Raw genomic sequence first — 56,043 nt, 5'->3', positions numbered from 1 at the left:
CAGTCATCGCTGCCGGCCCCCACCAGACTGATGCCACTGGCGCGGCCTGCGGCGATCAGCCGCGCCACTCCGGGCAGCAGTAGCCGGCCGGTTAGGTCTCCGGAAGCTCCCAGAATAAGCAGGGTGCGGATGGCGCCGTCGGTGTCGGCGAGCGGGCTTTCCGTGACGCGTGCGGACGTGCCGTGGCCCGACGAGCTGGGCGTCGGGCGGCCGGTCGGGGTGCCGGTCGGGGTGCCGGGTGCGGCTTCCGAAGTCCCGGCTCCCGAAGTCCCGGCCGTGGATGGATGTTTGGAGGAGCTCTTAGCGACAGTCATTTTGTCAGCATGCCACCGAACGCCGGATATTTCAGCCCCCCGTGCCCAAGGATTTCCCGAATGAAGCGGCAGCCGTCCTGCGCTTGATACCCTAGATAGTTGAGTCCCCAGATGTGCTTCTCCTATCTGTCTACAGGGGCATGTCCAGAGCTATACCTGAGGAAAGAAGTACACGGCGCGTGTTCAACTCACTATCTGACCGGTTGACAGCAACCTTCAAGAACCTGCGCGGCAAGGGCCGTCTGACCGAGGCCGATGTTGACGCCACGGTGCGGGAAATCCGCCGTGCCCTGCTGGACGCCGACGTTGCCGTCCCCGTGGTGCGCGAATTTACCGGCAAAATCCGCGAACGGGCGCTCGGCGCCGAGGTCAACGCGGCGCTGAACCCGGGTCAGCAGATCGTGAAGATCGTCAACGAGGAACTCGTGGCGATCCTGGGCGGGGAGACACGCCGGATCCGCCTGGCGAAGAACCCGCCGACGGTTATTATGCTGGCCGGTCTGCAGGGTGCCGGTAAGACGACGCTGGCCGGAAAACTCTCCAAGTGGCTCAAAGGGCAGGGCCATAGTCCCCTCCTGGTGGCCGCGGATCTGCAGCGTCCGAACGCCGTCAAGCAGCTGCAGGTCAACGGTGAACGCGCCGGCGTTCCGGTTTTCGCCCCGCATCCGGGCGTCAGCTCCGAGTTTGAGGCCGCTACTGGTGACCCCGTCGCCGTCGCCCGCGCCGGTGTCGCCGAGGCGCGCGCCAAGCTGCACGACGTCGTCATCGTGGACACCGCCGGCCGTCTTGGCGTGGACGCCGAGCTGATGCGCCAGGCCGCCGACATCCGCGCCGCCATCGTCCCGGACGAGGTGTTGTTCGTGATCGATGCGATGATTGGCCAAGACGCCGTCACCACGGCACATGCGTTCGATGCGGGCGTCAACTTTACCGGCGTTGTGCTGACAAAGCTCGACGGCGATGCCCGCGGAGGTGCGGCGCTGTCCGTTGCGTCGGTGACCGGCAAGCCCGTGATGTTCGCCTCCACCGGTGAGGGACTGGACGACTTCGAGCTCTTCCACCCCGACCGGATGGCGGGGCGCATCCTGGACATGGGTGACGTTCTCACTCTGATCGAACAGGCCGAGAAGAACTGGGACAAGGACGAAGCGGCCCGGATGGCGCAGAAGTTCGCCGACCAGGAAGACTTCACGCTTGATGATTTCCTGTCCCAGATGCAGCAGATCCGCAACATGGGTTCGATGAAGAAAATGCTGATGATGATGCCCGGTGCGGCCAGTATGCGCCAGCAGCTGGAGAACTTCGACGAACGCGAAATCGACCGGGTCGAGGCCATTGTCCGCTCCATGACCCCGCACGAGCGGGTGGCCCCGAAAATCATCAACGGGTCCCGCCGTGCCCGCATCGCCCGCGGCTCCGGCGTCCAGGTATCCGAGGTCAACGGGCTGTTGGAGCGCTTCGGCCAGGCCCAGAAGATGATGAAGAAAATGGCGCAAGGCGGCGGCATTCCGGGCATGCCGGGAATGACCGGTCCGGGCGGCGGAGCCCGCAAGGCAGGCAAGAATGCGCCGAAGAAGAAGGCCCGCTCCGGCAACCCGGCCAAGGCGGCCCAGCAGCTTCGTGAGGCGGAGGAAAAACGTGCCAACACCTCCAGATCGCTGCCCACCGGCTCCGCATTCGGGCAACAGGGCGCCGAAGGCTTTGACCCTTCGTCGCTGAATCTGCCCAAGGGCTTCGATAAGTTCCTGAAGTAGATAGGACTGATGAGCAAAGAACGGATCGTTTTCGTCCACGGCTCCGGCAGCTTCGGCGCCGCCGCGTGGCCCCGCCAGCACGGCCTTGCCCGCGATTACGATGCGCTCTTCGTCAAACGCCTCGGTTATGACGCGGCCGCCGAGCCGGTTGCGTCGGATTTCCTCGCGGACCGGGACATTGTGCTGGATTCCCTGGGCGAGGGTGGCCATGTGGTGGCGCATTCACAAGGCGCCATCGCGGCGATGCTGGCCGCCGTGCAGGCGCCCGACCTGGTCCGTTCGCTGGTGCTCGTGGAACCGGCCTGCCTGTCGATCACAGCTGAGCTGCCCGCAACCCAGGCCTACCGGACCCGGCTGGAACCGCTGTTTTCCCGCCGGCTGGAGATGACGGATGAGGAGTTCAGCGGGGAGGCTATCCGGATAGCCCATGCCATGCAGGCCCCGCCGGTGACGGATGAGTCCCGCCGCCAGGCACGTCGAATGCGGCTGCAGGCCCCGCCGTGGGAAGCTCCGCTGGAGATAGTGCCCGGCGTCCCGACATTGGTGCTGACCGGCGGATGGGAGCCGCTGTACGAGGAAATCGCGCAATACCTGGCCTCCACCGGCGCCGTGCACCGCATTACCGCCGGCGGCCACCAGCCGCAGGAGACAGACGCCGGCGATCGCCTGATCCGGGACTTCCTGCGCGCCCACCGCTGCGTCTGACTCCCCGCACCGCCTGGCTCACCGCTCCGCGCGGCCTGCTGCTCAGCCTGACCAACGGCTGTCCGGGCCCATCGCGGTCCGGGCCTGCTTCGCCGCCCGTCGTGAGCCGCCCGGGCCCTGGGAGAGGTCCGAGTAGGGGACCCCTGGGAATCGACCAGGTTCCGGGTGTGGCGTGACGACCAGCTCCGGGACGCCGAAATTTCGGCGTCCCGGGGCTAAAGGGGGCAGATTTCAGATCGCGGCGCGGGTCCGGCGGCAAAAGATGCGCGCAGCAGGCTGGGAACGGCGCCGACTCAGCCGGCCAACTCCGCGGCTGACTTCCGTAGTTCGATTTTCGGCAGGTAGACCTTGCCGCCCGCCTCGCGGAACTCTGCGGACTTTTGGTTCATGCCCGCAATAACTTCCTGCTCGCTCATCGAGCCGTATTTATCCCGGATGTCCTGGCTGATTCGCATGGAACAGAATTTGGGGCCGCACATCGAACAGAAATGCGCAGTCTTGGCCGGCTCGGCGGGAAGCGTCTCGTCGTGGAACGCCTCCGCCGTCGCCGGGTCCAAAGAAAGAGCAAACTGATCGCGCCAGCGGAACTCAAAGCGCGCCTTGGACAAGGCGTCATCGCGCAGATGGGCTCCCGGATGACCCTTGGCCAGGTCCGCGGCGTGGGCGGCAATCTTGTACGTGATCACGCCGGTCTTCACGTCGTCCTTGTTCGGAAGGCCCAGATGCTCTTTCGGCGTTACGTAGCACAGCATCGCCGTTCCATAGCGGGCAATTTCGGTCGCACCGATGGCTGAAGTGATGTGGTCATAGCCGGGTGCCACGTCCGTGACCAACGGACCAAGAGTGTAGAACGGAGCGCCGTCGCACAATCGCTGTTGCCGCTCCACGTTTTCGCGCACCAGATGGAAGGGGATGTGTCCCGGACCCTCCACCATGCCCTGCACGTCATACTTCCAGGCGCGCTTGGTCAGCTCAGCCAGGGTATCCAGCTCGGCGAACTGTGCCGCGTCGTTGGCATCCGCCGTCGAACCCGGACGCAGTCCGTCACCGAGCGAAAAGGCAACGTCGTAGCGCGCAAAGATTTCACACAGCTCGTCAAAGTGCGTGTACAGAAAATTTTCCCGGTGCTGCGACAAACACCAGCCGGCCATGATGGAGCCGCCGCGGGAGACGATCCCGGTGACCCGGTTCGCGGTCAGCGGTACGTACCGCAGCAGCACCCCGGCGTGGATTGTCATGTAGTCAACGCCCTGCTCACATTGCTCGATTACCGTGTCGCGGAAGATATCCCAGGTCAGCGCGTTGGCCTCGCCGTTGACTTTTTCCAGCGCTTGGTAGATCGGCACCGTCCCGATCGGCACGGGCGAGTTGCGGATCAGCCACTCGCGCGTGGTGTGGATATCATCCCCGGTGGACAGGTCCATCACCGTGTCGGCACCCCATTGTGTAGCCCACAGCAGCTTATCCACCTCCTCGGCGATGGAGCTGGTCACGGCGGAGTTCCCGATGTTGGCATTGATTTTCACCAGAAACGCCTTGCCAATGATCATCGGCTCGGACTCGGGATGGTTGACGTTGTTGGGGATGATGGCGCGACCGGCGGCTACCTCCGCACGCACCAGATCCACATCGCAATTCTCGCGCAGCGCCACAAAACGCATTTCATCCGTAATGAGGCCCTGGCGGGCATAATGCATCTGCGTGACGGTTCTGTTGGCGACGGCGCGCCGCGGCTTGAGCGCAACTCCGCGCCATTCCGCCGAGGCAGCACCCCGGCGCTGGGCGGATTTGCCGTCGTCGAGGAGGGTCCGTCCGCGCCCGGAATAGGTCTCGGTATCCTGACGGGCTTGAACCCAGGAGGCCCGGAACGGCTCAAGCCCAACCACCGGATCGCTGCCCGGCCCGGCGGTCCGGTAAATTCGAAACGGCGTATTCGGCACGCCGCCGGGCGAGTCCTCCAGCGCAATTTCGGTTACCGGAACCCGCAGTCCGGACGAAGCGTCCTCGACGAACCCCAATGAGTGGGACCTCAGGGACTGGGTCTCCACCAGTTGTTGTTCCGGGGAGGTGTCCCTATGTTTTTGTCAAGCCGCTTTTGGGGTTTTTTTCTTCGTAGATGCTCATGTCTCTGAGCATGGCGAAGAGCATGTCGCAGCGGCGCCGGGCCAGGGCGATCAGGGCCTGGTTGTGGCGTTTCCCTTGGGCGCGTTTTCGGTCGTAGTAGTCCCGTGAGGTGGGGTCCTTGAGGGCGGCGAACGCGGACAGGAAGAGAGCGCGCTTGAGGATCTTGTTGCCCTTCCTGGAGGGGTGGTCTCCCCGGATGGACGTCCCTGATCGCCAGGTCACCGGCGCCAGTCCGGAATAGGAGGCCAGATGCCCGGCGGTGGCGAAGTGTTTACCGACGACTTCGGTGAGGATCCTGGCTTCGGTCCTGATCCCGACCGCCGGTATCGAGCTCAGGACGAGGTGAAGAGGGTGGGCCTCCACGAGCGCCTCGACCCGGGTATGGCCTTCGACACGGGCTTTACGCAGACCGGCGAGCATGCCTGCCAGTTGGGGCAGCACGATGCCGGCTCCGGCGGTGCCGGCGACGACCACGGTTTGCTCGCCGAGGGCGGTAAAGATATCGGCTGCCCAGTGTTTGCCTGCCCGCGGGGCGAACTTGGCCAGGTACGTGGCCACCCGTGCCTGGCCGGCGGTCTTCAGTGCGGTGGGGGTCGGATATTTCACCAGCATCTCCGCCATTGCCGGGTGGTCCAGGTGTGCGCCGATCACCCGTTCGAGGGCCGGGTGGATCTGGGTCAGAAGCCCGCGGATACGGTTTGATGTAGCGGTGGTCTGCTGGGTCAGATCATCATCAAAACCGCACAGCATCGACAGCTCGGCGATCTGCTCATCGGCGACCTCGATCGAGCGCAGGGTGTGCGGCATCGTCCGGGCTGCCTCGGCGATGATGTACGCGTCCCGGGCATCGGTTTTAGCCTCGCCGGGGTGCAGATCCGCGATCCGGCGCATCGCCAACCCGGGCAGGTAACCGACCAGGATTCCGGCGGCCCGGGCCGTCGCCACCGGCAGCGCACCAATGGTGGCGGGCTGGTCCACGACCAGCAGTAGCGTGCCGTTTTTGGCCAGTGTGTCGATGATCGCCCGCAGCTTCGCTTCGTCCTGAGGCAAAGCCTTATCGAGCAGCTTCTTCCCGGATTTATCCAGCGCCACCGCGTGGTGATTGCTCTTGCCGACATCGACTCCGCTGAAGACATCGATACTCTCGTAATCCTTAATCAACCTCAAAACCTCCCGCATCCGAGACCTGTAAAACAGCGCTGGTCTGTCCTGCGGCGACAAGAGTCGGCATCCACGTTACGGCTGACCTGCCACGATAAAAACTGCCGCTGGTCCGGTCCCTATTAGCGATCCCCTGACACCTATCGGATCCCGGTGACATCACCCCCCGGATCATTGAAGACTGGGGGCATAAATCATGCCGGGAACCAACAGGCCAGCAACCCAATTCTTACTCAATTAGGGGCTACTAAAAAGGTACCGGGGGATTCCGGGGCGCGGCCTGTGACGGCCTGGACCATTCCGGCGCTGGCACCGGCACTGGCACTGGCACTGCTGGCTGTACCGGAAGGGGATGGGCATTCGGGTCTTCCGTGGACGGATTCTGGGCTGAGCCGAACGGCAAAATACTCATTGCTGGTACTCACTTCCTTCGCCGGCATTACCCGGACAGGTTCAACGGTCGCAGACTGCATCAGCCCGATCTCAGCCCCTGCAACAGGGCTCCCGTGTGGTCGTAACCGAACATACACGGGGAATACCGTCGGTGGCCAGTCGTAGGCTCAATACATGCTTGAATTACGTCCGGCCGCCTTGGCCGAATTTTCCCTGCTGCCGGCCATCGAGGCCGCTTCGGATACCATCCTGACCGAAATTGCCGGCCAGCGCCTGACGCGCCCTATGCCGTCCGGGGCCGGCGCCGCGGAGTTCGCCGCGGCGTTGCACATCATGGTCGCCGGCAGACCTGCGGTGGCCTTCGTCAGGCTGGAGGAAGTCGATGGCCAGGCCCATCTGGAACAGCTCTCCGTACAGCCGGACTTCGCCCGACACGGGATAGGCCGCGCGCTGATCCACGCCGCGGTCGCTTGGGCCAGGGAGTGTGGGTACCACGCGATGACGCTCACCACCTTCGCCGACGTGCCGTTTAATGCGCCGTTTTATGCCAGCTGCGGCTTCGCCGTGGACAGTTCGCCGGGCCCGGAACTTCTCCGGCGCCGCAATCACGAACGCGAGCTCGGCCTGGATGCGCTGGGGGATCGTGTGGTGATGCGGATCAGCCTCGATGGCAAATACCCCCAGGCGTAAAGCACCCGCTCATCGTCCGGGACGGTTCCGGCGTTTTACCGCAGCGTCGGGCTGCCCCGGCAGGTTCACCGGGCGTCGGGCCGGCCCTGGTGCTTCACCGGAAGCCTCGTCATGAACTGACGCTTCAACCTGAAGTTTCGTCGACATGGAATAAATTGAAGCTTCAAGTAATTGATCTGGATAAGGGCCACGAACAGCACGTCGGCCACCAGTCGAATCCAACGCATATCACCGCAGCGGCCGAGGCTGTCACATCACCCACCGACACCGTCAGGAGCATGACATGACCCCCACCACCTCGCCCCAGGACCTGCTCCCGGCCGACCTCGCCATGAGCACCGTGCTGCTTAAAGTGGGGGACATGAATGTCATGTCCGCCTACTATCAGCAGGCGCTGGGCCTGGATATCGTCACTGAGGCCGACGGCGGTCTTTACCTGGGACGGGAAAGTACTGCGCTGGTGCATCTCGCCCCGGCGCCGGGGCTGCAGGTGGGCCGCCGCGGGGAGGCCGGCCTGTTCCACACGGCGCTGCTGTTCGAGGACCAGGCCTCTCTGGCGGCCACGGTCGCCAGCGCCGCGCAGTTTGAGCCGCACGCCTTCGTCGGCAGCGCCGACCATCTGGTCAGCGAGGCGTTTTACTTCACCGATCCGGAGGGCAACGGCATCGAGTTGTACTACGACAGGCCGCGGACGCAATGGCAGTGGGAGGACGGGCAGGTGGCCATGGACTCGCTGGCCCTGTCCCCGCAGCAGTACCTCGACGAGCACCTCACCGAAGCGGTTCTGGCCGGTCAGCGGCAGCAGCATGCCGCCGTCGGCCACGTCCACCTGCAGGTCGGTGACGTGCAGAGCGCGCACGACTTCTACGTGGACACGCTGGGTTTCGAGAAGACGGCCAGCTGGCACGGTCAGGCCCTGTTTGTCTCCGCCGGCGGCTATCATCACCACATGGCCATGAATGTCTGGAACAGCCGGGGTGCCGGGCCGCGCAAGGACACGCTCGGACTCGGTGAGGTGCTGATTGCGCTGCGCAGGAAGGACGACGTCGGCGCTCTTGCCGAGCGGCTGGCCCACCATGGAGTCGCCGCGGCCAACACCGGCGCCGAACTGGTCTTCGCGGATCCGTGGAACAATCGGATCCGCGTTACTGTGGACACTGAGGCAGGCGCCTGAGTACGGCACGGCGGCTGCAAGACCATCGACGTTGGAGGCCGCAGCCTTGTCCACACTTTCGGAATTCTTCATAGCTGACCACCGCAGTGCCGTGGCCCACGCGCATGCCCTGGACGCGGGCAAGACCCCGCCAACGCAGCTGTCCCGGCTGGAAGTGCCGGATCTGACGGACCTGGATGTGGAGATCCTAGCCGAACTGGCCGTCAAAGCCGTCCATGCGACGGGGACCGACTGCGAGCTGGGACTGGTGGACATTGAACTGGACACGCTTTTCGTCGTGCCGGAAGCAGTGGCGGTGGTCTTTGCGGAACTGAAGGATCTGGAAGACCAGGACGATGTGACTGCGCTGGCCGCCGCCTGGGCGCAGACCGAGGAAATGTCGACGACGGCGGACGTCACCGAGCCGGTGGTGCGTGCGCTGTCCGAGCTGGCATCCGGGGCTGACGAGGACGCGATGATCAGCCTGTACTTCTGGTCCGAATAACCAGCGCCCGGCGGGCCGGCCGCGCTGTCGTCCCGGGTCGGATTGATCTGGCATAATGGGAAGGTACTCGATCCGCGCGGCCCCTCTCTCCGTGTGCCGATCCTGTCCTTAGAACCCTAACGATCGGCCCGCCCCACGGGAGCGTGACATAGGGTTTGCCCTCTTCAGAACCAGGAGTGACCACAAAAGTGGCCGTAAAGATTCGCCTTAAGCGCTTTGGTAAAATGCGCGCACCGTATTACCGCATCGTTGTTATGGACGCGCGCGCCAAGCGCGACGGCCGTGCGATCGAAGAAATCGGCAAGTACCACCCGACCGAGGACCCCTCGTACATCGAGGTAGTTTCCGAGCGCGCCCAGTACTGGCTTGGGGTTGGCGCCCAGCCGTCCGAGCAGGTCGCCGCGATCCTGAAGATCACCGGTGATTGGCAGAAGTTCAAGAACCTGCCCGGCCAGGAAGGCACCTTGCGTGTCAAGGCCGACAAGGTTCCCTTCGTAGCTCCCGAGAAGTCCTCGGTCATCGTCAAGGAGGCCATCACCACGAAGGCCAAGAAGGACGACGCTCCGGAAGCAGCTGCAGAGACGACTGAGGCGTAGTCAGGATGCTTTCCGAAGCGCTCGAGCACTTGGTCCGGGGGATCGTTGACAGTCCAGATGATGTCAAGGTCAGCGTCAAGAACAACCGCCGCGGGGAATCCCTCGAGGTGCGCGTTCACCAGGACGACCTGGGCCGGGTGATCGGACGTCAGGGCCGGACGGCGCGCGCACTGCGCACCGTTATTGCCGCACTGGCCAACGGCGAACCGGTGCGCGTCGACGTCGTCGACACCGACCGCCGCCGCTGACTCACTGCAGCGCAGCAGCACGGTTTTTTCTGAACGCAACAGTCAAGGATTTTGGCCCCGGCACCGTAATGGTGCCGGGGCCAGTCTTTTTTCACCGGCCGGGCTCGGCCGCCATCAGCGGATCGCGTGGATATTCGCGCCCCGGAAACAGCAAAGAGGAGTTCTTATGCAGGTTCAGGTTGCCCGGATCGGCAAGCCGCATGGCATCAAGGGTGAGGTCACCGTTCAGGTGCTCACGGATGCTCCGGAGAACCGATTCGTTCCCGGGGTTGAGCTGACGGTGGAGCCGGCCACGCTGGGTCCGCTGACAGTGGTCAGCGCCCGCTGGAACAAGGACATTCTACTGCTCGCCTTCGACGGAGTGATGACCCGTAATCGTGCGGAGGAACTGCGCGGGGGCAAACTATTCGTGGAGTCCGACGAGGTGGACGACGACGACGACGATGACGCATGGTATGAGCACGAGCTGGTCGGCCTGGAAGTTCGTGTCGGGTCCGAGGTGGTGGGGAAGGTCAGCGGACTGAACACCATGCCGGTGCAGGACCTGCTGATCGTTACCACCGCAGCGGGCGAGGAGATTCTGGTGCCGTTCGTGGCGGAGATCGTGCCCGAGGTCAACATTGCCGACGGCTATCTGCTGCTGACTCCTCTGGAAGGGCTGTTCACGGTGAATGCTGAGCCTGGGGAAGAAGCGGCCGTGACGGATACGCGCAATACTGCGGATGCGACCGGGGAAAATGGACCTGCCGGGGAAGATGGCGCTGCCGGGAAAGACGCCGGATAGATGCGCGTCGATGTCATCAGTATCTTCCCTGAGTATCTGGCCCCGCTGGAGCTGAGCCTCATCGGGAAGGCCCGCCAGGACGGCATCCTGGATCTGCGCGTGCACAACCTGCGGGATTTCACCACGGACCGGCACCGTACCGTCGATGACACCCCGTACGGCGGCGGCGCCGGCATGGTCATGAAACCGGAGCCGTGGGCCCTGGCCCTCGAATCGGTGGCCGGGTCCCTTCCGCCGGTGACCGACCATCTGAGCCCCGACGATCACGGGGCGGCCGGGTCCCTTCCGCCGGTGGCCGACCATCTGAGCCCCGATGAACTTGGGGAGAGTGCCGCGCCGCGGTCCCCGGCGAAGCCGACCCTGATTGTGCCGTCCCCTGCAGGCGAGGTTTTTGATCAGGCATTGGCGTACCGGCTGGCCGAGGAAGAGCACCTCGTTTTCGCCTGCGGGCGCTACGAAGGCATCGACGAGCGCGTGCTGGAATGGGCGGCCGGCCCGTACGCGGTCCGGCCCGTCAGTCTCGGAGACTACGTCCTCAACGGCGGGGAGGTTGCCGTGCTGGCCATGGTGGAGGCCATCGGGCGTCTGCTGCCGGGGGTAATCGGCAATCCCGAATCGCTCGTGGAAGAATCCCACGCAGACGGACTGCTGGAATACCCGGTGTACACCAAGCCTTCCTCTTGGCGTGGGCGCGACATCCCGGACGTTCTGCTCAGCGGCAACCACGGCAGGATCGCCTCGTTCCGCCGGGACGAGCAACTGCGCCGCACCGTGGCACGCCGGCCGGACCTGATCGCCGCCCTTGACCCGGCATGCCTGAGCAAAGCGGAACGCGCCACGCTGTCGGATCTGGGTTACGTCGTCGTCGGCGGCCGTCTCAGCCCAGCCGCGTGCACTCAGACCGTTGGCGGACCGTGACAGAACCTCCCGCCCGTGAGATTCTCTAGATAGGTCCGCGTTGACGGACACCCAGCCCAGGGAGGAAGCGGCCATGCCAGAAGAGTCAGGTATCCGCCAGGACTTGCTGGACCGCATCGAAGGGAAGCGGGACGGCGTTAACGCCTATCTGCACCGGGTTCGGCCCCGCCGCAACCGGCTGACCAACATCAGCATTATCGGCAGTGCTCTTGCCGCGGTCCTTACTGCCGGGCCCGCCCTGGGCGGCGCTCCCTTTTCCTCCGGCGTCCAGCACATCCTATCGCTCCAGGACGACTCGACGGTCTGGCGGGTGCTCTGTCTGGCGGCGCTGGTAACGTCGGTTTCGGCCACCATCGCCACCAACCTGTCCAAATCCCAGGATATCTCCGCCGAGGTTATTGCCGCGGAGGCCTGCGACGCGGAGCTTGAGGGGCTGCGGACCTCGCTGGAGTTCGGCATGCTGCCCATCAAGGAGGCCGTCAAGCTGTACCAGCAGTATGTGGCGAAGGTGCCGTTTGTCGAGGACACTCCCGCCCGTTAGCCCGCCGGTGCCGGACCGGTGATTAACCCCGCCGGGGGGCCATGTGGCAGAATAGAACATTGTGTCCACTGGGTCCGCACCTGCCACAGGGGGAGCGTGACCACCGCAGCGGCACACCGGCCTTCCCCCAGCGGAACCGCCGGTCAAAACCAAACTTTCGGCGGAAACCTCCGCGGGCCTTTCGGGCTCCGGGCGTGGCTGCCGTGACACAAAAGCGAATTACCCGTGGCGTTCGCCAGGAGTGACACTATGCACATCCTCGATTCAGTCGATGCAGCCAGCCTGCGTACGGACGTCCCCGACTTCCGCGCCGGTGACACCCTCAAGGTTCATGTCAACATCATTGAAGGCAACCGCTCCCGCGTCCAGGTTTTCCAGGGCTTCGTGCTCGGGCGCCATGGCGACGGTCTGCGTGAAACCTTCTCGGTCCGCAAGGTCTCGTTTGGAGTCGGCGTAGAGCGTAAGTTCCCGGTGCACTCCCCGATCATTGAAAAGATCGAGGTTGTTTCCAAGGGTGACGTACGCCGTGCCAAGCTGTACTACATGCGTAACCTGCGCGGCAAGGCTGCCAAGATCAAGGAAAAGCGCGATATCGTTCCCGCCAAGTAAGGGATCCGCACTTTGAACCAAACGGAACGCCGGTCCAGGAAACTGGGCTGGCGTTTTGTTGTGCTGGCCGTGGTGCTGGTGGTGATTGTCAGCGCCGTGATCCGCAGCTGCTGGCTGGACGTCTATTACATCCCCTCGGAGTCCATGGAGCCATATCTGCTGACCGGGGACCGGGTGCTGGTGTCCCGCACGGACTACGCCTCCGCTACGGTCCAGCGCGGCGACGTCGTCGTCTTCGACGGCCGTGGCTCGTTTGCCCCGCTGAACAGCGGCAAGGGTCCCGTAGCTGACGCCGTCCAGACCGTCGGGGTCTGGTTGGGGGTGGCCGGAAGCGACACGGTGTACGTCAAACGCGTCATCGGCGTTGCCGGCGACCGGGTCAGGTGCTGTTCGACGGACGGCCGGCTGGAAGTCAACGGCGCGCCGCAGACGGAACCATACCTGTTCCGGCGCGACCGGCCCAGCGATTTGTCCTTTGACGTGGTGGTCCCGCAGGATAAATTGTGGCTGATGGGGGACCACCGCTCCGTCTCGGCTGACTCGCGGTCGCTGCTCGGGGCGCCCGGCGGCGGTATGGTTTCGGTAGAAAAAGTCATTGGCAGGCCGGTCCGGATTCTCTGGCCACTAAACCGCTTTGGACCGCTTGAGCGCACCGCATCCGAGCACCTTGCGTCTGCTCACGTAAAGTCTGATCACATAACGGTGCCGGCAATCATGCCGGCACCGCCGGCTACACAGAAGGACGCACAGTAAATGCCGCAGAACATCCCCGGCATCCCCGGCGAGTCTGAGCCGCGCAGTCCGAAGACGGACGACGACGGCGACGCTGCCGGCAGCGCCGACCGCGCCGCGGGTGGTCGGCTCCAGGGCGCTGCTGGCGGCGGCGACAAGCGCACGGCGGGCACGGCGTCGGTCGGATCCGAACGGCACATCCACGGGGTGCATTCCGCTTCCTCGCACCCTGCCGGGCACGGGGCTCATTCGGCGGCCGCACCCGATCACGACAAAACAGCCGGTGAGCGGCTGCGGCGCGGTGCACTGGCCTGGCTGAAGGAAGTCGGCACGATCATTGTGATCGCCCTGGTGCTGTCCTTCCTGATCAAGACCTTCCTGTTCCGCGCCTACTGGATTCCGTCGGGTTCGATGGAGAACACGCTGGAAGAAAACGACCGGATCTTCGTCAACCTGTTGGTCCCGCGTCCGTTTGCCCTCGAGCGCGGCGACATCGTGGTGTTCAAGGACAGCCAGCAATGGTTGCCGCCTGCCGCGCCGCAGCCGGCCGGCCCGCTGAGCTGGGTCAAGGATTCCCTGATGTTTGTCGGCCTCGTTCCTGACGAATCCCAGCAGCACCTGGTCAAACGCGTGATCGGGCTGCCGGGGGACAGAGTCATCTGCTGCGACGCGGGCGGCAAAATCACCGTCAACGGGCAGCCGCTGAACGAGCCCTACCTGTATCCCGGTGCGGCACCCGCCGATCCGTCCAAGCCATTCGACGTAACGGTCCCACCCAACGAACTATGGGTGATGGGCGATCATCGCAACAATTCAGCGGACTCCCGCGCCCATGTGAACACGCCGGGGAAGGGCTTCGTGCCGATCTCCGACGTCGAGGGGAGAGCCACCGTCATCGCCTGGCCATTCAACCGGCTGGCCATTCTGGGGAACTATCCGGACGTGTTCGGGAATGTTCCGGCTCCGTCCCCCGCCGCGGCGACCGGTACTTCTAAACCCTCCCAAGGCAGGTAAAGACGGTCCGGCCATGAGCACCTTTCCAAAAGCCGCAGCCCCGCGGGCCGAAGCTCTTCGCTCCGCGCCCCGCGCCACGCCGCAGGCGGCTCAACAAGTGGCTCCGCAAGCGGCTCAGAAGGGACGCTCTAAACCGACGTCCAAGGCCGCGGGAAGGAAGTCGGCCGCCGGCCAGGGCACCGGCACAACGGCAGCACCGACTCTGGTCTACGAACGCTCCTTCCTGTCCGACGGACACCGCCTGATTGCCGGCTGCGACGAGGTGGGCCGGGGTGCCTTGGCCGGGCCTGTCAGCGTCGGCATGGTGGTCATCGATGCCTCATCGCAGCGGGAGCTGCCCAAGGTCCGGGACAGCAAACTGCTCACCCCGGCGGCGCGGGTCGAACTGGTGCCGCAGATCAAAGACTGGGCCGTAGGCTACGGAATCGGGCATGCCACCGCCGCTGAGGTTGACGCCGTCGGCCTGATCGCCGCCCTGCGGCTGGCCGGAACGAGGGCGTGGCTGCAGGTGCTCGAATCGGGTGTCACGCCGGAAGCAGTCATTCTGGACGGCAATCACAACTGGCTCTCGCCCCGGACGGAACCCGGGGCGGCAACGCAGGAGCAGCCACACACACAGCTGTCAGTACAGATGCCCGAACAGGCACAGCAGCCGTTCAGTCTTTTTGACGAGGACTCGGACCTGGCTTCGGTGGCGACAACCGGGATGGAGCTGACGCCCGGTCCGGTGGCTATGCCGGAGAGGGTGCGGACCGCGGAAACGGGATGGACCACAGGTCCAGCGCCGGACGGGACCACAGGATCAAAGCCGGACCTAGCCGAAGAGGCGAGCGCCGCCGTCGTCCTTTCCTGCGACGCTCCGGTGTTCACCAAAATCAAGGCCGATTTGCAGTGCCTGAGCGTCGCTGCCGCCAGCGTGCTGGCCAAGGTCGAGAGGGACGGCATGCTGACCGAGCTCGACGCCGTCCTCCCGGACTTCGGTTGGGCCGTCAACAAGGGCTACGCCACGGCCGCGCACCGCGCCGCGATCGCCCTGCACGGGCCTTCGCAGTACCACCGGAAGAGCTGGCGGCTGACCGCTGAGATCGATCCCGCGGCCAGGGCAGGCTCGGGTAAGGGATGATGGAACCATGAGTGCCGAAGATCTGGAAAACTACGAGACCGACATGGAGCTCCAGCTCTATCGTGAATACCGTGACGTTGTGGGGCTTTTCAGCTACGTTGTGGAAACGGAACGCCGGTTTTACCTGGCCAATCACGTTGACCTGCAGGCACGCTCGGCCGACGGCGAGGTTTACTTCGATCTGACGCTGCAGGACGCCTGGGTCTGGGACGTTTACCGTTCCGCCCGTTTCGTGAAGAATGTCCGCGTCATCACATTTAAGGACGTCAACGTCGAAGAGCTGGTTAAATCCGACGATCTGACGATTCCCAAGGACGGACCGCTGGGCAACTAGCCCTCTACAGCCGGTCCGGGGCCCTGCAGTGCCCACATCTGCGGCACCGCCACTTCCTAGTGCCCGGGAGCACCAGCCACGCTGGTGGTGGAGGTGCTCATGAAAGCGAAGGACGTTCTCGGACGACGCGGCGAAGTCCTGGCCGCGGACTACCTGGAAGACCGCGGCATCCGGGTGATCGACCAGAACTGGCGGTGCCGCAGCGGAGAAATTGACCTTGTCGCCTTCGACGGGACGTGCCTGGTGATTGCCGAGGTCAAGACCCGGCGTTCGTTGCGCTATGGGCACCCCTTCGAGGCCATTACGCCAGCCAAGCTGAACAGGCTGCGCACTTTGGCTGTGCTGTGGTCCCGGGACCATGGCGTCTTCCCGCCCTCGATCCGCATCGATGCGGTGGCCGTGCTCGACGACGGCGTGGCTGAACCCGTGCTGGAGTATCTGAAGGGCGTGGGATAGCCCGGTCGAAGATGTCCCCGCAATCCGGTGCTACCCCAGCCGGGTAAGAAGGTGGTTCGGCAACCGATTCCCCGGGGCGCGGCCGCGGATCTCCAATAGCTCGCGCGCGTGTGCCTGCAGGCGCCTGTCCTCGTCGGAGCGCGGCAGGAAGGTCGGAACCGGGACAGCGGTGCCGCTTTCGTCGCGGGCCACCATGACGGTTAGGCAATAGGTCGTCAGGTGCATCTCTCGGCTCTTGGGCTCACCTGACCTCACATGAACGGCAATATGCATTCCCTTGTTGCCCGTGTAGACCAGCCTCGCTTCAACCTCCACCACATCTCCGATCAACAACGGTCGGTAGAAACGCACTCCACCGGAAAAGACGGCCACCGTGTCCATGCCGCAGTACCGGGAGGCACAGACGTAAGCGGCTTCATCAATCCAAGCCATGACAGTACCGCCGTGGACTTTGCCTCCCCAATTCACGTCGGTCGGCGATGCAAGGAAACGCAACGTCACCCGTTCCGCTGTTCCGGCTGCGGTGTATTCCTGACGACTCATCGCCGCAACGATTTCTTCACGCACCGTGATCCGTGCGACGGCCTGGTCCCTTTTTTCGATTTCCGGGATTGTCCTTGGCACATACGGTGATACCGGGACCGGCTTGCCGTCAGGACCTACTGCCACAAAGATCACCAAGCACTGGCTCCGCATGGTCGCTTCGCCGCCGCGCACATCCCCGGAAGAAACCACTGTCTGAATGTGAAGGGAAGAGCGTCCCGTATAAATAATGGTCGCTTCAACCTCAACCATGTCTCCGCTGTTAACCGGATCGGCAAAGTGGATGTTCCCCACGTAGGCGGTGACGCAGTAGGACTTTGCCCACCCGACTGCGACGGCATAAGCGGCCTTGTCAACCCAGGCAAGGACAGTGCCCGCGTCTACGGAACCACTGTGCCCAATGTCCGTTGGTGCGGCGAGGAAACGCAAGGTTACGACGTTACTGGCTGTCTCATTCATTGGATCCGGTCTCCTCCGTGGCGTTCCTTGTGCAGGATCAATCCGGCGGATCACGCGCACCGGTGATACTGCCTCCACCATTCTGTCTTGAAATGCTGTCCTGAAGACCTTCGTTAGGTCGTGTGACGTTCGTTACTGGCTCCGATTGTGGCTATAGTCACTCGGCCGGTACGGAGCCGTCGCCGGTATGGATCAGGTCGTAGGGCAGCGTGTGGGCGAGCCCACCAGGCTTGGCCACCATAGCGTCATCTTGATTGCTTCGTTGAAATCCGCTCCGGTGTGGCGGATGAACAACTCCACTGCCTGGTCGGGGTGCCCGGAACCCAGGGCCTCCTGCCGGCGTTGGGCGAAGTCAGCCGCGGGCTCTCTTGGACGTTCCCGGTCAGGTAGGGCGGTTCGTAGACTGCGAGCTTCGTAATCGGCACTCCGCCTGCCGCGGCCTCGAGTGCGAGGATTCCACCCGAGGAGTGGCCGTAGACAGACGCGGTCCCGCCCACCGCGTTGACCAGCGTCCGAAGGTCTTCAACGACCGTCAATAACGCTGCGGCACAGGGCGTGCTGCGTCACCTGGGGCTCTAAGTCACCCAAGTCAGAGAAGACCTCGTCAGGGGTCTGCATCATCGCATCGCACCACGCTGACGCGCGTTGAAGGTTTCCCCATATCGGCATTCGTTTCCCTCGTCGGTGTTGGGTGGGACTATCAGAGTGCGCATGGCCATCAATACCGACGGAAGGACCTGACGTGAGCGACGATGGAGAACGGCAACGGGCGCGGGAGCCGGAGGACTTGAGCCGGTTCTTTGCCGAGAGAGCGAATACCGGTGATGTGGAGGGTCTCGTGGCGCTTTATGAACCTGACGCGGTCCTTGCCTTGCCTAATGGGGACGTGGCGGCCGGTGCGCAGGCCATCCGCGACGCTTACCAAGCGCTCCTGGCCGGTCGGCCCGCATTTAACAACGGTTACCAGGCACCCGCGTTGGTGAACGGGGAATTCGCACTTACCTCTACTGTCCTCCCGGGCGGAGCGACTGCCGAGCTGGCGCGACGTCAACCAGATGGCACGTGGCTATGGGTAATTGATCGGCCCAACATCCTTGCTCCAACATGACGATGGGTCGTTCAAGGTCCCGCTCAGTTCGTCCCGGTCCTCCTGGCCGACGATAGGCTCGAAGACGACAAGGGTGAATCGCGCTGTCCGTGTCTGAGCGGTCGCCTGTTTGTCGGGCTGATTCCAGGCATATGTGTGCGCAATTGTGCCGGTAAATGATGCGGAGTCGCCGGTGTTGAGTATTTCGGTTTCCTCGCCCAGGACCAGTCGGACCGCGCCTTGGCGGACCTGGATCAGTTCCCGGGTTCCGGCCGGGTGGGGGCCGCCCTCATAACTGTCGCCGGGTCCGAGGGTCCAGTCCCAGAGTTCCACGACTTTCGGCGGTGCGGTTCCGGCGACGAGTTTCGCGCTTCCGCCGGCTTTACCGCGCCAAAGGACGGGTGCCTCGTCGCGCCGTGTGACCTCGAGGCTCGGTTCTCTGGTGACGGCCAGCAGCTGGGGCAGTCCGATCCCCAACGCATCGGACAGAGCCAGCAAGGAAGCGAGGGTCGGATTGGTTTGCCCCTTTTCGACCTGAATCAGCAGGCGGCGGCTCACCCCGGCTGTGCCCGCCAGACGGTCCAGGCTCCATCCTCTTGCCAGACGCGAGGCCCGCACCGTGCCCCCGATCGCCGCCGTCACGTTTTCAAGGTCCATGCGGCCATGCTACCGTTCCAACAGTGCATTAGAGTGCACTATTCGAGCGTACTCTGGTCCTGCCCGGAAGGATCCTGTTGCGGGAAGGTCTTGCTGAATGAGTGTCTTGTTCTCGCTTGGGGCGTCCTTGCTGTGGGGCACCGCGGACTTTCTCGGCGGACGGGCGAGCCGGAGGCTGCCGCTCCTGACGGTCATGCTCTTCAGCCAAGTGGCGGGTCTCCTTGGGTTATTGCTGGTCCTGGCCTTCCGTCAACACGTCGACTTTGGCGCCGGAGGTTGGGGCATGGCTGCCGGGATCACAAGCCTGGGCAGCCTCGCCTGCTTTTACCGCGCTTTGGCGGTCGGGACGATGAGTATCGTGGCCCCGATAGTCGCCACGTCCGCAGCGGTTCCGGTGATCGCCGGATTCGCGATGGGCGAACGGCCTTACCCCGCCGCCGTCGGCGGAATCGTCCTCGCCCTGATCGGTGTGGTCCTGGCAAGCCGGCAACCAACACGTGCGCCGGTCACTGACCATCACCGGAGCATCGTTCTGGCCCTCGTCGCGGCATTTCTGTTAGGACTTCAGCTGGTTTTTCTTCAGCAGGCAGGGCATGTCGATGCCTTCACAGGCGTGGCCGCGAGCCGACTGACGAGCGTCGCCTGCTTTTCCCTTATCGCCCTTTTCGCCCGGCCGCCCGTAGCGGTCCGGCAGCTGCCCGGCGTCGCCCTCATCGGGGTGCTCGATACCGCAGCCAACCTCGCCTTCACTGTAGCCACGCTGAACGGTTCGCTCCCCGTCGTCGCCGTCTTGAGCAGCCTTTTCCCCATGGTTACCGTGGCTCTGGCCTATCTGCGCCTCCACGAGCGGCTGACCCGCGCCCAGCTCGTCGGCATTGCCGTGGCCGTCACCGGTGTTCTACTGATCGTAAGCGCGTAAAGGAGACGAATAATCATAACCCTGCCCGATACGTGCGGGTTCGACTGGATCTTCATAACGAGTGCCAGGCGGGACGGATCCCGCCTGGCACGGAGTTCCGGACCAGACTGGGATTGACAGGAACCGCCATCTCTTGACTACTTTGAAGCAGTTGATGGATGGCGCGAGCTGGGTAACTTGTCCTCTACAGCGGGCTCGGACATCCGAGCCGCCCACATCTTGGATCGTTCCGCTTCCGATGCTCAGGCCTGTGCGCCACCCTGATGGTGGAGGTGCTCATGAAAGCGAAAGATGCTGTTGGCTGGCTGACCCGGATGCAGGTTCTTGGCATGCCGTGTCCCGGGGAGCACAGGGTTCCCCTGCTCCCGATCTGCATCGACACCGCGTCGGTGCCCGGTGACGGCGTGTGCGAATCCGTGCTGAAGTCTCTAAAGGGCGTGGGATAGGTGTCCATGGGCCGGGCTTTTTCGGTGGCCTTGGTAGGGCTGGAGGGGCACATCGTTGAGGTCGAGGCGGATATCGGACAGACCCTGCCGAATTTTGTGCTGCTGGGTCTTCCCGACGCGTCCCTGAATGAGGCCAAAGAGAGGATCCGGGCCGCGGCCCACAATTCCGGCATTCCCCTGAGCAGACGCAAGATCACCGTCAATCTGGTGCCCGCGTCGTTGCCGAAGAAGGGGTCGGCATTTGATCTGGCCATCGTGATGGCTGCGCTGAGTGCTGCCGGGGACGTGCGCGGCACCGGCCGTACCGTTTTCATAGCGGAGTTGGGGTTGGATGGCAGGTTGCGTCCGGTGCGCGGGATTCTCCCGGCCGTGATGGCGGGCATGCGGGCGGGGTTCAGCGAATTCGCCGTGGCGGCGGCGAATCTCGGAGAAGCCCAGCTGGTGCCCGGGGCGAATGCCAGGGGGTATCAGTCGCTGGCTAGGGTGGCCCTGGATTTTGGGGCCAATGCGCAGGAGCTGATGTTGGAGGACATCGGTGACGCGGAACCTTCGTTCTCTGCGGCAGCAGCAGTCGGCGAGCCGTCAGTGGGGCCGGATCTGATCGATGTTGCCGGTCAGGCCGAGGCGCGGATGGCGCTGGAGGTCGCCGCCGCGGGCGGCCATCACCTGCTGCTGGTGGGTCCTCCGGGTGCCGGGAAGACGATGCTGGCCGAGCGGCTGCCGGGGCTATTGCCGGACCTCGATGATGCCGAGGCAATGGAGGTGACGGCCATTCATTCGCTGGGCGGCCGCGATCAGGTCCTTTCGCTGATCCGCCGGCCGCCTTATGAGCGGCCGCACCACACCGCCAGTACCGTCGCCATCATCGGAGGGGAAGCGGCCTTCCCCATCCCGGTTCCGCCTCCCGGGCCCATCGAGGTGTGCTGTTCCTCGACGAGGCAAGAAAATCGCGAGCACCCCACACTTCTCGTTCATTTTACCAGCCGGTCGGGTGCGACAAGGCTAGCGGGGAGTTCAGCCTTGGCCAGTTACGCTCCAGCCGTCGTCCGGGCTCGGCAGTGCTCATGGGCTGCAACTCTGCGGCAGCGTTGCTGGTGAAAGCTCTTTTTCGTCCCATCACTGACGGACGGGCTGGTCCCACGGTGGTGTGCAGCTGGTGCGGGTATTCAAGGGCTTCATCAGTCCCGGTGCCCGCAGGTTTGCGCCATGGAAATGTGCGTCCGCTTCGCGGCCGACCGTTAATTCCGGCCCGCAAAAAGAGCACGGTCCGGTCCCCACTATTTTTTGGTTGCTGTCCTTATGGTGTTGACGGGTGGTTCTGTGGCCGTTGTAGGGTCGTGGCTACCCAGGGGAGGCGGGTATGGCTTTGGTTGCTGTGGCCGGACGATCCAGGTCGTGACGGCTTCGAAGGATTGGCCGCCCGCACTCTCCGCGATGACCCGACCGCTGATTGAGAGACGCGACATGATCGCCGGATAAGGACACGACGGCGCGGTTATCTGCTGGGATTTCACCCATCCGACAGACTGGAGGCCTGTTTTGACGAAATTGTGGGCCGGTATCGATGCCGGCAAAGCCCATCATCACTGCGTCGTGATCGACGCCGAGGGAAACCGGCTGCTCTCGCAGAGAATCCCTAACGACGAACCGGCTCTGCTGGAGCTCATCGCCAACGTCCTGGAACTCGGCGACGGGGACGAGGTTATCTGGGCGACGGACCTGAACCACGGCGGGCCGGCGCTGCTGATCGCCATCCTCGCCGCCCACGGCCAGAACGTCCTGTACATCCCGGGCCGAATCGTCCACCACGCCTCCAAGCTTTACCGTGGGGAGGGCAAAACGGATGCGAAAGACGCCGCTGTAATAGCTGACCAGGCCCGGATGCGCCGCGATCTGCAGCCGCTGCGGGCCGGGGACGAGATCAGCACCGGGCTGCGGATCCTCACCGCCCGCCGGGCCGACAAATCCGCGGACCGGGTCCGGGCCATCAACCGTCTGCAGGCCCAGCTGCTCGAGTACTTCCTGGCCCTGGAGCGTGCCTTTGACTACAGCCGCTCCAAAGCCGCCCTGTTCCTGCTCACCAAACACCGCACACCGGACGGGATCCGCCGCACCGGTCAGGCCAGGCTTCAGGCCTGGTTGAAGAAACACGGCGCCCGCTCCTCCGCCGCGATCGCCACCGCTGCGGTCGATGCCGCGAAATCCCAGCACACCACCGTCCCCGCCCAGCACATCGGGGAACTGATGGTCGCCGCCCTCGCACAGGAAATCATCACCCTGAACAAGGAACTGGCCGAGCTGGACGCGCTGATCAGCGAGAAAGTCACCGAACACCGGCACACCCGGACCCTGCTGAGCATGCCCGGCTTCGGCCCCGTCCTCGCCGCCGAATTCCTCGGCGCCACCGGCGGAGACCTCACAGTCTTTGAAACCGCGGACCGGTTCGCCGGCGTTGCCGGCCTCGCCCCCGTGCCCAGGGACTCGGGCAGGATCACCGGAAACCACCACCGGCCCCGGCGCTATGACCGCAGGTTCCTCCGGGTGTTCTACCTCTCTTCACTCTCGGCGCTGAAAAGCTGCCCGGCCTCCAGGGCCTACTACGACCGCAAACGCGGTGAAGGGAAAACCCACATCCAGGCGATGCTCTCCCTGGCCCGGCGCCGCCTGAACGTCCTCTGGTGCCATGCTCCGCGACGGCACCACCTACACCCCGCCCCGGGCTCCGGAAGCCCGGCTGGCAGCCCGGCTGGCTGCCTGACACCGCGTACGTGCCCGCTCGACCGGTTCCTCCGTCCTGCGGACGGCGGCGCTGCCGGGCCCTCAAGGAGGAACCACCGGACGGCAATGAATCACCGACTCTGCCCCGGACCTTTGCTCCGCAAAGCCCCGGACCGAGGGAACTCTCCGATGAGCGCAGCGAAGAAGTGACGGTTGGCGGGCCATGCGACGCCGAAAGCGGGAGGAAGCCACGACCGAGCAGCGGCCAGCGTCCCACGACGCCGGCGCAACCATCAAGACGAAGAAGACCAAACAATAACGTCATCCGCGCGGCCCGGTCACCGGCATGAAATCCGGAAGCAAAGCCAGGCTGATCTGCGCCGTGGCGGCATACACGCGCTCTTTGGCTGACGGGACATCGGCGGAACTCCGTAAAGTAGTAGTAGTAGGAGTACTCCTACTACTCCTTGGCTCTCTTACGGCCTTATCCTGCGCCCCGCGGCCTGGAACACCTCCGGGAACGACCACGGAGGTTCTGCCGCGGGCCGCGTCAGGCACGGATAAGGGCCTCGCTGCGCTCGGGCAGCACAAGCATTTTTTCCTGTCCTTTTTTGCTGCTGTCCTGCGGATCGTACGTGCCCGCTCCACCGGCGCAACCGTCCTGCGGACGGCCGCGCAGCGGATGGATTGTGCTCGGCGCTGCCGCTTATTTCCTCACACAACCCCTCGGCTGCTTGCCCTTCGGGTTGCCCCGGCTCCGTCGGGCACAGCTACGCGATGCTCCGCCAGCAGGCAAAAAACATGGTGGGGGAGAGGGAAGCCCGTTCTTGAGGCACCCGCCCCGCCCGAGTGAAACGGAGCATCACCTCATGAGGCAAACAACAACCACCCGCCACCGAACTGTTGACACCGCGGAGACGGTGATCGCACCGGTCCTTCCCGCCGACGACCGGGCAGGGGACGGGTATGACTGGATGGATAGCCTCGAAAACACCGCCTGGTCCGTGCTGCCGAATTGGGGCAGTGAAGGATGGGATGCCGGATCCTGGCCCTACATCATCTTCGCTGTCGCCCGCACCCGCGACGGGAACGGTGAACTGTTCGGCTACGGCACTTACGTCGAAGGCGACACGGCCACGCACTGGTTCCGGTCCCAGCTGTTATCCGTCGCGTTGTTTGACGATAGGGCCGTCGTCTTTGGTGACGATGGTTCGGGTATGGAAACGCCCCGCCGGTGGTGCCCGGCGGGGCGTTGATTGTCATGGTGACGTGGTGGTCGTCATCGGTGACGGGGGCGCTGGTCGGGTTTATTCACTGTTTTCGGTGATCGCGGATTGGGCGGCGCTGACGTCCACGATGGATTTGTTGCCGGCGTAGGTTGCGATCAGGGAGGCGACGGCGAGGTTGTTCACTGCTCTGGGGTAGCCGCGGGATGCTTGATGGATCGCGGTGATCGCGTCATCGGAGAATAGCGGGTCGGATCGGCCTGCATAGGTGAGGTGGTGCCGGATGTAATCGGTGGTGTCTGTCGGCGCCATCCCGGTGATCGTGTAGCGGGTGGAGATTCGTTGGTCCAGGGCGGCCAGCACGGCGAGTTTGAGTCGTCGGCGCAGGGTTGGTTGACCGATGAGCAGCAGCGCGAAGTGCGAACCGGTGTCCATCTCGGTGTTCGTGAGCATGCGCAGGGCTTCCAGATCGGTGTTGGAGAGCAGGTGGGCTTCATCGATCACGACAACGGGTAAGCGGGAACGCTCGTCGAGTTCCCCGGCGAGCAGGGACGCGGTTTGGGAGGCTAGGACGCCGGAGTAGAAGGCTGGCCCGCCGCCGAGGGCGGTCACGATCGCGGTGTGGATCCCGCGCATCGTGATCGTGGGGTCCGGGATGTAGATGATCTGGTGCCGGGATGGTTCGAGTTGTTTCAGGGCTGCCCTGACGGCGACGGTTTTCCCGGCGCCGACTTCACCGGTGATCACTCCGAGTTGGCGTTGGGAGACGCACCAATCGATCCTCGCGATCGCTTCGCGGTGGGAAGGGTGGGCGTGCAGGGCTTGGGGCGGGAGGTCCCTACCGAAGGGCATGCGGGTGAATCCATAGTGGGCTTGTAAACGATCGATACTCATATGTTTAGTTCCTTAGCGGTCCCGGTGGTGCTGGCGGTGTTGGTGGTCCCGGCGGCGATTTTGTCGAAGCTGATGGGCGCTCCGACCATGGTGTCTTTATGCCGGTCCGCTACCATGCGCAGGTAATCGATCCCGGAGGACGCGTTGACGGCCCCGGTATCGGCGTCGTTAACGGCTTTGGCTGCTTTGTGGTGGACGTGGCGGCGGATCTCCAGCAGGACCGCTTCCCCGGCCGGGACCCCGCCGGCGGCACTAACGCTGATGGCACCGGTCAGGTCGAAGGGATCGTAGATCAGCTCAACGCGTTTCCCGGCCAGCAACGGGTCGACTTGGTAGATGTTGGGCTGCAGGGAGACCGTCGCTGATTTTGTCACTGTTCGGTGCGCGGACCAGCGGAACGCTTCGGCAATGATGTCCGGGTCCCGGCGGTCCGGGCGCCGGTTCGCCCAGCCGGTATCCCACCGGGCTAACGGTGTTTGTCCGGTAGTGGAGTGGATGGCTTGGTGGTAGACCATTTCCACCCAGGAACTGAATAACGCGTTCAGCTCCTCCAAGGACGAGATCGTGGTCCCGGCAGTATCCTGGACCGTAGCGCCGGTGGCGGGTTTGACGTCATCGGTTTTGTTGGCGCCGGCGGGTGTGATTTCGGTGAGGAATTGGGACGTGACCGTGTTGAAGAACCGCTCAATTTTTCCTCTGCCTTGGGGTCGGTAGGGTTTGGAATGAGTGAGCCGGATACCGAGCCTGGCACAGGTGCGGGCGAGGGATTCATCAGCAAAAGCTGAACCGTTATCAACATAGACAATTCCGGGAATCCCGCGGGATTGCAGGGCCGGGCGCAGTGCCGCCGAGAGCCTGACGGAATCTTCAGCGAAAGCCCACCTCGCGGCGGTGACGAGGCGGGAATGGTCATCGAGGAACGCGAATAAATAGGTTTTACGTCCGCCGATTCGCGGTCCGTGCAGCCCGTCGCCGACCCAGAGCTCGTTGGGGTGGTCGGCTTCGAATCTTCCGAAGACTTCCCGGACCCCGGTGGGGATATCCAGGGTCCGGAAGTGACGCAGCAGTGTTGATTCCGAGGGCGCGTCGCCGAGAGTGTCGATCATGATCCGCCGCACCTGCGCCGAAGTCCGGGCGGGTTTTTCCCGTTTGAGGACCGCCGCCAGAGACAACACCTGTTCCGGGGTAATCATGCCCTGGGCGCGGGGTTTGGGTTTGAGTCCGTCGAACCCGCCGACACGCCAGGCACGGATCCACCGGTCGATCGTGTCCTTGGAGACCTGGATGGTCCCGCCGAACGGGCCAGGATGCACGGTCGCGGCAAGGGCCTTGACCATGGGACCGCGTTGGCGGGTAGTGACGGAGTCGTCCGCGGCTTCACGGATGAGCTGGTAACGGAATAACGCGATTTTCTCCGCTCGCTCTTTCCGGGCAAGACCATCACGGGAAGCGGTGCTGTGGGAGCCGGCCATAGGGCTCTCCTCTCAACTTAGGCAGGGTTTACGCCTGCCCCGGGTCGGGGAAGGTGCTTCCCACAGCGTGCCGGACCTAGAGTGCCGGGCATAAGGGCGGGTTCGTGTTGGCACTGTTTTCCCACCAGGGACGACAGAACAACCACCCGTTGCAGACAGCGATCCCGGTCTGTTCCCACGCCACCGTAACGACGGCGCCGAACCTCTGGCCCAGGACCTTCGAATAAGCGGCCAAGACCGAGAGTGCCTGCCCGGCGGCAGTGCCAACTGGTTTGGGCCAGATCCGGGCCGCGTCCGCGGCGTCACGGACCGTAAAAGCTGTGAATTTCTCTATGATGATCCCGGCGCAGGCAGCAAAGGTGCGTAACCAGTCACGCACCGTGGAGGCGGGCCGGCTCAACCGGACAGCGATAACCCGGTGCCCGGCGCCGGTAGCCGTCTTGGCTTCTATCGCGGCGGCGATCACTGCCGCGCTATCGGCCCTCCGTGCCGCCAAAGTAACCGCCAGCAGCACATGCGTGACAGCGCACCCCGAGCACCGGGCCCGGCGGGGACGATGCTCCATTAGTTCCCGCCCGGAGCTGGTGCCATGGCGAATAACGCGGACCCTCGCCCAACCCCACGGGCGTAATCTCCCGGCGCATCCGGGGCACGAGAGGCGGCCGTCCAACAATTCTGACTCGACAACCCCAAGATCATGATTTACCGTGAGCATCAGCGCGGCCTTCCGCGTTAGAACGGCCCGGCGTGGAGGTTTCCAAATTCGCATGCCGGGCCATTCGCTTAACTGGTCATCGTCACTCTGACGCCGCCGACCAACTTAAAGCAAGACCCTGCAGACAAAACCAGTATCGTCGCCAGCCATGACGAGGCCACCGTCAAACAATGCGACGCCCAACACCAGGACGCCTGCTTCGAAGCGATCACCGCCGAGGTCTTCTTCCACTGGAAGTCCGGACAGTCCCACGGCCCGGACAACCTCCCCGCCACGACCGCCGCTCTGCCACCTGCGGACCGTAAGCCCTACCCGGGCTGGACGGACTAGAAGCCCCCTCCGGCGTCCCGGCCACAAACCGGCCGGGGCACCCGAGCGGCACGCAAACATCCGTTGACAACATCATTGAGATTCCTGCGGATTCTAGGCGTCCGCTCCAGCCCGTCCAGCCCCTCCTGCGTCGGGGCCTGCGGTGCAGGAAATGTCCCTCCGGCGCTCCTGTGTCGCTGATTTCCTTGCGGGAATTTCCTCCCCCTTGCCCTGCGGGTAGACAGGGCTCCGTCGGCCGCCGAGCAAGCGAGCTTGCCAGCAACCAAAAAACAACGGGGGGAGAGGGGACGCTGGCCGGTCACCTGAGCCGCCCCACCCACCGAATCCTTGGGCAAAAAGGAGCAACACCATGAACGCAATCGCAACCAAGACCGTGACCACGAAAGACACCGGGGAAACCATCGACGGCGTGACCGTGCTGGGCGACTACCACCTGAACGGAGGCTACGACTGGATGGAACTCATCGAAGCCGAAGGCTGGGCAGTTGTCCCGAGCTGGGGCTGTGACGGCTGGGACCTGGGCCAGTGGCCCTATGTCATGGTCGCGGCCACGCGGACCGCTGACAGCATCGGCAACCTGTTCGGAGTCGCCACGTACTGCGAGGGAGACGTGAGCTGCACCTTCTACCGGACCAAGGCCCGGCAGTGGGAAGCGATCACCGAACAGGCGTTCTTCCACTGGAAGAACGGACAGGCCCACGGCCCGGACGACCTCCCGGAAGCCGCCGCCGAACTACCGTCCCGCTACCGGATGCCCTACACGGTCAACGCCGCCTAACCAGCGCCAGAGCCGGCGCCCCGCCAAACAGCGGCGGGGCACCGCACCCCCGAACCACCTGAGAGGACAACACCTGATGAGCACCTGCACCGCCCTGATCATCCCCGCCGACGGACACGGACCGGCACGGGTCGAAACCATCGACGCATCACTGGAAAACCTGCAAACCCTCGTGGCCGGAAACATCGAAGCCGTGAGCGGGGATGACTGGCACTTCTACCTGAACGAGGAAGGCAAAATCCTGAACCTCGCCCCTAACCGCCGCGCCGCGCTCCTGGTCCTTGAAGAAACCGGAGCCCTGACCGACGTGTACTGCGGGACTGCCGTGTTCCAGGGCGAGACGGAAGACGGCGACGAGGCCGACGTGCCCGAGGAATTGATCGACCTCGCACAGCAACTCTTCGGACTGCACCAGCCGGTGAGCTGACCCATGAGGCGGTGGCCGGTCCTGCCGGGCCGGTCACCGCTGGCGGACCGCCACCCGCCCGGGCTTTTGAGCGGGAACCCTGGGCGGCGCGACCAGCCACCCGCTGGACAACAGTGCGCAGATCCTGGGGTACCGGTGAATGGTTCGCAGAGCTCACCCAAATACAGGCGCCCGTAGGATCGGCGGCCTGGACGAGATGATCATTCCCTCCACGCCGGTGGAATGAGGGTCCGGGATATCCAGCATAACTTTGCCGGAACACTGAGCCCAGGAACCACCGGACCCGGGCGCAGCCGCCCCGGGCGGCAATGAATCACCGTCTCTGCCCCGGATCTTTGCTTCGCAAAAGCCCCGGGTTACCGCCGCCACTGGTTACAGCCGGCGTTGGCGGAACATCGGGAATAACTCCCGCACCCGTGCCACCGTCTGCGGGGAGATGTCCACCGCTGCGATGCCGGGTGCGAGCCCGAGATCGATTTCAGTGACCCCCATCGGATCGACCAGAATGCTGCGCCCTACCGAGATCGGCGGCGCTTGACACACCCCGGCTACGTAGAGGCTGTTCTCGATGGCGCGCGCTGTATTCAGCGCCAGCCACTGCTCGGTTTTATGGGTGCCCGGCACCCAGGATGAGCAGACGAGCAGGACCTGGGCGCCGGCGTCGGCCAGTTCCCTGGCCAGCTCCGGGAAGCGAAGGTCATAGCAGGTCATCAGGCCAAAGCGCGTTCCCCCGTGCTCGAACACCACCGGATCAGTGGACGGGCCCGGCTTGATGAACGTGGACTCCCCGAAGCCCTGCGCATCGAAGAGGTGGATCTTCCGGTAGCAGGCCAGCCGGCTCCCGTCCGGCCCGAACGCCACCAAGGTGTTGTACGCCTTGCCCGGCTCGTCCGCGGTCTCCACCACGCCCGCCACCAGCGCGATGCGGTGGCGGCGGGCAGTGCTGGCCAGTTCCTGGCAGATGGGACCGTCCAGCGGCTCAGACATCACGGGGAACGTAGCGTCCACGGTCTTCTTCTCGTAGGTGGCATATTCCGGGAATGCGATCAGCTCGGCGCCGTCGCCCACGGCCTCGGCGGCGAACCGGTCGATCACGGCGAGATTTGCCTGGATGTCGGTGCCCGACTCCAGCTGCCCGAGCGCTATCCTCACGGTTATTCCTTCTCTCCGGTCAGGGGGCGGCCCTGGTCAGGCTGCAGCTTCAACGGTCGCTTTCTCCGTGGCCGACATTTCCGGCGGCGCCGTTTTGAAACCACGCGTGATCAGGGCCAGGACCACGACGCCCAGCACCAGCCATGACAGTCCCAGCGTAATCGCGTTGCTGTCCAGCTGGGAGAGCAGGTAGGCGCAGATGATTGCTCCCACCACCGGGACCACGACGTAGGACACGCGGTTCAGGTTCTGCCCGGCGCGGCGCTGCCGGACGTAGTGGAACACCACGGAGACGTTGACCAGGGTGAAAGCGGTGAAGGCGCCGAAGTTGATGAATGAGGTAGAGGTGGCTACGTCCAGGAAGATCGCGATCAGGCCGACAATGCCGGTAAGGATCAGGTTCACCACGGGGGTGTGGAACTTCGCGCTGAGCCGGCCGAAGACCGCCTTGGGCAGCACGGAGTCCCGACCCATGGCGTAGAGCAGGCGCGAGGCGCTGGCCTGCGCCGCGAGGCCGGAGGCGAACTGAGCCACCACCAGGCCGGCGAGGAACACGGCTCCGAACAGCTGACCGCCGATCTGCAGTGCGATGGAGCTGGCCGCGGAAGCCGAGTCCTCGAACACCCCGCCGGGGTGGACCAACTGGGTCACGTAGGCCACCGTCACGAAGATCCCTCCGCCGATCAGGGCGATGAGCATGATGGCGCGGGGCATGTTCTTTCGTGGTTCGATGGTCTCCTCGGTGAGGGTGGTGACGGCGTCGAACCCCAGGAACGAGTACGCCGCGATGGCCGCACCGGCGGAGATGGTGGTGAAGCTGGAGGTGTCGTTGAAGAACGGCTGGGTACTGGCCAGGCCGCCGGCACCCGAGGTGGACACCACGTTGCCGATGGACAGCGCCACAAAGAACACGATGACCAGCAGCTGGAACGCCATCAGCACGTAATTGGCCTTGTCCGCCACCTTGATGCCCAGGATGTTCAGGGCCGTGGTGATGAGGATGAAACCAACGACCCAGACACCGATGGGGATTTCGGGGAACTGTGCGCTCAGATAGGAGCCGCCGATAAGCCAGATCACCATGGGCAGGAAGAGGTAGTCCAGCAGGATGGCCCAGCCCACCAGGAACCCCACCCTGGGATCGATGGACCGCCGGACGTAGGTGTAGGCGGACCCGGCCACCGGGTGTGCGACGGCCATCCGGCCGTAGCTGTGCGCCGTGAAAAGCATGGCCACGAGCGCCACCAAGTAGGCGGCGGGTGATGCCCCGCCGGTGGCTTCGGCGATGATGCCGAAGATCCCCAGGACGATCAGCGGAGTCAGGTACGCCAGGCCGAACAGGACCAGAGAGGGCAGTTTCAGGGTGCGCGTGAGGGTGGGTGTTGTTGTCACGGTGTTTCCTTAGGCGTTGAAGGACTGGGGAGCCCAGGTGGCCGGGGTGATCCGGCCCTGGTAAATGGGCAGTTCAATGGCGTCTTCGCCGTCGCGGAACTGGGACCAGGGGCGGTTGAGGTTTTCGGTGCCGTGGTTCCTGACATGCTCGACGGCGGCAAGGTCGAGTTCGGCCGTGAGCAGTACCGGGGTGTCGTCGGGCGCCTCGGTGAGGGTGTTGCCCTCGGGGTCCACGATGATGCTTCGGCCCTTGCCGGTGGGACCGGCGCAGTTGACGCTGACCATAAAGACCTGGTTCACGATGGCGTTGGCCTTGGCGAGCACCAGTTCCTGCCGGCGGTCCGGCGTCGTGGTTTTCACGACGTTGAGGATGACTTCGGCGCCCATCCAGGCGAGCTGGCGGGACACCTCGGGGAACCACGCGTCGTAGCAGATGTTCAGGCCTACCCTCCCTATGTCGGGGAGGTCCACGGTGGTGAACCGGTCGCCGGGGTCGTAGGGCTCGAAGGGCCGCCAGGGGAAAACCTTCCGGTAATAGCCGGCAAGCTCGCCCTCCGGGGAAAGAACCAGCTGGGTGTTGAACAACTGCCCTTCCGGGCCTCGCTCGCACACACTGCCAGGGACCAGCCAGATGCCAAGATCCCCGGCGATCTGCCGCAGTTCCTTGACTCGGGGGCCCTCCAAAGGCTCCGCGGAAGCCTGGAGCGCTTCCGTGCGCTGCTGGTCGGGGTCCGAATCCCCGAACAGGTGAAGCTCCGGAAAGACCACCAGCTTGCTGTGGGGCTGGACGGCGAGGGCGGCTTTGACCTCGTCCGCAAACGCCGAGACTGGCTCGCCGATGAGCCGGGGTCGGGCCTGGGCTGCGATGAGGGGAAGGATGCGTTGCATGGTTATCTCCATGTTTGGATGTGATCTGCACTATAATTAGATCAGAATGATCTAATTATAGGAAGAGGGAGGACTAGGCCGTAAAGTAGCGGATATGACCCGTCAGTTGGAGGACACCGCCGACACTTCGCCAATCGAGGCCGGAAGGCTGGCCGGCATTGACCGTCGCAGCGCCATTGACGCGGTGCGGCTTCGGATCGGCATGGCGATTTCCCTTGGCCTGCTGAAGCCTGGCGATCGCCTGCCCGATCAGGAGGAAGTTGCCCTGGGCCTGTCGGTCAGCCCGATCACCGCCCGCCGCGCCCTGGCGAGCCTGGCGGAGCACGGTGTGGTGGTCCGCCGGCGCGGCCGGGGCGGTGGAACGTTCGTTGCCGACGAGCCCCCGCGGAGCGTGCTGGCTGAACTCTCCGCATCACCGGCCGAGTCCCGGGCCGTGAACCGGATGGTGGACCGGAGGCTGCTTTTCGAATGCGCCGTGACGCACTACGCGGCGGTAAACGCCACGGCAGAACAGCTCGATGAGCTCGAACGGCTGACCCATGACATGGCCGAATCTGCGGACTGGTCCGACTACCACAAGGCAGACGAGCAGTTCCACCAGCTGGTGGGCACTGCGTCGGGGCTGGGCACCGCGGTGCAGGAATACCACGAGACTCTGGCACAGCTCTACGCGTACTTCATCCCCTACCCGATCCAGCTCCTGCATAAATCGAACTACGACCACATCGCACTGGTGGCGGCCCTACGGGGACGCGATGTCCAGGAAGCCGTGGAGGTCTCGCGCAAACACGTGGACATCCTGCACCGGACGATGTTCATGGGCCTGACGAACGGCGGCGCCACCTCCGAGTGATGAACGACGGCGTCGACTCAAGGTGGATGCCTTTCGGGCATCCGGGGGAGCCCTTGTTGACCCATGTCCAGAGGTCCGGGAAGGCGCCTTCGTTGCCCGATATGGGAAGTCCCGGTTCAGCGACAGTTTATAGATGCGGTGTTGACGTCGCGTGGTGGCTCTTTAGCTTGAGAGAGGGCTTCGACCTCTGCCGTGAGCCCTTGGATCTAACGGGGCCGATACATCCCCGTTAGCTCTGCGTGGCCTCCAGCAACAAGTCAGGCTCACCCAGCGTGGCCACAGACGACAAACGCGCTGCCTACGACGCAGGCCGTTACATCCCGGAGTTCGGTCACCGCCGTCTCGGCCCCCTCACCAGCGACGCGGGCTCGGCCTACATGGCACACAAACGCCCACGGCGTCCCTCCACGCCGTGGCCGAAGGCCAATGCGTTCCTCTCACAGCAACCGGCAGTCCCCAACTCCATGTCGTTCAGGTGGGAACCGTTCGGCCCAGTCCTGGTGGGCTCCGACTAAGTTGACACAATCATGCCATCACGGGCAGCACCGTTCCGCTGCCCACAACCGGGGTCAATCCTCACGGGTTATCCACCGCTACGGAGGCCCGTGAACTACCCCCCCCCAACGGCTCCCAATTTCCAGCCGCGGATATCCCTGACTGGCCCCCCGGCTGTGGACAGCTCAAAGTCACCTTCAGCTCCGGCAGGACGGCCCAGGAAGCTGCGTGAGCCGGTTCAGGCTGCTGAACCGGGTGCATCCCAGACGCTGACCGCTTACAGTACGCCAGGATTGAAACCGTCAGGATGAGATCCGAGACCCGCGACAACACCCGGCAAAAAATTGAAAAAGGACTTCATTCTGACAGACGAGAAGGCATCACGCCTGACGTCTAGTTGGAGTACACACCAACTTGGCAGCCCACGGCACCTTCAGGAGCACTGGGCCTCCGACGAGGGGAAGTCAGTTAAATAGTCCTATAGGGGTAGGTGGTCAGCCTTTTGCGGGCTGGCGAATCGACAGATAGTGAAAATTGCGGCTAGGGATCATTGGGCGTTCATCAAGCATCCTGCAGTAGTTCCGCGCCAACTTTCACGCCTCGTTCCTCTCCTCTAATGTGTCAACCGACTAGACTGGCGTGATCGCAGCGCCAGCGTTCGTCTCGACGCGTTTTCCGCTGGTCGGCGAGGCGATCGCACTGGTCAAGACGTCGAGCGGGAAAGAGTTCGGTCGAGCGGCCGGGCGGCAGGCCGTAAACGAGGCCGGCAGAAGGATAGGCACAGCCATGACAGAGGATAAGCCGCCGTTCCCGCCCTTCACGCGTGAGACCGCGACGCAGAAGGTCCGGGCCGGTGAAGACGGCTGGAACGCGCGCGATCCGGTGAAGGTCGCTTCCGCGTACACGGTCGATAGCTGGTGGCGCAACCGGTCGGAATTCGTCGAGGGGCGCGATGCCATCATCGCTTTCCTCACCCGTAAGTGGCAGCACGAACTCGAATATCGCCTGATCAAAGAGATGTGGGCGTTCGAGGGCAACCGCATTGCTGTGCGCTTCGCCTACGAGTACCACGATCCAGACGGCGCGTGGTTCCGTGCGTACGGCAACGAGAACTGGCACTTTGACGAGCACGGACTCATGCGTTGGCGGCATGCGAGCATTAACGACGTGCCGATCAAGGAATCCGAACGCAAGTTCAACTGGTATCGTAGCGGTCCCCGTCCGCTTGACCACCCGGGCTTGAGCGACTTCGGATTCTAGCCTGTCCTTTCGCGTTAACCCGTCGCCTCCGACACCAGCGTGGCAGCCATGTGATCGAGGTATTGGGTGACTCGGCTTAGGCAATGGCAAACTCCTGGCAGGTCAAGGTTCTGCTCCCGGGTGGAGACCCGCGTATTAGCGGATGCGGTGTGCAGCCATGGGGGGTCCCTTCTCAAAACTCGATTCCGGGCCTTGGTTCGGCTGTACCGTTCCGAGAACTATTTGTGAGAATCAGGGGTTAGTGGCCAATCCCGTGTTCGAAGTGCTGGTGTTCCGCGGCAGAACGCCGCGCTGGAGCGGGGAACGACATGCCCGGGGATTCTCGATTCGTGGTCTTCTCGGAATACTTCGTTTGCGAGAATACTTCAGGTAACGAACCGGCGGATCCCAAGGGTGGCTGCAAACGCTCATTGGCAATCTTCAGGTCTCAGGCGTTGTTCAGTTGCCGGCCGTGCGTCTGAATGTTTTCCATACGGCGGTGTCCGGCATTAATGATTGGGCATCCGTCGTGTGCTTCGCCGGGGGGAGGCTCGGAGTCGCGCGTGGTGAGCAGTGCGGATCTCAGTACGGTCAGGTGGGTGATGGTGTCGTCTATGTCTTGGAGGCGTTGGGTGAGCATGCTGCGGACGGTTGCGCAGGGCGGTGTTCCTGATTTTTCCTGCATGGTGAGGATGCCCGCTATGTCGTCGAGGGCGAGTCCGAGGGAGCGTGCGCGCCGGATGAACGCCATGGTGTCAATATCGTCGGGGGTGTACAGACGGTATCCGCCTGGGCTGCGCGGCGGGGTCCGGATCAGCCCGCGTCGCTCGTAGAGCCGGATCGCTTTGGGCGTGAGGCCGGTGTCTTTGGCAGCCTGGCCGATCGTGAGCAGGGTTCCCATTTTTTCCTCCCTGTATTGACGTTACCCCCGGGTCAAGGTTTTAGCGTGGGATGTACGAGGACGTGGAAGAAAATGGCTCTACAACTAGGTGAGGTTTACCGTTGTCCGGATGCGTCGTGCGCCTGTGAGATCACGGTGACGAAGGGTGCGGCGGAAGGTCACGGCGGGGACAAGAACCCAACGTGCTGCTGCGGGCACAGCATGGAGAAAGTCAGCTGAGCGGACAAACGGCAAACGGGCGGCCAGGCATCCGGGCGGTTTTCGCGCGCCCGGCATACCGGCGGCTCTGGGCGGCGCGCACGGCCTCAGCCGCCGGCGACGCTTTCGCGACCGTGGCGCTGAGCCTGCTGGTGCTGGATCTGACGGGATCCGGTTTGGGTGTGACCGGTGTTGTCGCTGCCGAAATCGTGCCGGTTCTTCTGCTCGGTCCGGTGGCCGGGATCGTCGTGGACCGGTGGAGCCCGGTGCCGGTGATGGTCTACGCGGATCTGGCGAGGATGGTGTGTGCTCTGTCCCTGCCGCTGGTGGCCGGCTCAGCGGCGGGCGTGTATGCCCTGGCGTTTGCGATGTCCGCCGCCTCGGTGTTTTTCAACCCTGCGGCGGGGTCAACGGTGCCCTCAATCGTGGGATCTGACGAGCTGGTGGCCGCGAACAGCGGGATCTGGTCGGCAGCGGTCTTCGTCCAGATCGTGCTGGCCCCTGCCGCTGGTGCCGTGGTTCTCGTTGCCGGCTATGCACCCGCGTTCTGGGTCAACGCGGCCAGTTTTGCCGTCTCGGCACTGGTCCTGCGGAAACTGCGGGTGGACCGGGCGGGCTCCGCCGATGCTTCGAAGGATCGTTGGTGGCCACGAGCCCGTGAGGGCTTTGCACTGCTGGGCCGTCACCGGGTCCTTCGTGCCCTGGCTGTCGGCCAGCTGTTCGCCGCACTGTCCGCCGGGGCCACCAGCGCCCTGCTGGTCGTCTACATCAAGGACCGGCTGGGTCTGGATTCCCGCGGATACGGCCTCGCCCTGGCCCTGATTGGTGCCGGAGCGGCCCTGGGCCCCCTGGCGCTGTCGCGGTTTGTCAGCAACCCGCGGCGCCCGGCCTTTGTCTTCGGCCCGTATCTGTTGCGCGCTGCCGTTGACGGGGTACTGGCCTTCACCCTGTCTCCTGTCCTCGCCCTTGGGGCGCTGGCCGGATACGGCCTTGGTACGTCGACGGGTGCCGTGACGTTCACTTCGCTGCTGCAGGCCGAAACACCCGCAGAAGCACGAGGCCGGATTTTCACCGCGTTCGACGTCATCTGGCAACTCGGACGCCTGATCTCCCTTGGGATCGGCGGCATCCTCGCTGACCGGGCTGGTCTTCCCATTGTCTATGCTTCCGGCGCTGTACTGCTGACGGCGGCGGCGATCATCGGTTGGACCTCGCTGCGAGCCGCCGACAAGGACCACGGCTCCGCCCGGATCCATGACATTTGATGCGTGCAGTTTATGAGCAAAACCCGCCGGGAGTAGACGGATCGCCGGGTTCCCACCCTTCCAGTCCGCGGTTGCCGCGGCGGAGGTGTTCCTTAAGCCAGCGGGAATTCAGCCGTGCAGGACGAGCACCGGGATCTGGTCGGGTTTAGAGGTAGCTGCAGATGCGTTCGGGGTCGCAGGCTGCGGGATCCCCGGCGGCCGCGGCGTCATGGAATTCGGCGACGGTTGCACGCAGTACCGTGAGTTCCGCGATCCGGGCATCGAGGTCGCGGAGCTGTTTGGCCAGCAGATCCTTCACGTGTATGCAGGGGGCCTGGCCGGTGTCCCGGACGGAGAGGATGTCTCCGATCTGGGCCAGGGTCAGTCCGGCCGTGCGGCCGCGGCTGATGAATTCCAGCCGGCTGACCGTTTCCTGGGCGTAGTCGCGGTATCCGTTCGGTGCCCTGTCGGCGGCCGGCAGCAGGCCCCGGTCCTCGTAGAACCGCAGTGTTTTGGCCGTCATGCCGGCGGCCGCGGCGGTTTCGCCAATACGCATCATGCACCTCTTGTCCGGATTTCGCTCTTGACCTTCCAGTTTAGTGGAAGGTCAAGAGAGATTGCAGGGAATCGAATGGGCCGGCCCGGGACAGGGAATGCCCACTTTTTTCGGGGCCGTGGAGCCGGGTGAGGACTCCACGGTTTCCTGTATCGGGGGCATGGGACTCTTGACCTTCCCCCTTGGTGGAAGGTGCAGACTGGGGGCGAACCCATACACGAGGCACCGTTGCGGGTATTGCGGGACGGAACTGCTGTACGACTTTGGAGGATTTCATGTCTGAACCAACACCTGATTTTGATCTGGCCGTCATCGGCTCAGGCGGGGGAGCGTTCGCGGCCGCGATCCGGGCGACCAGCCTGGGCAAACGGGTTCTGATGATCGAGCGTTCCACCGTCGGCGGGACCTGCGTGAACACCGGCTGCGCGCCGTCCAAGGCACTCCTCGCTGCGGCCGAGGCCAGGCATGTTGCCCTGGACGGCACCGGCCGGTTCCCCGGCATCAGCACCTCAGCCGGGGAAGTGGACATGGCCGGGCTGATCGGCGGGAAGCGTTCCCTGGTCGAGACGATGCGGTCGAATAAATACGTGGACCTGATCGCGGACTACGGCTGGGAACTGCGCCAGGGCAATGCTGTGTTCGCCGGCACCCAGGACGATCCCGTCCTGGAAATCACCGGAGGCGACGGTGCCCGGGAAACCGTGAGGGCCGCGCACTATCTGGTGGGCACCGGCTCCGCCCCGTGGGCGCCCCCGATCGAGGGTCTGGCGGGCACGGACTACCTGACCTCCACCACCGCGATGGAACTCCAGGAGGTCCCCGACTCCCTGCTGGTCATCGGCGGCGGGTACGTGGCCCTGGAACAGGCCCAGCTCTTCGCCCGGCTCGGGTCCAAGGTCACCATGCTGGTACGCTCCCGCCTGGCCTCGGCCGAGGAACCCGAGGCCTCCCGCGCCCTGATGGGTGTCTTCGCCGATGAGGGCATCCGCGTGGTCCGTCGGGCAGCCGTGTCCTCGGTGCGCACGGACCTGGCCGCCGGCGGGATCGTGGCGACTGCGGCCGTCTCCGGCGGGCAGGAGGAATTCCGGGCCGCCAGGGTGCTGGTCGCTGCGGGCCGCCGGCCGGTCACGGAAGGCCTGAACCTGGCCGCGGTCGGCGTCAAGACCGGTGACCGGGGCGAGATCCTGGTCAACAGCCAGCTGGCCAGCTCCAACGAACGGATCTGGGCCGCCGGGGACGTGACCGGGCACCGCGAATTCGTCTACGTCGCAGCCGCCCACGGCTCCCTGGTGGTGGAGAACGCCTTCAACAACGCCGGCCGCGAGGTCGACTACCGGCACCTGCCCAGGGTCACCTTCACCAGCCCGGCCTTGGCCGCCGTCGGGATGACGGACAAGGAAGCCAACGAGGCCGGCATCCGGTGCGAATGCCGGGTCCTGCCCCTGGAGTACGTACCCAGGGCCCTGGTGAACAGGGACACCCGCGGCTTCATCAAGATCGTCGCCGACGCCAACACCGGACGGATCGTGGGAATCACGGCCGTCGCGAAGGACGCGGGTGACTTGGCCGCGGCCGGGGTCTACATCCTGGAAGCCGGGATGACCGTGGAGCAGGTGGCAAACCTGTGGAGCCCGTACCTGACCATGGCCGAAGGAATCAAGATCGCCGCCCAGTCCTACAGCACGGATGTCTCCAAACTCTCCTGCTGCGCCTCCTGACCCCTGACGCCATTCATACCGGAAGAAGACCGCCTTGAGCACTGATTTCATCGACTTCGCCGACCGTCTGGCCTCGCCGGACACCGGCATCGAACCGGCCCTCTGGCTGCCCCTGCTGCATCTGCTGGCACAGGGGGAACCGGTGGGTATCGGGGACCTGGCCGCCGTCTCCGGCCACACCGTGCCGGAGATTAGTGCCGCGCTGGCCGTGGTGCCGGACACCGAGTACGATGCGGACGGACGCATCATCGGGCAGGGCCTGACCCTGCGCCCCACCCCGCAGCCCACCGGATCGGCACGGCCATGGCCGCATCCCTGCTCGATGAAACCGTGCCCGCGCAGCCTGCCGCCCCCGGAAAGGGCGCACACCGATGCGCCTACTAAGGACCCGGCCGGCCTCTAACCCGGAACGGACACGTCATGAGACCTGCATGCCGGCACCGGGGCGTCCGCGGCCCGAACCACAGTTTGAGGAACAGCACCCGAAATAACACACCCGAAATAACATCCGAGATCAAGGGGAGAGATATGAGCGAACATTTTGACGTGGCAGTGCTGGGCATGGGACCCGGCGGGGAAATCGCCGCGGGCCGTCTGCTGAAAGCCGGGAAGAAAGTCGCGGTCATCGAACGGGAGCTCATCGGCGGGGAATGCGCGTACTGGGCCTGCGTGCCGTCCAAAACCCTGCTCAGGCCACCCGAGGCCCGCACGGAAGTCCAACGCGCGGCCGGGGTAGCAGGTGCGGAGCTGGACTGGGCAGAAACCAGCGACTACCGCGACTACATGATCCGGCATCTTGATGACAAGGACCAGATCGACGGGTACGCACGCCACGGGGCGGTGGTGGTCAAAGAGGAGGCCCGGATCACCGGCCCCGGACGGATCCTGGCCGGAGACCGCGAACTGAGCGCCGAACACATCATCATCGCCACCGGCTCCGAACCGGTCATCCCGGCCCTGGAGGGCCTGGATCAGATCACGGCCTGGACGAACCGGGAAACCTACACGGCCACGACCCTCCCGGAGCGCGCCGTAGTAATCGGCGGGAGCGCCGTCGGAATTGAGACAGCCACGTTCCTGGCCCGTTTCGGAGTCAAAGTCACCCTGATTCACCGCGGGGACCGGCTCCTGGAACGTGAAGAACCCCGGGCCGGTGAACTGGCCGGCAAATACCTGCCCGAAGCCGGGATCGACATCCGCCTCGGAGTATCCGCCCGTCGGGGCCACCGTGGCGGCGGGCAGAGCGTCCTTGACCTCGACGACGGTACCGAGGTCGCGGCCGACGTCGTCATCTTCGCCACCGGCCGCACCCCGCGCACCCAGGACCTGGGCTTCGAGCAGGCCGGCGTGATCCTGGGTGACCGAGGCCAGGTACAGGTCGATGAACACTGCCGCGCCGCCGGCAACGTGTGGGCAATCGGGGACGTCACCGGCATCATGGCCTTCACCCACGTCGCGAAATATCAGGGCCGGATCGCGGCCGACGCTATTCTCGGCAAACCCCGGAAGGCCTTCTACGAGGGTATTCCCCGTGTCGTGTTCGCCGACCCGGAAATCGCCGCCGCCGGCCTCACCCGGGACCAGGCCGGACAGCAGGGCCTGAGCACCGCAGCGGCGGAGATCGAACTCGCCGCAGCCATTACCCGGCCGTGGACCTACGAACGGGATCCCCGCGGGCACCTGGGCCTGCTGGCCGATACCGACCGCAAGGTCCTGATTGGCGCTTGGGCAGTGGCTCCGATGGCCGGGGAATGGATCCACCAGGCCTCCCTGGCCATCCGCGCAAAGATCCCCATCGACACCCTGCGGGACCAGATCGCCCAGTACCCGACCTACAACGAGGCCTACCAGGCTGCCCTGGACGAACTCGACATCTAGCTGCCGCCCGGAGCCCCGGGACGCCGCTGGTCCCGGGGAATCCGGACCACAAGATTGCTCCCAGGGAGCCCGGAACCATTGGCCCCGGTCTTCTCCGGGCCGCAGTAGTCAGCCATCTTCGGGGAAGGACCTTCAGCAGCGGATGACCAGCCATCGGACTGCCCGTTCAGTGCTTCACTTGTCCGCGCACGGGCGCGGCGGCGGCTCACATTAAACGCCACGGCTCCTGCAACAATGAGCGCGCCGATCGCAAGCACGACAGGATTGCCAAGCACCCCGCCCGCGACGGCCAGACCACCCCCGGCGATCAGAACCGGGCCGGCACAACAGATGACGGCCAGGGCCACGGCCCCGACAGCAACCGGAATTCCACCTGGTCCCCCCGAAGGGGCTGACGGACGATCAGACATACGATTCCTCCTCAAGACGGAAAACAATTCCCTAACACCAGTGTTGACCTTCCACCAGAGGGGAAGGTCAACCCCTCTGCGGGGGCAAGCAATCCAACGAATCCGAGGCTTCCCGAACGCAACCACCCGGAATTAGCAACCACCAGCCGCCCCTTCACGACGGCCCGACACGAAGCAGCAATCAACGCTGCGAGACGCTTGTGTCATCGGGCTCCCCGCGTCATGGTCCTGACAACTGCTTTGTTCCGCACTGATCCCTGCGCACGTGTTGGGTGCTGCCGTTTGGACGAGCAGTGCAGACGACTTCGGATATTCCGTGCAGTCGTCTTCTGAAACGGACAGTGGCGTTACTGAATCCAACTGGGTCTAAAACGACTCTTTTTGAAAGCCATGCCACGCCCTTAAGGACAAGGCATGGAGTGCAGCCGTAAGTGGCTCTGTCATCAGCCGGGTTCCATGCTGAGGTAGCGGTAGATGGTGGCCCGGCTTGCCCCGATGATTTTTCCGATGTCGGCTGGTTTCAGGCCCTGGGTTTTCAAATCCCGGGCTCGCTTGACGTTCGCGTGGGCGGCGGTGATTTCCTGCCGGCCTGCCTTGCGGCCGTGGGAGGCGGCGACGGCCATGCCGGCCTTGGTGCGTTCGGAGAGCTGGTCGCGTTCTAGCTGGGCGAAGGCGGAGATGATGGTGAAGTCGTCGCGTTGATGACCGGAGCCTTGGAACCGACCGAGGAAGAGCGAAACGGTGGGGCCTGAAGCATCCCCGGACCAACCGCGGGGGATCTTTGTGGGATTAGCAACCCTGGACATCGTCCAACGGGTCCGCGAACTCCCCGGGCGCAACGCCAAGGCCACCGCATTCCGCCAGGATGTCGCGGGCGGGGGCCCTGCCCTGAAAGCGACCGTGATCTTTTCAATGCTGGGTGGCCACGCAACGTTGGTCACCCGGCTGGGACAAGGAAGCATTTCCGCGGTGATCCGAGAAGACCTCTCATCCCATGGCGTTGCCATAGTTGACTTTGCCGGTGCCCAGTACCGACCTTCCGTCTCAACAATCACCGTCGATGACTCGACAGGTGACCGCCAGATCGTCTCCACAGACGCCCGGGAGGACAACCCGGACCCGGCCATGGCCGGCGAAAGCGAGATACGTGCCACTCTGGACGCTCTGGAGCGGGCCGACGTCGTGCACCTTGACGGGCATCATCCGGCCCTGGCCCTGGCCGCAGCACGCTGGGGCAGCAGCCGTGCCATTCCCCGTGTGGTGGACGCCGGACGCTGGAAGCCCCTCATGGACAAGCTGGTCCCGATATCCAGCGAAGTGGTTTGTTCGGCCGACTTTGCCATTCCCACCGGCAACGGAGACCCCATACCTTGGATCTTGAACCAGGGGGCCGATTTTGCTGCAGTCACCAACGGGCCCATGCCTGTGCGATGGAAAACCAAAGACGCACAAGGATCCGTGGAGACGGAAAAAGTCCACGCCGTCGATACACTGGCTGCCGGCGATTTCTTCCACGGGGCATATAGTTTCGCTAGATCATTCCACCCCAGCCGGGGAGGGCCGTTAGATCCGTGCTCGTCCCTGCGCTTCGCAGGCCATATTGCAGCCCTGAAGTGCACCCACCCCGGCACACGGGAATGGCTGGCCGCTATCCCCGGCGAGACACCGTTTGACTACCTGAGGACGCAACAACAATGACCACAGCGGTCCCTATTGAGGAGCTAGTTGAAATCGCTGCAAGCTTGGGCACACCGCGGACTCGGATCATTCTGGGTATTACCGGAGCACCCGGCGCAGGGAAATCCACACTCGGCCACCGAATTGTTGACGCATTGGGACCCGACAAAGCCGTCCTAGTGCCCATGGACGGCTTTCATCTAGCCAATGTGGTCCTTCTTGAAAAGGGCTTGCGTCAAGTGAAAGGTGCCATAGAGACATTCGACGATGCCGGGTATGCCAGCCTGCTTCACCGAATCCGCGACCAGAAGCCCGGCGAAGTCATCTACGCCCCTAGTTTCAACCGCGATCTTGAAGAACCCATAGCGGGCAGCATCACTGTGCACGCTGATGTTCCTCTGGTGGTCACGGAGGGCAATTACCTGCTCGCCGAAAACGGGGCTTGGCCATCAGCCCGCGACTGCCTCACCGAATCCTGGTTCCTCGATCCCGAACAGGACGATAGGCACGACTGGCTCATCACGCGCCACATGGACTACGGCAAAACCGCCGAAGGTGCCCGACACTGGGCCCTCGGCTCAGACGAGGACAATGCCAAGCTCATCAAGGCCACGGCATACCGCGCCGACCGCGTGATTCAAATCCAAGGACTGATTTAGGAGTCGACTTTCGGGCTGAGGCGCCTGAATATGAACGGCGTGTCCTTGACGCCCTGCGCCAGCCGCTGGAGAGCGGTGAGCTGATTCTGCACCGGTCGGCCGGAACGGCTTCCTACCCGGCGCGTTTCCAGCTGGTGATGGCAGCAAATCCCTGTCCTTGCGGAAAGGCCGCGGGGAAGGGGCAGGACTGCACCTGCACGGCCATGGCGCGCCGTCGATACTTCGGCAGGCTCTCCGGGCCGCTGCTGGACCGGGTGGATATCCAGCTGCAGGTCAACCGTCTATCCCTGGCCGAGCTATCCAGCACGGAAAACCGGGAGAGCTCGACCGTAGTGGCAGCTCGGGTCTCACTGGCGAGGAGACGGCAACGCCAACGGCTGGCCGCTCACGGGCTGGTCCGGAACGCGGACGTGACGGGTAGGTTGCTCCGGGGCGTTTTCCGGCTCCCGCCCCGGACAACAACCGTCCTCGACCGGGGGCTTGAAACGGGCGCTCTGACGGCACGCGGATACGACAGGGTGCTGCGGCTGGCCTGGACACTGGCCGACTTGGCGGAAATTGACGAACCGGGCAGCCATGAGGTGGGACTTGCCCTGACCATGAGACAAAGGGGAATGAGCGCATGAACGGGATGAGCGCATGAACACTGTGCGTAATGAGTGTACGAGCACTGTAGGGGAGGCAGGAGCCGTAGTGGTGGCAAGAGCCGCGCTGACGCGCCTGATGGAACCGTCGGACCTCGCCGGTCTGGCCCTGATCCGAGTAGTGGGACCTGTGCACGCCGTCCGGATTGCGACAGGGGAAGTGCGGGCCGGGACAGCCACCGAGCATGCGGTCGTGCAGATCCTCGACGAAGCAGGCGCCAGATCCGGATGGTCAGGGCTGGAAGCTGCGGTCGGCCGCTGGGCGCCGAGGGTCAAAGACCTTGCGCCGGATCGGGATCTGGCCGTGATCCGGTGTCTGGGCGGCGGTCTGATCGTGCCCGAAGACGACGACTGGCCGCAGGCCCTGGCCGATCTGGGACTGTCGGAACCGATTGCGCTATGGTGCCGGAGTCCGTACCGCGTCCTCCCGGAGGTGAGCCGGTGCGTTGCCGTGGTCGGTTCCCGGGACAGTACCGGTTATGGAGCCAGCGTGACGGGGCAAATTGCCCAAGGTCTGGCCGAGCGCGGAATCACTGTTGTCAGCGGTGGGGCCTATGGGATCGACGCCCACGCGCACCGTGCCGCGCTCGCGGGAGGCAACGGTGGTATCGCCACGATCGCCGTGATGGCCGGGGGCATCGACAGGTACTACCCCTCAGGGAATGAAGATCTGCTGCGCACAATTTCCCAGGAGGGAGCCATGATTGCCGAGGTTCCGCCGGGCACGAATCCCACACGGTACCGGTTCCTGCAGCGGAACAGGCTCATCGCGGCGCTCTGCGCCGTTACCGTGGTGGTCGAAGCACGCTGGCGGTCGGGCGCGCTGAGCACGGCACACCATGCGGATTCCTTAAGCCGTCAGGTTGCCGCTGTACCGGGGTCGGTGTTCAGCGCGAACTCCGCCGGCTGCCACCGGCTGCTGCGCGAAGGCTCGGCGGTGTGTGTCACGGACGCCACGGAGGTAGCCGAACTTGCGGGGGCCAGCGGTGAGCATCTGGCCGACGAGCCGACCGGAACCTCGGCCGAGCACGACGGCCTGAATGTGGAGGATCTGCTGCTTTTGGACGCGCTGCCGGTGAGACAGGGGAGCGCGCCCGAGAAGCTGTCCGCCGTGGCCGGTCTCGGAATTGCATCGGTGCTGGCCGGACTCGGCAGGCTCGAGCTGATGGGACTGGCCGAGCGCAGCAACGGGAACTGGAAGCTCCGCAAGGGTCGGCAATGATGGACTGGGAGTTCCGCAAGGCGGGACCTGACACGTACCTGACACGGGTCGGTACCCTCCCGGCGCGGCTAATATTGTTCCCGTCCGGCGGTGCGACTTGCCCGGCGGGAAACATGGACGCACAGTAGGGAGGTGGACCGATCCGAAATTGCCCAGCTGCCCGAGGAGTTTTCCAGCGCACTGGCCCGGTTTGAGTCTTACCTGACGTCGGAACGGGCCCGTTCAGCCCATACCGTGCGGGCTTACCTAGGCGATGTGGAAGGGCTGCTGATTTATGCCCTCACCGAAGGTGCCACCAGCTTGGCCGGTCTGGAGCTGGGAACGCTGCGGCGATGGTTGGGGGAACAAAGTGCTGCGGGGCTGGCCCGGGCGACGCTGGCCCGGCGGGCGGCCACGGCCCGCAGCTTCACGTCCTGGGCTGTTCGGGAGGAACTGCTGGCAGTCGATCCGGCCCTGCGACTGAAGGCACCCAAGCGTGACCAGACCTTGCCCGGCGTGCTGCAGCAGCAGCAGGTGACCAGGCTGTTTGGCGCACTGCAGCAACAGGCGCTGGGCGGGGAGCCGGTGGCGCTGCGGGACCTGGCCGTCATGGAGCTGCTCTATGCCACCGGAGTGCGGGTGGGAGAGCTGGCGGCTTTGGATGCGGGCCACCTGAACGCGGAGAGGCGCACGTTAACTGTGATCGGTAAGGGTAACAAGGAACGCACCGTTCCCTATGGTCAGCCCGCGGCACGGGCCATAGAGGCTTGGCTGGTGACTGGCCGGCCGGCATTCTGCACGCCGCGAAGCGGATCCGCCCTGTTCCTGGGTCAGCGCGGAAACCGGATCGACCAGCGGCAGGTCCGTACCGTCGTCGGCCGCCTGTTTCACGCCCTTGGGGACACATCGGCCACCAGTCCGCACGCGCTGCGTCATTCAACGGCCACGCACCTGCTCGACGGCGGCGCGGATCTGCGCGCCGTCCAGGAGATTCTGGGGCACAGCAGCCTGGCCACCACGCAAATTTACACCCACGTTTCGGTGGATCGGCTGCGCAGCAGTTACCAGCAGGCCCACCCGCGCGCCTGATATCGAATTCAGGCCGGCGTTCATGCATGTCATTCTGCGCGGCATTCATGCGCCACGTGCCAGGCGGCCGGGTGCCCTGGCCCTGTCCGCCGGCGCCCTGGCCCTGTCCGCCGGCGCCCTGGCCTGTCCGCCGTTGCCCTGGCCTATCCGCGCCCGGCGCTCTCGGAGCGGGTGCCGCAGGGACGGGATCGGGCCGACCGGCCGGCATCCGTTTGGGCGGGATCGACGCCGCGAATTCCATCGGGGGAATTCCACTGGCGTTATTTGCCCGTGTGCGGCACAATGTGAGGTGCGCGGTCGAGAGTCTGGGCACTGTGAAAATGTCATAATCAAGACGGTCCAGTAAAACATGTCACAATAAAAAGTGTCGGAGTAGTACGGGACAGTAACAAAAGTATGGGCTGCCGCGGGTAGACCGATTCAGGGAGCGCAGAAAAGCAATTCCGGCTCAGTACGCAGCGGTGCCATTCCAGCCTTGCCGAAGGTCGTTGGGGAAGACGAACCTACAGCTATGGAGGATGGAATGTCTGTTGTGATGACGCGCGGTGTTTTGTTTATACACTCAGCCCCTCTTGCTTTGTGCCCGCACATTGAGTGGGCCATCGGATCCGTGGCGGATAAGCGCACGGATCTTGATTGGACGCCGCAGCCGGCTGCTCCGGGTATGGTCCGTGCCGAAGTGTCCTGGTCCGGGACTCAGGGAACCGGTGCGCAATTGGCCTCCGCCCTGCGCGGCTGGGCGCATCTGCGCTATGAGGTGGCTGAGGAGCCGAGCGCGGGAGTCGACGGCGGGCGTTGGTCGCACACGCCTGAGTTGGGAATATTTCATGCCGTGACGGATGCGCACGGAAACATTATGGTCACCGAGGATCGGATCCGCTACGCCTACGAGTCCGGCGCCGGTGATCCGGCCGCCGTCTACCATGAGTTGTCACTGGCCCTTGGCGAGGCGTGGGATGAGGAGCTGGAGGCCTTCCGCCATGCGGGCGAGGGAGCCCCCGTGCGCTGGCTTCATCAGGTCGGCTGAGGCTGGAGGCTTTCCATGCCCTGAAACAGACCCAGACCCCGGCGCTTACTCAGGCCCTGAAGCAGGCCGAGCCTCCGAACACAGACCGGACCGAGTGCAGTCTCTGACGCAGGCCCAAACCCGGTCACCGGAGCAGACGCACGTGACCGGCTCCCGCCGGGACCGGGCACGTCCGAATTTTCCGCGTCAGGGCAGTCGTCCGTTGGCAGCGCTTAGTTCGTATTACGGATCACGATGACGGCGTTGTGGCCGCCGAAGCCGAAGGAGTTACTCAACGCCACTATGTCCCCGGCGGGAAGATCCCGGGCGGTGGTGACGACGTCCAACGGAATCTCCGGATCCTGGTTTTCCAGGTTGATCGTCGCCGGCGCTTTGCGGTTGTACACGGCCAGCACGGTCATGACCGCCTCCACCGCTCCCGAAGCGCCGAGCAGGTGCCCGGTCTGCGACTTGGTGGCGGATACCGCCACGTTCTCCAGATGATTCCCCAGCGACGCCTTGAGCGCGGTGTACTCGGGCTTGTCGCCCACCGGCGTAGACGTGGCGTGCGCGTTGACATGGACAACGTCGGTGTCCTGGGCGCGTGCATCAAAGAGTGCGGCCTTCAGTGCTCGGGTGGCGCCGAGCCCCTCCGGGTCCGGGGCCGTGATGTGGTACGCGTCCGCCGTGACCGAGGTGCCGGCCAGTTCGCCGTAGATGCGGGCGCCGCGGGCCAAAGCGTGCTCTTCGGCCTCCAGCACCAGAGCGCCGGCACCTTCACCCATGACAAAGCCGTCCCGGTCGCGGTCATACGGTCGGGAGGCGTGCTCGGGATCGTCATTGCGGCGGGACAGCGCCTGCATGGAGGAGAACGAGGCCATCGGCAGCGGGTGGATGGCGGCCTCGGCGCCGCCGGCCATTACGACGTCGGCCTTGCCGGAGCGGATCAACTCCAGACCCAGGTGGAGCGCTTCGGTGCCGGAAGCGCAGGCGGAAACGGGTGTGTGGGCACCGGCGCGGGCACCCAAATCCAGGCTGACCGCCGCGGCGGCGCCGTTGGGCATCAGCATCGGGACCGTCATCGGCAGAACCCGGCGCGGTCCTTTCTCGCGCAGGGTGTCCCAGGCGTCCAGCAGCGTCCAGACGCCGCCGATGCCGGTGGCGAAGGCCACGGCAAGGCGGTCGTGGTCCACCTCGGTGATACCGGAGTCCTTCCACGCCTCGCGGGCGGCTACGACGGCGAACTGACTGGAGGGATCCAGGCGTTTGGCCTCGACGCGCGTGAGGATCTCGGTGGCGGGAGTGGATGCCTTGGCGGCAAAGTGGACGGGGAGATCGTACTTCGTCACCCAGTCATCCGTCAGGGTGTGTGCGCCGGACACGCCGATCAGTGCGTTCTTCCACATGGTGGGAACGTCGCCGCCGATGGGGGTGGTGGCTCCCAGTCCGGTGATGACTACTTTGCGGGCCATGGTTCTACTCTCTGGAAAAAAGAAAAATGTGCAGGACAGTTCGTGTCGGGTGGCCGGTTCCCCTACGCGGGGACCGGCCACCCTTCATGCCCTGCCGATGCGGGGCATAGGTCAGTCGGAAGGACTAGGCCTGTGCGCCGGAGATGAAGTTGACGGCGTCTCCGACGGTCTTGAGGTTCTTGACCTCTTCGTCCGGGATGCGTACGCCGAACTTCTCTTCGGCGTTGACCACAATGGTCATCATGGAGATGGAATCGATGTCCAGATCGTCCGTGAAGGACTTGTCCAGCTCGACAGCCTCGGGTGCAAGACCGGTCTCTTCGTTGACGATTTCAGCCAAACCGGCCAGGATTTCTTCGTTGCTAGCCATTGATGGCTCCTTTTCTTGTGATTTTCGCTTTGGTCGGTGATCGGGTGAGGCAGTGTTGATCAAACCACGGTTGTGGTCCGAAATGCTATGCCGGCCCGGCTGGGCCGGCACCGTGTCGGATGTTACGGCAGCTCGACGACCTGCGCGCCGAATACGAGCCCGGCGCCAAATCCAATCTGCAGTGACAGGCCGCCGCTGAGACCGGGGTTTTCCCGCAGCAGCCGGTGTGTTGCCAGCGGAATCGACGCCGCCGAGGTGTTCCCGGCGTCCTCGATATCGCGCGCAATCAGCACGCAATCCGGGATTTTCAGCTGCTTGGCCAGTTCGTCGATGATGCGCATATTCGCCTGGTGCGGCACAAAGGCGGAGAGCTGGTCGGCGGTGATGCCGGCCGCATCGAGGGCCTGCTTGGCCACCTTGGCCATTTCCCAGACCGCCCAGCGGAAGACGGTCTGGCCGTCCTGGCGCAGGGTCGGCCACAGGTTGGCGTGCGCTTCGCCCACGGCGGCAAGGTCGCCGTCGTCGTCCTCTTTCATCGCGGAGATGCTGAAGTCGCGGATCGCGGTCTGGGAGTGCGTCATGCCGATGGCGTCCCAGCGGCTGCCGTCGGAACCCCAGACGGACGGGCCGATTCCCGCGCGCTCACCTGGGCCGATCACGACGGCACCGGCGCCGTCGCCGAGCAGGAACGAGATGGTCCGCTCGTGGTTGTCAATGACGTCCGAGAGCTTTTCCACGCCGACCACCAGGACGTAGTCCGCGGTCCCGGCGCGCACTAACGCATCACCCTGGGCCACGCCGTAGCAGTAGCCGGCGCAGGCAGCGGAGACATCAAAGGCAGGAGCCGGCGTCGCGCCGATGCGCTCGGCCAGCAGGGAAGCGGCCGACGGCGTCGCGTACGGATGCGTGACGGTGGAGACAATGATGGCGCCCAGCTGGGAGGCGTCAATGCCGGCTTTCGCCAGGGCTTCCATGGCGGCACCTGCGGCCATGTCGACGACGCTGACCTCGCGCGGGGCGCGGTGCCGGGTCACGATGCCGGTCCGCTGGCGGATCCATTCGTCGGAGGAATCGATCCACTGGCAGACGTCGTCATTGGTGACGATGACGTTCGGGCGGTAGGCCCCGACGCCCAGGATGCGGGTGAATTCGCGCAACGGGTTCTGCTGCAGGGTGGGAGTGCTCACGCGTTTCCTTCTTCCCGCTCGGCCAGTGCGGCGACAAGCAGTTCCTTGGCGGATTCCAGATCCTCTGGAGATTTGACGGCAACGGCGACAACACCGGGCATGGCACGTTTGGCGAGGCCGGCCAGTGTTCCGGCGGGGGAGAGTTCGATCAGCGCGGTGACGCCCATTGAGACGAGGGTTTCCATGCACAGGTCCCAGCGCACCGGCCTCGAGACCTGCGCGATCAGGCTTTCGATGACGGCGTCGCCGGTGGTCACGGACCGGCCGTCAAAGTTGGAGAGCAGTACCGGATCCGGATCGCGCAGGCTCAGGCCCGGGCGCAGCACCTGCAGGGCGGTGGCGGCGGGAGCCATGTGCTGGGTGTGGAACGCGCCGGCCACCTGCAGCGGAAGCACGCGGGCCTTGGCCGGCGGATTATCCTTCAGGACCTGGAGCTGTTCGAGGGTGCCGGCGGCGACGGTCTGTCCCGTGCTGTTCATGTTCGCCGGGGTTAGGCCCGCGGACTCGATGGCGGCCAGCACCTCGGCAGGGTCACCGCCGACGACGGCGCTCATTCCGGTGGGCGTCAGGGCAGCGGCCGCGGCCATGCTGTTGGCCCGCTCGCGGACGAAGATCATGGCGTCATGTTCGCTGAGTGCGCCGGCCAGCGAGGCGGCGGTGATCTCGCCTACCGAATGTCCGGCCAGGACCAGCGGTAGGCCGCGCAGGGCGGAATCTTCCACCGGCGGGAGTCCCGCGGCACTGAAAAGTGCGTGCGCCGTGATCAGTCCCGCGGCGACAATCAGCGGCTGCGCCACGGCGGTGTCCTTGATGGTTTCGGCGTCGGAAGTGGTTCCGTGCGCCGACAGGTCGACGCCGGCCACCTCGCTCAGCGCGGCGACTCGCGCCGCTGCAGCGGGGAGCTCCAGCCACGGCGTGAGGAAGCCGGGGGTTTGTGAACCCTGTCCAGGGCAGACTATTGCAAGCACAGTATCCAGCTTTCCAAAGAGTGGGCTGTTTATCGGTGTTTACATGCACCAAGGTCATGAAGCCGCTTTGTAGGAAGTCTACAACGCCGCCGTGACCCGTCCGGACCGCGACGTTGCCACAGCGGGGACATAACCGGGGCGCATCCCGGGCCCACATGAACCGGATCCGGCGCCATCACAGACGGCTGCCGTTTCGTTCGACGGCGGGCTTGGGCGGTACGGCGAGCCTGCCGACCACCAGCGCGGTCTGCAGCACGAAGGCCTCGCGGGGGATCAACGGATCCCAGCCCGTCACGTCACAGACGCGGCGCAGCCGGTAGCGGACGGTGTTGGCATGCACAAAGAGCTCGCGGGCCGTGGCTTCCAGTGAATGGCCCAGCTGCAGATAGCTGCTGAGCGTTTCGGCCAGCCCGTTGGAAGCCGCCAGCAGCGGCCGGTAGATGTTCTTTACCAATGCCCGGCGCGCCGAATCGTCTCCGGAGATGACACGTTCTGGCCACAGATCGTCCGCGGCCACCGGGCGCGGCGCGCCCGGCCACGCCTTGGCGGCGGCCAGCCCGGCAAAGGCGGCCTGCGCCGAATTGGTCGCCTCCATCAGGGACGCCGCCAGCGGGCCGTACACCACCGGGCCGGGGGCGAACAGCTCGCCCAGACGCAGGTAGGCGGTGTCCTGATCGGCCACGCCTCCCAGCACCAGAATCAGCCGGTCACCCTGGATTCCCACCAGCGCGTCCTCGGCGAAGCGGCCGGCGGCACGGCGCAGTTCAGAGACGAAGCCGGCGTTGGTTTCCGACGGCGAGTTGCCGACCATCACGGTGAACCGGCTCTGCGATTTCCAGCCCAGGGCGGCCACCCGGGACCGCAGGGAATCCGTATCCTCGCCGCGCAGAATCGCGTCCACCACCAGTGCCTCCAGCCGGGTATCCCAGGAACCCCGGCTCTCGGCGGCCCGCGCATAGACATCGGCCGCGGCGAAGGCGACCTCACGGGAATAGCGCAGCACGGCTTCGCGCAAGGCGCCCTGCTCGGCCTTCGGCGCAATCTCCGGCACGTGGTCCTCCACCACCTGCACCACGGCGCGGATCAGCTGCAGGGCGCGCTGCAGACTGATGGAGCGCGTGAGCTCGGTGGGAGCCGTTCCGAAGACGTCGGAGAGTACCCACGACGGCGACGATGGGCGCTGATACCAGGAGACGAAGGCATTGATCCCGTTCTGCGCCACCATTCCCAGCGCGGAGCGCTCATCCGCGCTGAGCCGGCGGTACCAGGGCAGTGTGTTCTCGAGTTCTTTCATCGTTGCGGTGGAAAGCCTGCCGACGTTGGCACGCAGCTTTTCCAGTGTCAGGGCCTGCGCATCCGCAGCCGCGGCAGAGACCTCCGGCGCAGCAGCCGGAGTGCGGGGATCTTGAGCCATTCTTCGAGCATACGGCCAGCCGCCATGGAAGCCGCATTTGTACGATCACTACAATTTGTACGATGACGACTAACGGCTGGACCGTGCCGGGTCGAGACCGAACCCGATAACGGGGCTGACCCGCGAAGACGACGTTGCGCAACATCGTCTTCGCGGGCCGGCCCCGTTATCAGCGCAGCTTAGCGCGTCGCAGCCTCTCCAACTGCCGCTGGCGCGTCAGCCGGAGCCTCTGGCTGCTAGGTGCATGGGTCGGTAGTGGTTTTAGCCGTTTGATGTTCGGCGGCGTGGCAGCCGATGAATCCTGATGCCGGTAATAATTTCCTTTGAAGGAGGCGCCCCCGCCCCGAGGGATCGTTCAGCGAGGTGTGAAGAGCCGCCGTTGGCGTCCCGGGGCTGCCCCGTTGCCGGCCCCCGTTCTACATCCGCGCCAGGGAGGCCGCCCGGGTGCGGTGGCTGAAGAGCTTCATTAGGTTGTGGCACCCTGCCAGCAACTCCCACTCACGCGCTGCCTTCTCCATGCCGCGCAGGAGCACGTTTTTGCCCTGCCGGGTCTTGATCTGGCCGAAGACCGGTTCAACGATCGCTTTGCGCCGGGCATAAATTTTCTTGCCCTTCTTGGTTTTGAGTTTCCGTCCCATCCGTTCTGCCAGGCTCGCGTTGGCCGGGATCCTGCCCCGGGGCGACTCGGGAATCGGCGTACCGTGTTTCATGCGTCGGGTGGAGATGAAGAACTCGGTTGAATGAGCCGTTTCAACGTCTTTGACGTGCTCGAGGTTGGCTGCCGAGCAATACCCGGCGTCGGCACTCCACGTCGTGGGCATTGCACCTACAGAGACAGCCGTGTGTTCGATCATGGGGGCCAGCTGCTGCACATCCACGGCCACGTTGTTCAATCTGGTGGCAACAATTACCTGGTGGTCAGCATCCACGACGGCCTGGCCGTTGTAGCAGTAATGGTATGAACCATCCGCGGTTTTCATGATCCGCGCGTCCGGGTCCGTGAAGTTCCGTTGCGCCGTGGGCTTCGGCTCGGCCTTCGCAGCGGCAGTGTCGCCGGCAGCGGTGATGTCCTCGTCATCATCGCCGCGGGACCGGGCCTTCTCTTCCGCGAGCTGGCGGGCCTTGGCAGCGGCTTCTTCCTCCAGTGAGGCACGGGCCGTGGCCATCGCCGCGGCCCGGGCCCGCCTGTTCGCCAGCTCCGCGGGGAGTTCGTCCCCGCGAGTGCCCGGCCCGAAGCGGGCGTCCTCGGCCGCGTCGACGGTCTTCGCCTCTTCCATCAGGTCGCTGATCTCATCGGCCAGGACCTTCTGCTTCGCGCTCAACCGGGCATAGCTCATGGCCTTGTGCCGGGACGCGTTGGCCCGCACCTTCGTCCCGTCCAGGGCCACCCTGCCCAGGGAGACCATACCCGCGGCCCGGCACAGTTCCAGGGCCTGGAGGAACACGTTCGCCAGGGCCGCGAGGTGGCGTTCGCGGAAACGGGCGATCGAGCGGAAATCAGGGGCCTGCTGCGCGGCCAGCCACCGGAACGCGACCACATCCGTACATGCCCGCTCCAACTCCCGCGAGGAGCGGACCCCGACACAATATCCGTACAGGACGATGCGCAGCATCAGGCGCGGATCATACGGCGGCTGGCCCTTGGCCTTCGCATAGGACTTGTAGAAGCGGGCCAGGTCCAGCTCCGTGTCCACCATTTCGGCAATGAACCGGGCCAGATGGTTTTGCGGCAGCCACTCATCCAGTGACGGCGGGACCAGCATCACCGCCTCGGGTTCAAACCCCCGGAACCGCTTCCTGGCCCCGCCGTTGGCATCCATCGGCTCATCAACGGCCGGAGGCACGAGGGGCCCCACGAGCGACTCGGCGAACAAACCATCCTGGGAACCGGCATCCATACCCCAATTCTCCCAGCCCCACATCCGGCAGCCCGGCTAATCCGCCGGCGTTTTAAATAATTCACCGGCGTTTTAAAACTAGGACGGACTACTGACCCACGCACCTAGCTGTCCCCGCCGGTCACCCCGGTGGTGCCGGCGTTGACGTCCAGCAACTTGTACTTCTCGATCGCTTGGGCCGGTGCCTGCCAGTCGACCTCGCCGCGCCGGGCGAGCATTTCCAGCGCACGGACCACAATGGAATGCGAATCGATTTTGAAGAACCGACGGGCGGCGGCGCGGGTATCGGAGAAGCCGAAGCCGTCGGCACCCAGGGTGGCGAATTCATTGGGCACGAACTGCCGGATCTGGTCCGGCACGGCCTTCATGTAATCGCTGACGGCCACTATCGGCCCGGTGGCTCCGGCGAGCTGTTCGGTCACGAACGGCATACGGGCATTGGCACCGGGATTGAGGAACTGCTCTTCCTCGGCGGCCAGGCCATCACGTCGCAATTCGGTCCAGGACGTCACGGACCAGACATCGGTCGAAACTCCCCAATCGTCGGCGAGGATCTGCTGGGCTTCCAACGCCCACGGAACGGAGACACCGGAAGCCAACAGCTGGGCGCGAGGCCCGTCCACCTTCGCCGGAGCCAGCAGGTAAATCCCCTTGATGATTCCCTCGACGTCCATGTCCTCTGGCGCGGGCGGCTGGATGATCGGCTCGT

56 protein-coding genes, 3 pseudogenes and 1 riboswitch (2 of these 60 cut by a window edge) are annotated in these 56,043 nt (G+C 64.6%); of the genes and pseudogenes, 36 read left to right on the top strand and 23 right to left on the bottom strand.

The window, feature by feature from the left end; translation table 11 throughout:
- Window positions 1–314, bottom strand: partial view of a glucose-6-phosphate dehydrogenase gene (locus ACLLJI_RS12705; protein WP_434612754.1) — the 5' portion only. The gene continues 1,261 nt to the left of window position 1, outside the view; the window shows 314 of its 1,575 coding nt (coding positions 1–314); the start codon lies at window positions 312–314; its stop codon lies off the left edge, out of view.
- Window positions 315–493: 179 nt separating this feature from the next.
- On the opposite strand from ACLLJI_RS12705, the gene ffh reads away from it, so the two are divergent.
- Both ffh and ACLLJI_RS12695 read left to right on the top strand, forming a co-directional pair.
- The gene (gene ffh / locus ACLLJI_RS12700) at window positions 494–2,068 is read left to right on the top strand and encodes a signal recognition particle protein (protein ID WP_434612752.1); all 1,575 of its coding nucleotides are present in this window, start codon (window positions 494–496) and stop codon (window positions 2,066–2,068) included.
- A gap of 9 nt (window positions 2,069–2,077) precedes the next feature.
- Complete coding sequence (locus ACLLJI_RS12695; RefSeq protein ID WP_434612750.1) at window positions 2,078–2,773, top strand: alpha/beta fold hydrolase; 696 nt, start codon at window positions 2,078–2,080, stop codon at window positions 2,771–2,773.
- 293 nt (window positions 2,774–3,066) lie between these two features.
- Here ACLLJI_RS12695 and thiC read toward each other — a convergent pair whose 3' ends face one another.
- Window positions 3,067–4,821 carry a phosphomethylpyrimidine synthase ThiC gene (gene thiC / locus ACLLJI_RS12690; protein ID WP_434612748.1) on the bottom strand — a complete coding sequence of 585 codons (1,755 nt, stop codon included), beginning with the start codon at window positions 4,819–4,821 and terminating at the stop codon, window positions 3,067–3,069.
- Window positions 4,822–4,846: 25 nt separating this feature from the next.
- Window positions 4,847–6,076 (bottom strand): IS110 family transposase, encoded by a 1,230-nt coding sequence (locus ACLLJI_RS12685; protein WP_434612746.1) that lies wholly within the window; start codon window positions 6,074–6,076, stop codon window positions 4,847–4,849.
- Window positions 6,077–6,466: 390 nt separating this feature from the next.
- Window positions 6,467–6,576: riboswitch (TPP riboswitch) on the bottom strand.
- A gap of 49 nt (window positions 6,577–6,625) precedes the next feature.
- On the opposite strand from ACLLJI_RS12685, the gene ACLLJI_RS12680 reads away from it, so the two are divergent.
- The 14 genes from ACLLJI_RS12680 to ACLLJI_RS12615 all read left to right on the top strand — a co-directional run bounded on the left by ACLLJI_RS12680 (window position 6,626) and on the right by ACLLJI_RS12615 (window position 16,154).
- Entirely contained in the window at window positions 6,626–7,141 is a 516-nt protein-coding gene (locus tag ACLLJI_RS12680; protein ID WP_434612744.1) for a GNAT family N-acetyltransferase, read from the top strand.
- A gap of 283 nt (window positions 7,142–7,424) precedes the next feature.
- Window positions 7,425–8,315, top strand: a complete 891-nt coding sequence (locus ACLLJI_RS12675) for a VOC family protein (protein WP_434612742.1) — start codon at window positions 7,425–7,427, stop codon at window positions 8,313–8,315.
- Between the two features lie 46 nt (window positions 8,316–8,361).
- Entirely contained in the window at window positions 8,362–8,799 is a 438-nt protein-coding gene (locus tag ACLLJI_RS12670; RefSeq protein ID WP_283561441.1) for a hypothetical protein, read from the top strand.
- Between the two features lie 188 nt (window positions 8,800–8,987).
- Window positions 8,988–9,395, top strand: a complete 408-nt coding sequence (rpsP, locus tag ACLLJI_RS12665) for a 30S ribosomal protein S16 (RefSeq protein WP_283561442.1) — start codon at window positions 8,988–8,990, stop codon at window positions 9,393–9,395.
- A 5-nt stretch (window positions 9,396–9,400) separates the two neighbouring features.
- Window positions 9,401–9,643 (top strand): RNA-binding protein, encoded by a 243-nt coding sequence (locus ACLLJI_RS12660; RefSeq protein WP_196396074.1) that lies wholly within the window; start codon window positions 9,401–9,403, stop codon window positions 9,641–9,643.
- A 166-nt stretch (window positions 9,644–9,809) separates the two neighbouring features.
- Window positions 9,810–10,427 carry a ribosome maturation factor RimM gene (gene rimM, locus ACLLJI_RS12655; RefSeq protein ID WP_434612738.1) on the top strand — a complete coding sequence of 206 codons (618 nt, stop codon included), beginning with the start codon at window positions 9,810–9,812 and terminating at the stop codon, window positions 10,425–10,427.
- Entirely contained in the window at window positions 10,428–11,345 is a 918-nt protein-coding gene (gene trmD, locus ACLLJI_RS12650) for a tRNA (guanosine(37)-N1)-methyltransferase TrmD (protein ID WP_434612736.1), read from the top strand. It begins immediately after the preceding gene.
- Window positions 11,346–11,418: 73 nt separating this feature from the next.
- Window positions 11,419–11,886 (top strand): hypothetical protein, encoded by a 468-nt coding sequence (locus ACLLJI_RS12645; protein ID WP_434612734.1) that lies wholly within the window; start codon window positions 11,419–11,421, stop codon window positions 11,884–11,886.
- A gap of 249 nt (window positions 11,887–12,135) precedes the next feature.
- On the top strand, window positions 12,136–12,495 hold the full coding sequence (rplS, locus tag ACLLJI_RS12640) for a 50S ribosomal protein L19 (protein ID WP_283561446.1): 360 nt from the start codon (window positions 12,136–12,138) through the stop codon (window positions 12,493–12,495).
- A 12-nt stretch (window positions 12,496–12,507) separates the two neighbouring features.
- Window positions 12,508–13,248, top strand: coding sequence for a signal peptidase I (lepB, locus tag ACLLJI_RS12635; protein WP_434612732.1), 741 nt, complete (start codon window positions 12,508–12,510; stop codon window positions 13,246–13,248).
- Window positions 13,249–14,241 carry a signal peptidase I gene (lepB, locus tag ACLLJI_RS12630; RefSeq protein ID WP_434612730.1) on the top strand — a complete coding sequence of 331 codons (993 nt, stop codon included), beginning with the start codon at window positions 13,249–13,251 and terminating at the stop codon, window positions 14,239–14,241.
- A gap of 13 nt (window positions 14,242–14,254) precedes the next feature.
- Entirely contained in the window at window positions 14,255–15,364 is a 1,110-nt protein-coding gene (locus ACLLJI_RS12625) for a ribonuclease HII (protein ID WP_434612728.1), read from the top strand.
- A gap of 7 nt (window positions 15,365–15,371) precedes the next feature.
- On the top strand, window positions 15,372–15,698 hold the full coding sequence (locus ACLLJI_RS12620) for a DUF2469 domain-containing protein (RefSeq protein ID WP_283561449.1): 327 nt from the start codon (window positions 15,372–15,374) through the stop codon (window positions 15,696–15,698).
- A 99-nt stretch (window positions 15,699–15,797) separates the two neighbouring features.
- A complete protein-coding gene (locus tag ACLLJI_RS12615) occupies window positions 15,798–16,154 on the top strand; it encodes a YraN family protein (protein ID WP_283561450.1) in 357 nt (118 codons plus the stop codon).
- A 30-nt stretch (window positions 16,155–16,184) separates the two neighbouring features.
- On the opposite strand, the gene ACLLJI_RS12610 is transcribed toward ACLLJI_RS12615, so the two are convergent.
- Together ACLLJI_RS12610 and ACLLJI_RS12605 are read right to left on the bottom strand one after the other, a co-directional pair.
- Complete coding sequence (locus tag ACLLJI_RS12610) at window positions 16,185–17,156, bottom strand: acyl-CoA thioesterase (protein WP_434612725.1); 972 nt, start codon at window positions 17,154–17,156, stop codon at window positions 16,185–16,187.
- 245 nt (window positions 17,157–17,401) lie between these two features.
- Window positions 17,402–17,692: a hypothetical protein gene (locus ACLLJI_RS12605; protein ID WP_434612723.1), complete on the bottom strand. Its 291-nt coding sequence runs from the start codon at window positions 17,690–17,692 to the stop codon at window positions 17,402–17,404.
- 206 nt (window positions 17,693–17,898) lie between these two features.
- On the opposite strand from ACLLJI_RS12605, the gene ACLLJI_RS12600 reads away from it, so the two are divergent.
- Window positions 17,899–18,264 carry a YybH family protein gene (locus ACLLJI_RS12600; RefSeq protein ID WP_434612721.1) on the top strand — a complete coding sequence of 122 codons (366 nt, stop codon included), beginning with the start codon at window positions 17,899–17,901 and terminating at the stop codon, window positions 18,262–18,264.
- Here the strand turns inward: ACLLJI_RS12600 and ACLLJI_RS12595 are convergent.
- Complete coding sequence (locus ACLLJI_RS12595; protein ID WP_434612719.1) at window positions 18,223–18,900, bottom strand: helix-turn-helix domain-containing protein; 678 nt, start codon at window positions 18,898–18,900, stop codon at window positions 18,223–18,225. The two genes, ACLLJI_RS12600 and ACLLJI_RS12595, sit on opposite strands and share 42 nt — an antisense overlap.
- Before the next feature lie 97 nt (window positions 18,901–18,997).
- On the opposite strand from ACLLJI_RS12595, the gene ACLLJI_RS12590 reads away from it, so the two are divergent.
- The 4 genes and pseudogenes from ACLLJI_RS12590 (at window position 18,998) to ACLLJI_RS12575 (ending at window position 24,239) form a co-directional block, all read left to right on the top strand.
- Window positions 18,998–19,819 carry an EamA family transporter gene (locus ACLLJI_RS12590; protein ID WP_434612717.1) on the top strand — a complete coding sequence of 274 codons (822 nt, stop codon included), beginning with the start codon at window positions 18,998–19,000 and terminating at the stop codon, window positions 19,817–19,819.
- Window positions 19,820–20,265: 446 nt separating this feature from the next.
- Window positions 20,266–21,206: pseudogene (locus tag ACLLJI_RS12585) on the top strand (ATP-binding protein); the annotation flags it as partial.
- Window positions 21,207–21,804: 598 nt separating this feature from the next.
- Window positions 21,805–23,023 (top strand): annotated as a pseudogene (locus ACLLJI_RS12580) (IS110 family transposase).
- A gap of 829 nt (window positions 23,024–23,852) precedes the next feature.
- Window positions 23,853–24,239: a hypothetical protein gene (locus tag ACLLJI_RS12575; protein WP_434612715.1), complete on the top strand. Its 387-nt coding sequence runs from the start codon at window positions 23,853–23,855 to the stop codon at window positions 24,237–24,239.
- Window positions 24,240–24,290: 51 nt separating this feature from the next.
- On the opposite strand, the gene ACLLJI_RS12570 is transcribed toward ACLLJI_RS12575, so the two are convergent.
- The 3 genes from ACLLJI_RS12570 to ACLLJI_RS12560 all read right to left on the bottom strand — a co-directional run bounded on the left by ACLLJI_RS12570 (window position 24,291) and on the right by ACLLJI_RS12560 (window position 27,140).
- Window positions 24,291–25,103 carry an ExeA family protein gene (locus ACLLJI_RS12570; protein WP_434612713.1) on the bottom strand — a complete coding sequence of 271 codons (813 nt, stop codon included), beginning with the start codon at window positions 25,101–25,103 and terminating at the stop codon, window positions 24,291–24,293.
- Complete coding sequence (locus ACLLJI_RS12565; protein ID WP_434612710.1) at window positions 25,100–26,575, bottom strand: DDE-type integrase/transposase/recombinase; 1,476 nt, start codon at window positions 26,573–26,575, stop codon at window positions 25,100–25,102. The genes ACLLJI_RS12570 and ACLLJI_RS12565 overlap by 4 nt, the downstream gene beginning before the upstream one ends.
- 76 nt (window positions 26,576–26,651) lie before the next feature.
- Window positions 26,652–27,140, bottom strand: a complete 489-nt coding sequence (locus ACLLJI_RS12560) for a hypothetical protein (RefSeq protein WP_434612708.1) — start codon at window positions 27,138–27,140, stop codon at window positions 26,652–26,654.
- 829 nt (window positions 27,141–27,969) lie between these two features.
- On the opposite strand from ACLLJI_RS12560, the gene ACLLJI_RS12555 reads away from it, so the two are divergent.
- Complete coding sequence (locus tag ACLLJI_RS12555) at window positions 27,970–28,398, top strand: hypothetical protein (RefSeq protein ID WP_434612706.1); 429 nt, start codon at window positions 27,970–27,972, stop codon at window positions 28,396–28,398.
- Between the two features lie 76 nt (window positions 28,399–28,474).
- Entirely contained in the window at window positions 28,475–28,825 is a 351-nt protein-coding gene (locus tag ACLLJI_RS12550; RefSeq protein WP_434612704.1) for a DUF3846 domain-containing protein, read from the top strand.
- Between the two features lie 372 nt (window positions 28,826–29,197).
- Here the strand turns inward: ACLLJI_RS12550 and ACLLJI_RS12545 are convergent, their stop codons facing one another.
- From ACLLJI_RS12545 to ACLLJI_RS12535, 3 genes are read right to left on the bottom strand one after another with little or no spacing between them, the layout of a single operon-like run.
- Complete coding sequence (locus ACLLJI_RS12545; RefSeq protein WP_434612702.1) at window positions 29,198–29,977, bottom strand: carbon-nitrogen hydrolase family protein; 780 nt, start codon at window positions 29,975–29,977, stop codon at window positions 29,198–29,200.
- Between the two features lie 36 nt (window positions 29,978–30,013).
- The gene (locus ACLLJI_RS12540; RefSeq protein WP_434612700.1) at window positions 30,014–31,369 is read right to left on the bottom strand and encodes an APC family permease; all 1,356 of its coding nucleotides are present in this window, start codon (window positions 31,367–31,369) and stop codon (window positions 30,014–30,016) included.
- 9 nt (window positions 31,370–31,378) lie between these two features.
- Window positions 31,379–32,257, bottom strand: coding sequence for a carbon-nitrogen hydrolase family protein (locus ACLLJI_RS12535; protein ID WP_434612698.1), 879 nt, complete (start codon window positions 32,255–32,257; stop codon window positions 31,379–31,381).
- Between the two features lie 94 nt (window positions 32,258–32,351).
- Between ACLLJI_RS12535 and ACLLJI_RS12530 the strand changes: the two genes are divergently transcribed.
- From ACLLJI_RS12530 to ACLLJI_RS12520, 3 genes are all read left to right on the top strand, one after another.
- Window positions 32,352–33,110, top strand: a complete 759-nt coding sequence (locus tag ACLLJI_RS12530) for a FadR/GntR family transcriptional regulator (RefSeq protein ID WP_434612696.1) — start codon at window positions 32,352–32,354, stop codon at window positions 33,108–33,110.
- Between the two features lie 272 nt (window positions 33,111–33,382).
- On the top strand, window positions 33,383–33,625 hold the full coding sequence (locus ACLLJI_RS12525) for a hypothetical protein (RefSeq protein ID WP_434612694.1): 243 nt from the start codon (window positions 33,383–33,385) through the stop codon (window positions 33,623–33,625).
- 619 nt (window positions 33,626–34,244) lie between these two features.
- The gene (locus tag ACLLJI_RS12520; RefSeq protein WP_434612692.1) at window positions 34,245–34,865 is read left to right on the top strand and encodes a DUF1348 family protein; all 621 of its coding nucleotides are present in this window, start codon (window positions 34,245–34,247) and stop codon (window positions 34,863–34,865) included.
- Between the two features lie 427 nt (window positions 34,866–35,292).
- On the opposite strand, the gene ACLLJI_RS12515 is transcribed toward ACLLJI_RS12520, so the two are convergent.
- Window positions 35,293–35,745 carry a heavy metal-responsive transcriptional regulator gene (locus ACLLJI_RS12515; protein WP_434612690.1) on the bottom strand — a complete coding sequence of 151 codons (453 nt, stop codon included), beginning with the start codon at window positions 35,743–35,745 and terminating at the stop codon, window positions 35,293–35,295.
- A gap of 182 nt (window positions 35,746–35,927) precedes the next feature.
- Between ACLLJI_RS12515 and ACLLJI_RS12510 the strand changes: the two genes are divergently transcribed.
- Window positions 35,928–37,208: an MFS transporter gene (locus ACLLJI_RS12510; protein WP_434612688.1), complete on the top strand. Its 1,281-nt coding sequence runs from the start codon at window positions 35,928–35,930 to the stop codon at window positions 37,206–37,208.
- Between the two features lie 145 nt (window positions 37,209–37,353).
- On the opposite strand, the gene ACLLJI_RS12505 is transcribed toward ACLLJI_RS12510, so the two are convergent.
- Window positions 37,354–37,743 carry a heavy metal-responsive transcriptional regulator gene (locus ACLLJI_RS12505; protein ID WP_434621511.1) on the bottom strand — a complete coding sequence of 130 codons (390 nt, stop codon included), beginning with the start codon at window positions 37,741–37,743 and terminating at the stop codon, window positions 37,354–37,356.
- 275 nt (window positions 37,744–38,018) lie between these two features.
- Between ACLLJI_RS12505 and merA the strand changes: the two genes are divergently transcribed.
- The 3 genes from merA (at window position 38,019) to ACLLJI_RS12490 (ending at window position 41,339) form a co-directional block, all read left to right on the top strand.
- Window positions 38,019–39,461, top strand: coding sequence for a mercury(II) reductase (gene merA, locus ACLLJI_RS12500; protein WP_434612686.1), 1,443 nt, complete (start codon window positions 38,019–38,021; stop codon window positions 39,459–39,461).
- A gap of 34 nt (window positions 39,462–39,495) precedes the next feature.
- Window positions 39,496–39,864, top strand: coding sequence for a hypothetical protein (locus ACLLJI_RS12495; RefSeq protein ID WP_434612684.1), 369 nt, complete (start codon window positions 39,496–39,498; stop codon window positions 39,862–39,864).
- Window positions 39,865–39,989: 125 nt separating this feature from the next.
- Window positions 39,990–41,339 (top strand): dihydrolipoyl dehydrogenase family protein, encoded by a 1,350-nt coding sequence (locus ACLLJI_RS12490; protein WP_434612682.1) that lies wholly within the window; start codon window positions 39,990–39,992, stop codon window positions 41,337–41,339.
- Here ACLLJI_RS12490 and ACLLJI_RS12485 read toward each other — a convergent pair.
- Both ACLLJI_RS12485 and ACLLJI_RS12480 read right to left on the bottom strand, forming a co-directional pair.
- A complete protein-coding gene (locus tag ACLLJI_RS12485; RefSeq protein ID WP_434612680.1) occupies window positions 41,336–41,749 on the bottom strand; it encodes a hypothetical protein in 414 nt (137 codons plus the stop codon). The genes ACLLJI_RS12490 and ACLLJI_RS12485 overlap by 4 nt on opposite strands.
- A gap of 443 nt (window positions 41,750–42,192) precedes the next feature.
- Window positions 42,193–42,555 (bottom strand): recombinase family protein, encoded by a 363-nt coding sequence (locus ACLLJI_RS12480; RefSeq protein ID WP_434612678.1) that lies wholly within the window; start codon window positions 42,553–42,555, stop codon window positions 42,193–42,195.
- On the opposite strand from ACLLJI_RS12480, the gene ACLLJI_RS12475 reads away from it, so the two are divergent.
- The 6 genes and pseudogenes from ACLLJI_RS12475 (at window position 42,533) to ACLLJI_RS12450 (ending at window position 48,046) form a co-directional block, all read left to right on the top strand.
- Window positions 42,533–43,447, top strand: a complete 915-nt coding sequence (locus tag ACLLJI_RS12475; RefSeq protein ID WP_434612676.1) for a PfkB family carbohydrate kinase — start codon at window positions 42,533–42,535, stop codon at window positions 43,445–43,447. The genes ACLLJI_RS12480 and ACLLJI_RS12475 overlap by 23 nt on opposite strands.
- Window positions 43,444–44,085, top strand: coding sequence for a nucleoside/nucleotide kinase family protein (locus ACLLJI_RS12470; RefSeq protein WP_434612674.1), 642 nt, complete (start codon window positions 43,444–43,446; stop codon window positions 44,083–44,085). The genes ACLLJI_RS12475 and ACLLJI_RS12470 overlap by 4 nt, the downstream gene beginning before the upstream one ends.
- Window positions 44,034–44,711 (top strand): annotated as a pseudogene (locus ACLLJI_RS12465) (ATP-binding protein); the annotation flags it as partial. The gene ACLLJI_RS12470 and the pseudogene ACLLJI_RS12465, both read left to right, overlap by 52 nt.
- 13 nt (window positions 44,712–44,724) lie before the next feature.
- Entirely contained in the window at window positions 44,725–45,951 is a 1,227-nt protein-coding gene (gene dprA, locus ACLLJI_RS12460; RefSeq protein WP_434612672.1) for a DNA-processing protein DprA, read from the top strand.
- A 132-nt stretch (window positions 45,952–46,083) separates the two neighbouring features.
- Window positions 46,084–47,019 carry a tyrosine recombinase XerC gene (locus tag ACLLJI_RS12455; RefSeq protein WP_434612669.1) on the top strand — a complete coding sequence of 312 codons (936 nt, stop codon included), beginning with the start codon at window positions 46,084–46,086 and terminating at the stop codon, window positions 47,017–47,019.
- A gap of 523 nt (window positions 47,020–47,542) precedes the next feature.
- The gene (locus tag ACLLJI_RS12450; protein ID WP_283560916.1) at window positions 47,543–48,046 is read left to right on the top strand and encodes a DUF3145 domain-containing protein; all 504 of its coding nucleotides are present in this window, start codon (window positions 47,543–47,545) and stop codon (window positions 48,044–48,046) included.
- Window positions 48,047–48,258: 212 nt separating this feature from the next.
- Here the strand turns inward: ACLLJI_RS12450 and fabF are convergent, their stop codons facing one another.
- From fabF to aceE, 7 genes are all read right to left on the bottom strand, one after another.
- Complete coding sequence (fabF, locus tag ACLLJI_RS12445; protein ID WP_434612667.1) at window positions 48,259–49,497, bottom strand: beta-ketoacyl-ACP synthase II; 1,239 nt, start codon at window positions 49,495–49,497, stop codon at window positions 48,259–48,261.
- 124 nt (window positions 49,498–49,621) lie between these two features.
- Window positions 49,622–49,867 (bottom strand): acyl carrier protein, encoded by a 246-nt coding sequence (locus ACLLJI_RS12440; RefSeq protein WP_283560914.1) that lies wholly within the window; start codon window positions 49,865–49,867, stop codon window positions 49,622–49,624.
- A 122-nt stretch (window positions 49,868–49,989) separates the two neighbouring features.
- Window positions 49,990–51,054 (bottom strand): beta-ketoacyl-ACP synthase III, encoded by a 1,065-nt coding sequence (locus ACLLJI_RS12435; RefSeq protein WP_434612664.1) that lies wholly within the window; start codon window positions 51,052–51,054, stop codon window positions 49,990–49,992.
- Window positions 51,051–52,022 (bottom strand): ACP S-malonyltransferase, encoded by a 972-nt coding sequence (locus ACLLJI_RS12430; protein WP_434612662.1) that lies wholly within the window; start codon window positions 52,020–52,022, stop codon window positions 51,051–51,053. Before ACLLJI_RS12430 ends, ACLLJI_RS12435 begins: the two co-directional genes overlap by 4 nt.
- A 175-nt stretch (window positions 52,023–52,197) precedes the next feature.
- On the bottom strand, window positions 52,198–53,436 hold the full coding sequence (locus ACLLJI_RS12425) for a PucR family transcriptional regulator (RefSeq protein ID WP_283560911.1): 1,239 nt from the start codon (window positions 53,434–53,436) through the stop codon (window positions 52,198–52,200).
- 416 nt (window positions 53,437–53,852) lie between these two features.
- On the bottom strand, window positions 53,853–55,256 hold the full coding sequence (locus tag ACLLJI_RS12420; RefSeq protein ID WP_434621093.1) for an IS1182 family transposase: 1,404 nt from the start codon (window positions 55,254–55,256) through the stop codon (window positions 53,853–53,855).
- A gap of 182 nt (window positions 55,257–55,438) precedes the next feature.
- Window positions 55,439–56,043: the 3' portion of a pyruvate dehydrogenase (acetyl-transferring), homodimeric type gene (gene aceE / locus ACLLJI_RS12415; protein WP_434612660.1), read on the bottom strand. The gene runs 2,149 nt beyond the window's last position; 605 of the gene's 2,754 nt are visible here — the last part of the coding sequence; the start codon falls outside the window, past its right edge; the stop codon is at window positions 55,439–55,441.

The organism is Arthrobacter sp. A5 (assembly GCF_051131705.1).
Taxonomy (GTDB): Bacteria; Actinomycetota; Actinomycetes; order Actinomycetales; family Micrococcaceae; genus Arthrobacter_M.
The sequence above is the reverse complement of the archived record's forward strand: the minus strand, read 5'-3'. Positions and strand labels throughout refer to the sequence as shown.

Excerpts from the sequence above, each read along its gene's own strand:
- ACLLJI_RS12695 (WP_434612750.1), top strand. The coding sequence starts at position 2,078 with ATGAGCAAAGAACGGATCGTTTTCGTCCACGGCTCCGGCAGCTTCGGC.
- ACLLJI_RS12685 (WP_434612746.1), bottom strand. The coding sequence starts at position 6,076 with ATGCGGGAGGTTTTGAGGTTGATTAAGGATTACGAGAGTATCGATGTC.
- ACLLJI_RS12680 (WP_434612744.1), top strand. The coding sequence starts at position 6,626 with ATGCTTGAATTACGTCCGGCCGCCTTGGCCGAATTTTCCCTGCTGCCG.
- ACLLJI_RS12675 (WP_434612742.1), top strand. The coding sequence starts at position 7,425 with ATGACCCCCACCACCTCGCCCCAGGACCTGCTCCCGGCCGACCTCGCC.
- ACLLJI_RS12660 (WP_196396074.1), top strand. The coding sequence starts at position 9,401 with ATGCTTTCCGAAGCGCTCGAGCACTTGGTCCGGGGGATCGTTGACAGT.
- rimM (WP_434612738.1), top strand. The coding sequence starts at position 9,810 with ATGCAGGTTCAGGTTGCCCGGATCGGCAAGCCGCATGGCATCAAGGGT.
- trmD (WP_434612736.1), top strand. The coding sequence starts at position 10,428 with ATGCGCGTCGATGTCATCAGTATCTTCCCTGAGTATCTGGCCCCGCTG.
- ACLLJI_RS12645 (WP_434612734.1), top strand. The coding sequence starts at position 11,419 with ATGCCAGAAGAGTCAGGTATCCGCCAGGACTTGCTGGACCGCATCGAA.
- rplS (WP_283561446.1), top strand. The coding sequence starts at position 12,136 with ATGCACATCCTCGATTCAGTCGATGCAGCCAGCCTGCGTACGGACGTC.
- lepB (WP_434612730.1), top strand. The coding sequence starts at position 13,249 with ATGCCGCAGAACATCCCCGGCATCCCCGGCGAGTCTGAGCCGCGCAGT.
- ACLLJI_RS12625 (WP_434612728.1), top strand. The coding sequence starts at position 14,255 with ATGAGCACCTTTCCAAAAGCCGCAGCCCCGCGGGCCGAAGCTCTTCGC.
- ACLLJI_RS12620 (WP_283561449.1), top strand. The coding sequence starts at position 15,372 with ATGAGTGCCGAAGATCTGGAAAACTACGAGACCGACATGGAGCTCCAG.
- ACLLJI_RS12615 (WP_283561450.1), top strand. The coding sequence starts at position 15,798 with ATGAAAGCGAAGGACGTTCTCGGACGACGCGGCGAAGTCCTGGCCGCG.
- ACLLJI_RS12610 (WP_434612725.1), bottom strand. The coding sequence starts at position 17,156 with ATGAATGAGACAGCCAGTAACGTCGTAACCTTGCGTTTCCTCGCCGCA.
- ACLLJI_RS12595 (WP_434612719.1), bottom strand. The coding sequence starts at position 18,900 with ATGGACCTTGAAAACGTGACGGCGGCGATCGGGGGCACGGTGCGGGCC.
- ACLLJI_RS12590 (WP_434612717.1), top strand. The coding sequence starts at position 18,998 with ATGAGTGTCTTGTTCTCGCTTGGGGCGTCCTTGCTGTGGGGCACCGCG.
- ACLLJI_RS12575 (WP_434612715.1), top strand. The coding sequence starts at position 23,853 with ATGAGGCAAACAACAACCACCCGCCACCGAACTGTTGACACCGCGGAG.
- ACLLJI_RS12570 (WP_434612713.1), bottom strand. The coding sequence starts at position 25,103 with ATGAGTATCGATCGTTTACAAGCCCACTATGGATTCACCCGCATGCCC.
- ACLLJI_RS12565 (WP_434612710.1), bottom strand. The coding sequence starts at position 26,575 with ATGGCCGGCTCCCACAGCACCGCTTCCCGTGATGGTCTTGCCCGGAAA.
- ACLLJI_RS12560 (WP_434612708.1), bottom strand. The coding sequence starts at position 27,140 with ATGGAGCATCGTCCCCGCCGGGCCCGGTGCTCGGGGTGCGCTGTCACG.
- ACLLJI_RS12555 (WP_434612706.1), top strand. The coding sequence starts at position 27,970 with ATGAACGCAATCGCAACCAAGACCGTGACCACGAAAGACACCGGGGAA.
- ACLLJI_RS12550 (WP_434612704.1), top strand. The coding sequence starts at position 28,475 with ATGAGCACCTGCACCGCCCTGATCATCCCCGCCGACGGACACGGACCG.
- ACLLJI_RS12535 (WP_434612698.1), bottom strand. The coding sequence starts at position 32,257 with ATGCAACGCATCCTTCCCCTCATCGCAGCCCAGGCCCGACCCCGGCTC.
- ACLLJI_RS12530 (WP_434612696.1), top strand. The coding sequence starts at position 32,352 with ATGACCCGTCAGTTGGAGGACACCGCCGACACTTCGCCAATCGAGGCC.
- ACLLJI_RS12515 (WP_434612690.1), bottom strand. The coding sequence starts at position 35,745 with ATGGGAACCCTGCTCACGATCGGCCAGGCTGCCAAAGACACCGGCCTC.
- ACLLJI_RS12505 (WP_434621511.1), bottom strand. The coding sequence starts at position 37,743 with ATGCGTATTGGCGAAACCGCCGCGGCCGCCGGCATGACGGCCAAAACA.
- merA (WP_434612686.1), top strand. The coding sequence starts at position 38,019 with ATGTCTGAACCAACACCTGATTTTGATCTGGCCGTCATCGGCTCAGGC.
- ACLLJI_RS12490 (WP_434612682.1), top strand. The coding sequence starts at position 39,990 with ATGAGCGAACATTTTGACGTGGCAGTGCTGGGCATGGGACCCGGCGGG.
- ACLLJI_RS12485 (WP_434612680.1), bottom strand. The coding sequence starts at position 41,749 with ATGTCTGATCGTCCGTCAGCCCCTTCGGGGGGACCAGGTGGAATTCCG.
- ACLLJI_RS12480 (WP_434612678.1), bottom strand. The coding sequence starts at position 42,555 with ATGTCCAGGGTTGCTAATCCCACAAAGATCCCCCGCGGTTGGTCCGGG.
- ACLLJI_RS12470 (WP_434612674.1), top strand. The coding sequence starts at position 43,444 with ATGACCACAGCGGTCCCTATTGAGGAGCTAGTTGAAATCGCTGCAAGC.
- dprA (WP_434612672.1), top strand. The coding sequence starts at position 44,725 with ATGAACACTGTGCGTAATGAGTGTACGAGCACTGTAGGGGAGGCAGGA.
- ACLLJI_RS12450 (WP_283560916.1), top strand. The coding sequence starts at position 47,543 with ATGTCTGTTGTGATGACGCGCGGTGTTTTGTTTATACACTCAGCCCCT.
- fabF (WP_434612667.1), bottom strand. The coding sequence starts at position 49,497 with ATGGCCCGCAAAGTAGTCATCACCGGACTGGGAGCCACCACCCCCATC.
- ACLLJI_RS12440 (WP_283560914.1), bottom strand. The coding sequence starts at position 49,867 with ATGGCTAGCAACGAAGAAATCCTGGCCGGTTTGGCTGAAATCGTCAAC.
- ACLLJI_RS12425 (WP_283560911.1), bottom strand. The coding sequence starts at position 53,436 with ATGGCTCAAGATCCCCGCACTCCGGCTGCTGCGCCGGAGGTCTCTGCC.
- ACLLJI_RS12420 (WP_434621093.1), bottom strand. The coding sequence starts at position 55,256 with ATGGATGCCAACGGCGGGGCCAGGAAGCGGTTCCGGGGGTTTGAACCC.